Source organism: Sunxiuqinia elliptica (assembly GCF_900113005.1).
GTDB lineage: Bacteria > Bacteroidota > Bacteroidia > Bacteroidales > Prolixibacteraceae > Sunxiuqinia > Sunxiuqinia elliptica.
Window position 1 is genome coordinate 1 of the sequence record NZ_FONW01000019.1, and the last position, 57,671, is coordinate 57,671.

Annotated in this window: 46 protein-coding genes; 25 read left to right on the plus strand and 21 right to left on the minus strand. The window is 42.8% G+C overall.

The window, feature by feature from the left end:
* Window positions 1-59 precede the first annotated feature (59 nt).
* The 13 genes from BM156_RS20055 to BM156_RS20115 all read left to right on the plus strand — a co-directional run bounded on the left by BM156_RS20055 (window position 60) and on the right by BM156_RS20115 (window position 20,498).
* Complete coding sequence (locus tag BM156_RS20055) at window positions 60-1,565, plus strand: Gfo/Idh/MocA family protein (RefSeq protein ID WP_093920141.1); 1,506 nt, start codon at window positions 60-62, stop codon at window positions 1,563-1,565.
* Between the two features lie 142 nt (window positions 1,566-1,707).
* Window positions 1,708-2,517, plus strand: coding sequence for a sugar phosphate isomerase/epimerase family protein (locus tag BM156_RS20060; RefSeq protein ID WP_244525742.1), 810 nt, complete (start codon window positions 1,708-1,710; stop codon window positions 2,515-2,517).
* Window positions 2,518-2,784: 267 nt separating this feature from the next.
* Window positions 2,785-4,572 carry a glycoside hydrolase family 9 protein gene (locus BM156_RS20065; RefSeq protein WP_212733564.1) on the plus strand — a complete coding sequence of 596 codons (1,788 nt, stop codon included), beginning with the start codon at window positions 2,785-2,787 and terminating at the stop codon, window positions 4,570-4,572.
* Between the two features lie 184 nt (window positions 4,573-4,756).
* Window positions 4,757-5,359 carry an RNA polymerase sigma-70 factor gene (locus BM156_RS20070; RefSeq protein WP_093921697.1) on the plus strand — a complete coding sequence of 201 codons (603 nt, stop codon included), beginning with the start codon at window positions 4,757-4,759 and terminating at the stop codon, window positions 5,357-5,359.
* Window positions 5,360-5,475: 116 nt separating this feature from the next.
* Window positions 5,476-6,465 (plus strand): FecR family protein, encoded by a 990-nt coding sequence (locus tag BM156_RS20075; RefSeq protein ID WP_093921698.1) that lies wholly within the window; start codon window positions 5,476-5,478, stop codon window positions 6,463-6,465.
* Window positions 6,466-6,616: 151 nt separating this feature from the next.
* Window positions 6,617-10,027 carry a TonB-dependent receptor gene (locus tag BM156_RS20080; protein WP_170847031.1) on the plus strand — a complete coding sequence of 1,137 codons (3,411 nt, stop codon included), beginning with the start codon at window positions 6,617-6,619 and terminating at the stop codon, window positions 10,025-10,027.
* 74 nt (window positions 10,028-10,101) lie between these two features.
* Window positions 10,102-11,667 (plus strand): RagB/SusD family nutrient uptake outer membrane protein, encoded by a 1,566-nt coding sequence (locus tag BM156_RS20085; RefSeq protein ID WP_170847032.1) that lies wholly within the window; start codon window positions 10,102-10,104, stop codon window positions 11,665-11,667.
* A 141-nt stretch (window positions 11,668-11,808) separates the two neighbouring features.
* Window positions 11,809-13,326 (plus strand): hypothetical protein, encoded by a 1,518-nt coding sequence (locus BM156_RS20090; RefSeq protein ID WP_212733565.1) that lies wholly within the window; start codon window positions 11,809-11,811, stop codon window positions 13,324-13,326.
* A 211-nt stretch (window positions 13,327-13,537) separates the two neighbouring features.
* Entirely contained in the window at window positions 13,538-14,548 is a 1,011-nt protein-coding gene (locus BM156_RS20095; protein ID WP_093921701.1) for a metallophosphoesterase family protein, read from the plus strand.
* A gap of 62 nt (window positions 14,549-14,610) precedes the next feature.
* Window positions 14,611-16,188, plus strand: a complete 1,578-nt coding sequence (locus BM156_RS20100; protein ID WP_093921702.1) for a glycoside hydrolase family 31 protein — start codon at window positions 14,611-14,613, stop codon at window positions 16,186-16,188.
* A 152-nt stretch (window positions 16,189-16,340) separates the two neighbouring features.
* Window positions 16,341-17,345 carry a LacI family DNA-binding transcriptional regulator gene (locus tag BM156_RS20105; protein ID WP_093921703.1) on the plus strand — a complete coding sequence of 335 codons (1,005 nt, stop codon included), beginning with the start codon at window positions 16,341-16,343 and terminating at the stop codon, window positions 17,343-17,345.
* Window positions 17,346-17,347: 2 nt separating this feature from the next.
* The gene (locus tag BM156_RS20110) at window positions 17,348-19,435 is read left to right on the plus strand and encodes an alpha-L-fucosidase (protein ID WP_093921704.1); all 2,088 of its coding nucleotides are present in this window, start codon (window positions 17,348-17,350) and stop codon (window positions 19,433-19,435) included.
* A gap of 31 nt (window positions 19,436-19,466) precedes the next feature.
* On the plus strand, window positions 19,467-20,498 hold the full coding sequence (locus BM156_RS20115) for an alpha-L-fucosidase (RefSeq protein ID WP_093921705.1): 1,032 nt from the start codon (window positions 19,467-19,469) through the stop codon (window positions 20,496-20,498).
* 128 nt (window positions 20,499-20,626) lie between these two features.
* On the opposite strand, the gene BM156_RS20120 is transcribed toward BM156_RS20115, so the two are convergent.
* The 16 genes from BM156_RS20120 to BM156_RS20190 all read right to left on the minus strand — a co-directional run bounded on the left by BM156_RS20120 (window position 20,627) and on the right by BM156_RS20190 (window position 34,697).
* Window positions 20,627-21,178, minus strand: coding sequence for a 2-oxoacid:acceptor oxidoreductase family protein (locus BM156_RS20120; protein ID WP_093921706.1), 552 nt, complete (start codon window positions 21,176-21,178; stop codon window positions 20,627-20,629).
* Between the two features lie 12 nt (window positions 21,179-21,190).
* The gene (locus BM156_RS20125; RefSeq protein ID WP_093921707.1) at window positions 21,191-21,988 is read right to left on the minus strand and encodes a thiamine pyrophosphate-dependent enzyme; all 798 of its coding nucleotides are present in this window, start codon (window positions 21,986-21,988) and stop codon (window positions 21,191-21,193) included.
* A gap of 4 nt (window positions 21,989-21,992) precedes the next feature.
* Window positions 21,993-23,087 (minus strand): 3-methyl-2-oxobutanoate dehydrogenase subunit VorB, encoded by a 1,095-nt coding sequence (locus tag BM156_RS20130; RefSeq protein WP_093921708.1) that lies wholly within the window; start codon window positions 23,085-23,087, stop codon window positions 21,993-21,995.
* 28 nt (window positions 23,088-23,115) lie between these two features.
* Complete coding sequence (locus BM156_RS20135; protein WP_093921709.1) at window positions 23,116-23,340, minus strand: 4Fe-4S binding protein; 225 nt, start codon at window positions 23,338-23,340, stop codon at window positions 23,116-23,118.
* A 155-nt stretch (window positions 23,341-23,495) separates the two neighbouring features.
* Window positions 23,496-24,062 (minus strand): Crp/Fnr family transcriptional regulator, encoded by a 567-nt coding sequence (locus tag BM156_RS20140; protein WP_170847033.1) that lies wholly within the window; start codon window positions 24,060-24,062, stop codon window positions 23,496-23,498.
* Window positions 24,063-24,082: 20 nt separating this feature from the next.
* Window positions 24,083-25,399 carry an aminotransferase class I/II-fold pyridoxal phosphate-dependent enzyme gene (locus BM156_RS20145; RefSeq protein ID WP_093921711.1) on the minus strand — a complete coding sequence of 439 codons (1,317 nt, stop codon included), beginning with the start codon at window positions 25,397-25,399 and terminating at the stop codon, window positions 24,083-24,085.
* A gap of 413 nt (window positions 25,400-25,812) precedes the next feature.
* Entirely contained in the window at window positions 25,813-26,337 is a 525-nt protein-coding gene (locus tag BM156_RS20150) for a flavodoxin (RefSeq protein ID WP_170847034.1), read from the minus strand.
* Between the two features lie 16 nt (window positions 26,338-26,353).
* The gene (locus BM156_RS20155; protein WP_093921713.1) at window positions 26,354-27,193 is read right to left on the minus strand and encodes a prephenate dehydratase; all 840 of its coding nucleotides are present in this window, start codon (window positions 27,191-27,193) and stop codon (window positions 26,354-26,356) included.
* 226 nt (window positions 27,194-27,419) lie between these two features.
* Window positions 27,420-27,563, minus strand: a complete 144-nt coding sequence (locus BM156_RS20740) for a hypothetical protein (RefSeq protein ID WP_166642754.1) — start codon at window positions 27,561-27,563, stop codon at window positions 27,420-27,422.
* Between the two features lie 157 nt (window positions 27,564-27,720).
* Window positions 27,721-28,149, minus strand: coding sequence for an ACT domain-containing protein (locus tag BM156_RS20160; RefSeq protein WP_093921714.1), 429 nt, complete (start codon window positions 28,147-28,149; stop codon window positions 27,721-27,723).
* A 9-nt stretch (window positions 28,150-28,158) separates the two neighbouring features.
* The gene (locus tag BM156_RS20165; RefSeq protein WP_093921715.1) at window positions 28,159-29,457 is read right to left on the minus strand and encodes a phenylacetate--CoA ligase family protein; all 1,299 of its coding nucleotides are present in this window, start codon (window positions 29,455-29,457) and stop codon (window positions 28,159-28,161) included.
* Window positions 29,458-29,473: 16 nt separating this feature from the next.
* Window positions 29,474-31,060 (minus strand): sodium:solute symporter family protein, encoded by a 1,587-nt coding sequence (locus BM156_RS20170; protein WP_093921716.1) that lies wholly within the window; start codon window positions 31,058-31,060, stop codon window positions 29,474-29,476.
* A gap of 382 nt (window positions 31,061-31,442) precedes the next feature.
* Complete coding sequence (locus BM156_RS20175; protein ID WP_093921717.1) at window positions 31,443-31,622, minus strand: symporter small accessory protein; 180 nt, start codon at window positions 31,620-31,622, stop codon at window positions 31,443-31,445.
* Complete coding sequence (locus tag BM156_RS20180; protein WP_093921718.1) at window positions 31,622-32,071, minus strand: hypothetical protein; 450 nt, start codon at window positions 32,069-32,071, stop codon at window positions 31,622-31,624. Before BM156_RS20180 ends, BM156_RS20175 begins: the two co-directional genes overlap by 1 nt.
* A gap of 10 nt (window positions 32,072-32,081) precedes the next feature.
* The gene (locus tag BM156_RS20185) at window positions 32,082-33,395 is read right to left on the minus strand and encodes a phenylacetate--CoA ligase family protein (protein ID WP_093921719.1); all 1,314 of its coding nucleotides are present in this window, start codon (window positions 33,393-33,395) and stop codon (window positions 32,082-32,084) included.
* Between the two features lie 36 nt (window positions 33,396-33,431).
* Entirely contained in the window at window positions 33,432-34,697 is a 1,266-nt protein-coding gene (locus tag BM156_RS20190) for a hypothetical protein (RefSeq protein ID WP_093921720.1), read from the minus strand.
* 439 nt (window positions 34,698-35,136) lie between these two features.
* Here BM156_RS20190 and nrfH point away from each other — a divergent pair, with 439 nt between their 5' ends.
* The 6 genes from nrfH to BM156_RS20220 all read left to right on the plus strand — a co-directional run bounded on the left by nrfH (window position 35,137) and on the right by BM156_RS20220 (window position 42,449).
* Window positions 35,137-35,709, plus strand: a complete 573-nt coding sequence (gene nrfH, locus BM156_RS20195) for a cytochrome c nitrite reductase small subunit (RefSeq protein WP_093921721.1) — start codon at window positions 35,137-35,139, stop codon at window positions 35,707-35,709.
* Window positions 35,710-35,721: 12 nt separating this feature from the next.
* Window positions 35,722-37,236: an ammonia-forming cytochrome c nitrite reductase gene (nrfA, locus tag BM156_RS20200; protein ID WP_093921722.1), complete on the plus strand. Its 1,515-nt coding sequence runs from the start codon at window positions 35,722-35,724 to the stop codon at window positions 37,234-37,236.
* A 100-nt stretch (window positions 37,237-37,336) separates the two neighbouring features.
* On the plus strand, window positions 37,337-38,557 hold the full coding sequence (locus BM156_RS20205) for an alginate export family protein (protein WP_093921723.1): 1,221 nt from the start codon (window positions 37,337-37,339) through the stop codon (window positions 38,555-38,557).
* A 194-nt stretch (window positions 38,558-38,751) separates the two neighbouring features.
* Window positions 38,752-40,002 carry a cytochrome c biogenesis ResB family protein gene (locus BM156_RS20210; RefSeq protein ID WP_093921724.1) on the plus strand — a complete coding sequence of 417 codons (1,251 nt, stop codon included), beginning with the start codon at window positions 38,752-38,754 and terminating at the stop codon, window positions 40,000-40,002.
* Window positions 39,989-40,792 (plus strand): cytochrome c biogenesis protein CcsA, encoded by an 804-nt coding sequence (ccsA, locus tag BM156_RS20215; RefSeq protein ID WP_093921725.1) that lies wholly within the window; start codon window positions 39,989-39,991, stop codon window positions 40,790-40,792. Before BM156_RS20210 ends, ccsA begins: the two co-directional genes overlap by 14 nt.
* A 127-nt stretch (window positions 40,793-40,919) precedes the next feature.
* Window positions 40,920-42,449: a PepSY-associated TM helix domain-containing protein gene (locus tag BM156_RS20220; protein WP_093921726.1), complete on the plus strand. Its 1,530-nt coding sequence runs from the start codon at window positions 40,920-40,922 to the stop codon at window positions 42,447-42,449.
* 77 nt (window positions 42,450-42,526) lie between these two features.
* Here BM156_RS20220 and BM156_RS20225 read toward each other — a convergent pair whose 3' ends face one another.
* Window positions 42,527-43,279, minus strand: a complete 753-nt coding sequence (locus BM156_RS20225; protein ID WP_093921727.1) for a class I SAM-dependent methyltransferase — start codon at window positions 43,277-43,279, stop codon at window positions 42,527-42,529.
* Window positions 43,280-43,417: 138 nt separating this feature from the next.
* Window positions 43,418-43,888 carry a low molecular weight protein-tyrosine-phosphatase gene (locus BM156_RS20230; RefSeq protein ID WP_212733566.1) on the minus strand — a complete coding sequence of 157 codons (471 nt, stop codon included), beginning with the start codon at window positions 43,886-43,888 and terminating at the stop codon, window positions 43,418-43,420.
* Between the two features lie 255 nt (window positions 43,889-44,143).
* Between BM156_RS20230 and BM156_RS20235 the strand changes: the two genes are divergently transcribed.
* The 3 genes from BM156_RS20235 (at window position 44,144) to BM156_RS20245 (ending at window position 49,824) form a co-directional block, all read left to right on the plus strand.
* Entirely contained in the window at window positions 44,144-45,490 is a 1,347-nt protein-coding gene (locus tag BM156_RS20235; RefSeq protein WP_093921729.1) for an MATE family efflux transporter, read from the plus strand.
* Window positions 45,491-45,763: 273 nt separating this feature from the next.
* Window positions 45,764-48,058: a sodium-translocating pyrophosphatase gene (locus BM156_RS20240; protein ID WP_093921730.1), complete on the plus strand. Its 2,295-nt coding sequence runs from the start codon at window positions 45,764-45,766 to the stop codon at window positions 48,056-48,058.
* Window positions 48,059-48,303: 245 nt separating this feature from the next.
* Window positions 48,304-49,824 carry a TolB family protein gene (locus BM156_RS20245; RefSeq protein WP_093921731.1) on the plus strand — a complete coding sequence of 507 codons (1,521 nt, stop codon included), beginning with the start codon at window positions 48,304-48,306 and terminating at the stop codon, window positions 49,822-49,824.
* A 59-nt stretch (window positions 49,825-49,883) separates the two neighbouring features.
* Here the strand turns inward: BM156_RS20245 and BM156_RS20250 are convergent, their stop codons facing one another.
* The 3 genes from BM156_RS20250 to BM156_RS20260 form a co-directional block, all read right to left on the minus strand.
* Window positions 49,884-50,264 carry an SRPBCC domain-containing protein gene (locus BM156_RS20250; RefSeq protein ID WP_093921732.1) on the minus strand — a complete coding sequence of 127 codons (381 nt, stop codon included), beginning with the start codon at window positions 50,262-50,264 and terminating at the stop codon, window positions 49,884-49,886.
* A 24-nt stretch (window positions 50,265-50,288) separates the two neighbouring features.
* Complete coding sequence (locus BM156_RS20255) at window positions 50,289-52,262, minus strand: DUF3078 domain-containing protein (protein ID WP_093921733.1); 1,974 nt, start codon at window positions 52,260-52,262, stop codon at window positions 50,289-50,291.
* Between the two features lie 87 nt (window positions 52,263-52,349).
* Entirely contained in the window at window positions 52,350-52,814 is a 465-nt protein-coding gene (locus BM156_RS20260) for a CYTH domain-containing protein (RefSeq protein WP_093921734.1), read from the minus strand.
* A 356-nt stretch (window positions 52,815-53,170) separates the two neighbouring features.
* Between BM156_RS20260 and BM156_RS20270 the strand changes: the two genes are divergently transcribed.
* From BM156_RS20270 to BM156_RS20280, 3 genes are read left to right on the plus strand one after another with little or no spacing between them, the layout of a single operon-like run.
* Window positions 53,171-53,635, plus strand: a complete 465-nt coding sequence (locus BM156_RS20270; protein ID WP_093921736.1) for an NADH-quinone oxidoreductase subunit NuoE family protein — start codon at window positions 53,171-53,173, stop codon at window positions 53,633-53,635.
* A gap of 6 nt (window positions 53,636-53,641) precedes the next feature.
* On the plus strand, window positions 53,642-54,829 hold the full coding sequence (locus BM156_RS20275) for an NADH-ubiquinone oxidoreductase-F iron-sulfur binding region domain-containing protein (protein ID WP_093921737.1): 1,188 nt from the start codon (window positions 53,642-53,644) through the stop codon (window positions 54,827-54,829).
* An 18-nt stretch (window positions 54,830-54,847) separates the two neighbouring features.
* Window positions 54,848-56,638 carry an NADH-dependent [FeFe] hydrogenase, group A6 gene (locus BM156_RS20280; RefSeq protein ID WP_093921738.1) on the plus strand — a complete coding sequence of 597 codons (1,791 nt, stop codon included), beginning with the start codon at window positions 54,848-54,850 and terminating at the stop codon, window positions 56,636-56,638.
* The last annotated feature ends 1,033 nt before the right edge of the window (window positions 56,639-57,671 follow it).

Here is a 57,671-nt window from a genome sequence, read left to right on the forward strand (position 1 = left end):
GAAATCAAAGTCCTCTGGAGAAACCTAAACTTAGAAACCTTATAAATCACTAAATAGAGATGAAGAATATAAGCAGAAGAAAATTTGTAAAAGCAACTGCCCTGGCAGGCGCTGCATTCTCAGTAGTCCCAAGTACCGTTATGGGAAAATCATTTGGACATACTGCGCCGAGTGATAAACTGAATATCGCCGGAGTTGGTGTCGGTGGAATGGGACGTAACAACCTGCGTAACATGAGCGCTGAAAACATTGTAGCTCTGTGTGATGTGGATTGGAAATATGCCGATAAAACATTTAAAGATTATCCGAAGGCAGAACGATTTAATGACTGGCGCGAGATGCTGGATAAAATGGGTAACTCAATCGACGCGGTAATGGTGGCAACGCCAGACCATACCCACGCTGGTGTAACAGCACACGCCATGACTTTAGGCAAGCATGTTTACACACAAAAGCCTTTAACACACTCGGTATATGAATCACGCCTGTTGACCAAACTGGCTGAAAAATATGGTGTTGCTACGCAAATGGGTAACCAGGGGAACTCAGGTGACGACATTCGTCGTGTTTGCGAGTGGATCTGGTCCGGAGCCATTGGCGAAGTGACTGAAGTACATGCCTGGACTGACCGTCCGATCTGGCCACAAGGGTTGCAACGCCCAACTGAGAACGTGAAAGTTCCAAAAACCCTGGATTGGGATCTGTTTTTAGGGCCGGCTGCTTACCGTCCTTATCATCCTTCATACACACCCTGGAACTGGCGTGGCTGGTGGGATTACGGTACTGGCGCCTTAGGCGATATGGCTTGTCACGTACTTGATCCGGTTTTCTGGGCCCTGAATTTAAAATACCCTTCAAAAGTTGAGGCTTCTTCAACGCTTGTAAATACCGAGAGTGCTCCTCATGCCGAAAAGGTAACTTATACGTTCCCTGCCCGCAAAAACATGCCTGATGTTGGTATGCCAGAGGTTAAAGTGGTATGGTACGACGGTGGTTTCCTTCCTGAACGTCCGATTGAACTTCCTGATGGTGAAGTTTTAGGTAAAGACAGCGGCGGTGGTTTGCTGTTTGTGGGAACCAAAGGTAAGATCATGACCAGCTATTATGGTATGCAGCCTACCTTGTTGCCTTACGAAAGAATGGAAGACTTTAAAGAGCCAACACCAACGATTGCTCGTATCCCTGGTTCAGAAGCCGGCCCTTGGTCGGGAGCACACGAGCGTGACTGGATCCGTGCCTGTAAAGAATCGAAAGGCAGCCGAAAAGAGGCAAGTGCCAACTTCGCATACTCCGGACCATTCAACGAAATGGTTGTGATGGGAGTGCTGGCCGTACGTCTGCAGTCGCTGAACCGGACCCTTCACTGGGATGGTGAAAATATGCGTTTTACGAATATTTCTGATTCAGATAAGATTAAAGTGGTAACCGTTGATAAGTTTGAAGTGGTGGATGGCGATCCTCGTTTCGATCGTCAGTTTGCTGATTTCAATGCGAAAGCGATTTCAGAAGAGTGGATTAACCACACCTATCGCGAAGGATGGGCTTTGCCACCAATGCCTAAATAGGCTAAAAGCAAAATACTTTAATGGAGAAACTGGTGCAAGCTGGTTTCTCCTGTTAGAACACAAAACCAACAACAAACACTAAAATTGAAGGATAATGAGACAAACAATGAAGACTTGTGGTCTTTTTTTAATTGCATTAGTAATGGCATTTCCAGTAGTAGCTCAACCAAGTAAAAAATTAAAGAAAGCCGGATGGGAACTAGGTGTTCAGAGTTATACGTTTCACCGTTTTACCTTTCAGGAAGCAGTAGATAAAGCGCAGGAATTGGGCTTGAACTACATGGAAGTTTACTACGGACAGCCATTGGGAAAAGACATTGAAGGAACCATGGATTTCAAAATGGATAAAGCCACCCAAAAAGAGGTGTTGAAATATGCTAAATCCAAAGGCGTAAAAATTAAGGCCAGTGGTGTGGTTATTTGTAAAGATGAAGCAGAATGGGAACAACTGTTCCAGTTTGCGGATGCCATGGGCATTGAAATTATCACCTGCGAGCCCGAATACAAACACCTGAAGTTTGTTGATCAGCTGGCCAACAAGTACAAAATTGATGTGGCCATTCACAATCACCCTAAACCATCCAATTACTGGTCGCCTGAGTTATTCATGAAAGCTGTTGATGGCTTGAGCGATCGCATTGGGGCATGTGCTGATGTTGGTCACTGGAAACGGATGGGCATTGATCCGGTTGAAGGGTTGAAACAATATGGAAGCCGTTTGAAATCGCTTCACTTTAAAGACATCAAAGAAAAAGTGGAAGGCGAAGCCGAACAGCATGATGTAATTTGGGGAACAGGAATCCTGCCTTTGAAAGACATGTTGGAAGTTTTGAAAGAGGAAAAATTTGAAGGATTATTCTCCATCGAATATGAATACAACTGGGACAACTCAGTGCCTGATATCAAAAAGAACATCGCTTACTTCAATCAGGTAGTTGATGAACTATTCTAGCGATAACCCAAACTTATCCTCAAAAAATATAATCTTATTACTACATATTCTTCCCTTTTCAGCCAACTCTTTATCAGCAATTCAATCTGATAGGAGTTGGCTTTCTTTAGCAATAAAGAAGCATTTGATCATTTCAACAGTTCATTATCACCAAGCTTTTAATTCAGTAAAAAAGGCAGGTTATTCAGCATATACTTCCTAAAATCCGACATTTTTTAGATAGTTTTATAGGTACAAACAACTACTTACTTTAATCGTTAAACACTTATGAAAAAACTCATCTTAACCATGTTCGCAATGGCTACGTTCCAATTTTCTCAAGCAAAAGACCCCGTCACTCCCCAAGTGCTGACCAACCACATCGGTTACGAAACCACTGGCTTTAAGCAAGCGACTATTCTGGGCTTTGAAGGAGATCATTTTGATTCTTTTAAAATCATTAATAACCACACGAAACAAGAAGTAACTTCCGGAGAAGTGACTGCCGTCGGAAAAGTTGACAACTGGAAAAACTGGTTGTTCTGGACGCTTGATTTCACCTCGCTGGAAACTCCAGGTGAATACATAATTCAAACGTCCTCTCAAGGAAAAACCTATTACTCCTATCCTTTTCAAATTCAAGAGCAAATTCTGGAGCGAAATACCATTTCTGATATTGTTTATTATTTCAGAGGACAACGGGCTGTTGGGTTATTTGAAAAAGCCGATGCAGAACTACCGGTAATGAAAAATGAAAATGGAGAAGAAGTAATCGTCAAACGCATTGATGCACGCGGAGGTTGGGCTGATGCGACTGGTGACTACTCCAAAGTATTCTCTCACCTATCCTACTCCGAATTTTTCAATCCTCAACAAATTCCGTTAACTGTTTGGAGCTTGTTCAAATCTTACGAAGAGATTTGTCGACGTAATGAAAAAGGCTTGGCGCAAGTCAAAAAGCGGATGATTGATGAAGCCATCTATGGAGCAGATTACCTGGTCAATGTCAAAATCCCAAATGGTTCTTTTTACCGTTCGGTTTCTTGCTGGGGGAAAAAGCTTCCTTCTGATCGAAAAATTGAGCTGGTCGATCCCGAAACCAATGAGTACAACACCAACTACCGCGAAGGAGCTGGCGTAGCGATTGCCGCATTGGCTATGGCCAGTATGAACGAATTCTCTGGCCAATATTCCTCAGAAAAATACCTCGAAACTGCGGAAGAAGCCTTTCATTTTTTAGAAGCCAATAATCAACGTTTAATCATTGGTGGCAAAGAAAACATTGTTGATGATTATTGCGCCTTGGTTGCTGCTGTTGAATTGTATAAAGCAAGCAAGAAACAAGTCTACAAAGATGCGGCTGACAAAAGAGCCAATAAATTGATGAACCGCTTAACAACTAATGACAGCTATCAAAATTATTGGCGAGCTGACGATCAAGACCGTCCGTTCTTTCATGCAGCTGATGCCGGATTCCCGGTAGTAAGCCTTTTGGGCTACATTCAAATTGTTGATGAGGCCAAAAAGCAACAAGTTTTAGAAGTGGTCAAAAAATCGTTGCATTTTGACTTGGCTATTTCTGAAGAGGTCAACAATCCTTTTAACTATGTGCGTCAGTACGTGCAACATAAGGGTGGCAAAAGAGAAAGCGGTTTTTTCTTTATTCACGATTCAGAAACAGCTCCTTGGTGGCAAGGTGAGAATGCCCGTTTAGGCTCCATGGCAACTGCGATGAAACTGGCAGCCCAGCATTTCGAAAATGACCAGGCTTTTGCTCGTCAACTCAAAAAATACGCTCAAAGTCAACTCAACTGGGTACTCGGATTAAACCCTTTTAACTCCTGTATGCTTGAAGGCTCTGGCTACAACAATCCGCAGTACTTGTTTTTTGGCTCCTACGAATACAAAAATGCTCCAGGAGGAATTGTCAATGGAATTACAGCAGGATTAACAGACTATCATGACATTGATTTTCAAAAAGGTTATGCTGAAACAGGCAACGACGATGATTGGCGCTGGGTTGAACAGTGGCTTCCTCATACTTCCTGGTTCCTTTATGCCGTTTCATTAAAATAAGCTAACAAAACAAAATCAGATGTATACTAAAAGGACTGATTGCTCTCAGCAATCAGTCCTTTTCTTTTACGACAACAACCTATATTACAACACACTACAATAGACTTTATTCTATTGTACAAATCCCCTTTGTATTAGATCAATCATTTTTTCTTAAACTTGTAGCAACTTTTGAATTGGGGCAATGGTGATTGAAAGCAAGGGAAGACACAAGTTTGAAAAATTTAAAACTGAATTATCGCAAGAATCTTTTGCGACATTCTTCGACGCTTATTTCCTCCGGTTGAGTCAGTTTGCCTGCTCCATCGTCAAATCAAATTTGTTAGCCGAAGAGATTGTTCTCGATGTATTTTTAAAGCTCTGGGAAAGCAGATCCGATTTAACGAAAATAAAAAACATTGAACCCTACCTTTACATTTCAACAAGAAACAAAGCGATTTCCACTTTACGGAAAGAAACCAAATTTCATTTTGATCTCATAGAAGACTCAGAAATAAAGCTTACTGACTACAAGCCATCAGCCGAAGTTGATCTTATTGAGCATGAACTGTTTGACACCCTCAATAAAACAGTTGCAAACTTACCCCCCAAATGCAAGATCATTTTCAAACTGATTCGGGAGGACGGACTTAACAGGCAGGAAGTTGCTGAAATTCTTAATATTTCTGTAAAAACGGTTGACAATCAATTAGCCATCGCCATTCGCAAAATTGCAACAGTTCTGAACATTGACTTGTCTAACCCACAAAATACACGCAAACTTAAAACACTGCTGCTTAGCCTTTAACCGCAGTCAAAACTTATCGTTCTAACTTTTTTATATTTTTTTCAGATTTCTTTTAGGGAGAATTAGAAAAGGCTGCGTCATTATCATGAAGAAGAGGATCAATAACGACAGAGGAGATGAAAGATTTATCGCAGAGTATCGCCAGATTGCTGCAAAAAGCAGCAAGCAACAAAGACAAGGATTCGATTTCGGACTGGAAAAATCGGAATCCACAAAACGAACGTTTTTTACAAAACCTGGAAACTTATTGGAATTCACATGCTGATATATCCAGGTCTTCTTCCACATCCGAGGCAAGACAAAGATTAATCAGTCGTTTATCTCCAATTTCAGAGAAACGACACACCAAAACCTTTTTCCTTGCTACCAAGTTGCAACGAATTGCAGCTATTTTAATACTCATCCTAACAATTACGGGGCTGTCTGTTTATCTTTCTTCTGAGTATATTTTCCCCACCCAAGCCAATTGGATTGAAATTTCGACCCAAGCAGGACAACAAAGTAAAGTAACACTCCCTGATGGCAGTTTGGTTTGGCTAAACTCAAACACCCAATTGAAATACCAAATGCAACGTAAGACCAGAAAGGTTAACCTCTCTGGTGAAGCTTATTTTGAAGTTTATCATGCCGAAAAAAATCCGTTCGTTGTCGAAACATCGGAGGCAACCATCAAAGTCGTTGGGACCAAATTCAATCTATCTCATTATCCAGAGTCTAACATTACGGAGACCTCCTTACTCGAAGGAAAAATTGAGCTAACGATTGACCGAAACAATAAAACTGCGGTATTAAATCCTTCTGAAAAAGCAATATATAACGCAAAAGACCAAACCTTACAAGTACTTCCAAGCCGTGTTTCGAATGATATATCCTGGAAAGAAGGGATCCTTTCTTTTGAAAATGTTCCATTCGTCAATTTCATTCAAAAATTAGAGCGCTTCTATGCGGTGGAATTTCAATATGATGAAAAACAATTTGAAAATAAACACTATACCGGTACCCTTGATAATTTGAGCATACAAAGTGTACTCGACTTTATTAACCTAACAATACCTGTTAATTATGAAATAGACAACAAAACAATTCACTTAAAATCAAAACAATAGAAGAATAAAAAGAAGAAGGTGATATCCGCGCCAACGTTATACCACCTCCTTAAATAATTGATTTAAAACTGTAAATCTTTTCGAAATTATGAAAAAAAACCGATTATCTGACTCATCCAGATGGGTCAAATGGGAAAAACTACTACTTGTTATGAAACTTACGACATTACTGGTTTTAATTTTTGTGTTTAATGCTTCAGCAGAACTCTATTCGCAGAACTCAAAAATTTCACTTCGAGTTGAAGATGAATCGCTGAATGAGATTTTCAACAAAATTGAGGAGCAATCCGAATTCCGATTTTTCTATCAAAATGAACAGATTAAAGATGTAAAAAAGAAATCGGTAGATGTTTCTCAAAAAGACATTCATGAGCTTGTTGACAATTTACTATCTGAAACCAACCTGACCTTCAAGCTGGTTGATCGAAACATCATTGTTTATCCACAGTCTCAGTTAAATGCTAGTCTTCAGCAAGAGAAAACTGTATCCGGAAACATCACAGATTCAGAAGGACAACCGCTTCCTGGAGTGACCATTCTTATAAAAGGAACGACCAATGGAACCATCAGTGATTTTGACGGAAAGTATACAATCGCCAATGTTCCTGCCGGTTCTACCTTGGTATTCTCGTTTGTGGGAATGAGTGCCCAGGAAATTGTCGTGGCCAACCAAACGAGCATTGATATTGTGATGACCGAAGATGCCATTGGTATTGAAGAAGTTGTTGCAATTGGATATGGTGTGCAAAAAAGAAGAAGCCTGACATCTTCCGTTGCTTCTGTAGATGTTGCGGAAGCCGTAAAAATTCCAACCTCCTCAGTCTCTCACACCTTACAAGGAAGAGCTGCCGGGCTAAGCGTTAACTTAAACTCGGCACAACCCGGAGGAGCTGTAAAACTTCAAATCAGAGGATCAGCAACCAACCGCTCGCCTTTAATTGTTATTGATGGCATGCCAACTTCAGACTTTTCCCCTTCGAGTGTTGGTTATTTCGGTACAGGAGCTCTTGATGGCGTACTTTCTTCATTAAACCCCAATGACATTGAAAACATCGACATCTTAAAAGACGCATCTGCAACATCTATTTATGGTTCTAAAGCTGCTGGTGGAGTTATTCTAATAACAACTAAAAGAGGAAAAAAGGGAGAAGATAGATTCTCGGTCGACGTCAATGCTTCTACAGGAATTCAGGAAATGGTGAATTTACCAGAAATGTTGAACGCCGTTGATTACATGAAAGAAACCAATCGTGTAAAAAGAGAAAAATGGCTATATGATAGCCGTACAGATGTTTATTCTTCAGTTCCAAAACCGAATGGCTGGGTTGCTCCAGGGGAGTTCTCTCCATATTTCTCAGCAGAACAGATTGCCGAATTTGAGAATGGAACCAGAACCGGAACAAACTGGACCGATGAGGTAACACGCACAGGAATGGTTCAGAATGTAGACTTATCCTTATCCGGAAACAGTAAAAATACCCGTTATTATGCTTCTTTTGGCGCTTTCGATCAAAAAGGGATTATCAAAAATAACAACTTGTCAAAATATACTGGTCGAGTTAATGTTGACCAGGAAATTGGAGATAAAACAACTGTTGGGGTAACCATCAATTTTAGCCAGATCAACACAGATAATGTATCTATCGGAAATGGTGGTCAATGGGAAAACAGCGGTGTTTTAATGAGTTCCTTGGTGTTCTCACCAACCTTGCCAGTTTACGATGAAAATGGAAATTTTTCAACCAACGACCGGATGTCTGTACTTCCAAACCCTGTATCGTACCTTGATATTACCAACCAAACAACCATGGAGCGTTTCTTTAGCTCTGCTTTTCTGAAGTACAATATTCTGCCAGGGCTTTCCATAAAAACCCAATTAGGTTTTGACCGTAACGCCAGTGATAACTATGGCTATCTGCCGACAACTACCGTTCCTGGAGCCAGTTACAATGGCCGCGCTGACAGGTCGACAAATCAAAAAAGCAATTACCAGTTCCAAACCTTATTGAACTACATCAAAACATTTGGGGACAACCATAACCTTTCGGCTACATTAGGTACCGAATACATGAAGTACAAATGGGAAAGTTTCTCGGCAAGAGCAACTGATTTTCCGTTTGATGGCATTTTATGGAACAACATGAATTTGGGAGCCGAAAGACCACAAGTTTGGTCATCAGGAGGAAGCTCTGAAGTGATCTCTTACTTCCTTCGCGCTAGCTACGATTATGACTATAAATACTTTGTTACTGCCAACCTTCGTGTAGACGGTTCGTCCAATTTCTCTCCAGAAAACCAATACGGAATATTTCCTGGAATTTCTCTTGGCTGGGATATTTCCAGAGAATCTTTTATGAGCTCTTCTTCACACTGGTTAAACCAATTAAAGCTTAGAGTTGGTTACGGACAAACCGGAAATGATAATATTGGGACCGCTTTTTCAGATTACTACAGTCCGGGTGCAAATACCATGTGGGGAAACTCCATTATATCAGGTGTAAGACTTGCTGGTTTGGGTAATCCTGATCTGAAATGGGAGAAACAAGAAGATATCAATGCTGGGTTGGACTTTTCACTTTTCAACCACCGAGTTGCTGGTTCGTTGGAATATTTCAACCGAACAATCAGTCGTATTTTAGGCACCAAAAATCTCTTAAGCTCAAATCCTGTTTCCAAAATTGCTTACAACCTGGATGCAAAAAAGCAAACTTACGGAACTGAGCTAACCTTGAATACCAAAAATATTGTCTCGGATAAATTTAACTGGAACTCTGATATCACCTTCACCTATTATCGTGATCGTTGGTTGCAACGCGACCCAAGCTACGTGCTGGGAATCAACGAATCTCCAAAACAATATTTTGGTGAGCTTTGGTATTACGAAACAGATGGTTTAGTTGAAGTTGGAAGCACAGACCCACTAAACCTAATTCCTGGCACAGTTAAAATTGTCGATCGCGATGGCTACCTTCTGGATGATGACGGAAACAGGGTACTCGACAGCGATGGCAAACCTCAACGTTCAGGTAAGCCTGATGGAAAGATCGATGATGCCGATAAAGTAAAAGTAGGTGTTAATACCCCATTTACCATTGGCTTCAATAATACCTTCAATTACGGAAATTTCGACCTTTCAGTCTACACCTACGGTGTTTTTAACAGATGGAAATTGAACGAAACCTACACCAAACTGGGAGTTTCAAACCCTTACACACTAGTTTCTACAGCGTCCAATATTCCAGTAGAAGCTTTAGATCGATGGAACAGTGATAACCTGGAAGGAACAGGGGTATCTGCACTTCAAAGTTCTGCACAACATGGCACTGGAGACTTCTTTCTTGAAGATGCTTGGTTTATTCGGGTTCGCGATATTACGCTTGGCTATACGCTCCCAAAACACATTTTGCAAAATGCAAAAATCAAACGTCTGCGTCTTTATTGCAATATTACCAACCCATTCTTATTTACGCCTTACACCGGAATGGATCCGGAGACAGACCAGTATGTTGCAGCCTATCCGAATCACAGAAGCTACAACTTAGGGTTACAACTTAGTTTCTAATAGCAGATAAAAGATGTTTATCGATGATGCAAGTAACATTTGGAAATACCGAAAAAAATAAAAACTACAAACTAATGAAAACGAAATACATAATTGCAATTGTACTCTCCTTACTCATAACAACACAAAGTTGTGACCTGGAAATGGAAGAGTACAATAAAATAACACCAGATAACTTCTACAATACGGAGAAGGATGCGAAACTAGCCATTGCGGCTTTATATTATAACTCAATTACGAAAGTCGGAACCTGGAGTCCAGGACTCTTTGTTCAAAATATCAATTCAGTATTAACACTGTCCGATATTGCTGCAGGAGATATGATGGCGTGCTCTTATGGAACAAATCCTTGGGAATACCTAAGAACACACCAATGGACAGAGTCTAACGGATATGGTACACAAAACGTTTTTAAGTATTACAACCATATTTCCAATGCGCGTATTGTTGCAAAACAGATAGAGAAAATGGACATTTCAGAAAATCTAAAAGCCGGATTGATTGCAGAAGCAAAGGCTGTTGGAGCATGGAAGGCCGCCATTCTTTATGACTATTATGGCCCGGTTCCTTACCCTACTGACGAAATGTTGGCAACTCCAGCAGAATTGGTTTATCCAGAGCGTCCATCAAAAGAAAATTTCGTGAAAATTATCGAATCACTATTTGATGGAAAAGATGCCCTTCCCGAAGCAGATTACGGTCCAAACTTTGGCCGAATCAATAAAAGTATAGCCAACATGGTCCTTTTAAGACTATACATGAATGAAGCAGCGCGGACAGGTGACGTTAATTTCTGGAACAAAGCCAAAGATTGTGCAGAACAAATCATTAGCTCTGGCTCGCACGAATTGCAGAATAGCTATAGTGATGTATTTAGTGTTAACAACACAAAGAATAACGAAATCATCTTTGCAACTCCTTCTGACTACTCTTTCAATACCATGATGTGGCATGCCGAATCACTTCCAAATAATTTTCCGTTGCCTGGAGGTGGTAGCTCAAACTCATGGGGTGGGTATAAAATTCTTTGGTCGTTTTACGATACCTTTGACGCAAATGACCAACGTTTGTCTGGCATCGCCGCATCATACACAACATCTTCTGGAGTAGAAATAACCAGAGAAAATCCGGTGGATAACCGTCATGGCCTAGGTGATGGAGCCATTCCTGTAAAATATGATCTTGATCCAAATCAAGTCAGCTTTTTCCAGGGACATGATTTTATTGTTTACCGCTATGCCGAAGTCCTTTTAGCAATGGCCGAAATTTTAAACGAACTGCAAACAACCGCCGATGTTAATGCCCCTTTAGTTGCTCAAGTTTCAAAAGAAGGAGTTACTTACACCAGCGATGGCGGAAATACAGCCTATTCATTTATTAACGCTATTCGGGTAAGAGCAGGATTAGAACCGCTCACAACCATGTCGAAAGAAGCTTTGCGTGATGCCATTTTGATGGAGCGCTCACACGAGTTATACTGCGAAGGAACACGTCGGATGGACTTAATTCGATATCAACGAATGACTGATGGCAATGGATATAAGAAATTTGATAATGATGAAAATAAATTCTTATTCCCCATTCCTGTTAGCTACATTAACGAGTACAAAGGAAACTTAACTCAAAACCCAGGTTACTAATAAGACAATCTTGGTCTTGATTAAGGTCTTATAAGATATGAGTCAAGGATTTCCATCGATTGTTAATCCTTGATTCATCTAAAAATATAATCATTCATAAATGTCCGGTAACTTGCCGGGCATTTTGATATTACCTTAATTATGAAATTCTTTCATCTTAGTTATTTAATCTTCATTGTGTCCTGTTGCTTGGTCGGCTGTCAAACCGGTACAACGCAAAAGAAAACATTCACAATTACTCCTGATACGACTTCGGTCTTAAAGAACCCAGCTATGGGATGGACGATGTACAGCGAAGGTTGGGAGCTTTACCCCTACTTTCAAAACAACTTTGACCGGATTAATGTGGACAGCTTCTGGGAAGAGATGGATGCCGTTGGAGCTCCTGATGTAAGTAATATTTTGTACATAAGAGCAATATGGACTGCTTTTGAACCAGAAGAAGGGAAATACGCCTGGGAAAGCGATCCCAATTTTATAAAGCTTGTAGAGGGAGCCCAAAAGAGAAAATTGAAATTGGCTTTCCGAATCTTTCACGACAGCCGGGACATGGTTCAGCAAGCCACTCCTGAGTATGTTTTCGAGGCAGGAGCATCTTTTAAAAAGGTGATAGGAAAAACAGGAGAGCTTAAAACACCCTATTACGACGATCCCGTATTTCAAGAAAAATTTGATCGTTTTTTAACGGCCTTCGCAAAAAAATTTGATAATCCTGATCTTGTTGATTTCATCGATGCCTACGGCTTAGGAAGATGGGGAGAAGGACATGGAGTCTTGTTAAAAAACAAAGAAAACTACCACCAGGTCGTTGACTGGATTACCACATCTTATGCTGAAAGATTTCAGAAGATCCTCCCCGTTCTCAATGTCTCCTTTGCTGACTACAAATACACCAACCCATTAGCGTTCGACAGGTATCAATTTCTTCCGCGTCGCGATGGGTTGGGGAGTTTTTGGTTTAGTAAGCAAGATCAGGAAATACTGAACAGTTTATTTCCCCAAAATGCTTTTATTGGCGAAGCCTGCTACTGGCTGACCAGCCCAACGGGAGACACGCTAAAAAACCGATCTTTTGAGCAAGACAAACAATACCATTTTAAAAGCTTCAAATCCACTTTTCCTGCTGCTTTAAACGATGCGCTCAATTTTCATTCAAACACCATGGATTTACGCGTTCCTCTGGAATGTAAATATTGGATTGAAGAGCTCCCCGATTTGGTTCAAAAATTTATTACTCATGGAGGCTATCGTTTCTATCCTTCTCAACTATCGGTAACTCAAAATGGCAACACCTTAACAATAGCTCACCAGTGGAATAACTTGGGGGTCGGAATTCTCCCCAACAAACATCCTAACTGGAACCAAAAGTATCAGGTCGCTTTTGCGCTGTTTAACGAAGCAGGTAGCCTAAAGAAAAAATGGATCAGTAAAAAAGCAGAACCTTCTGATTGGCTCAAAGATATTCCCGGGAAGTATTCAGAAACATTTAATTTGAGTGATGTCCCTGAAAATACGTACCAACTCGCTGTCGCAATTGTTGACACCTCATCCGATGATCAACCTGGCATTCAACTTGCCGTCGATCAAAAAAGATTGAATGATAAAGGATGGGTACAAATTGGGATGCTTCCAATTAATCAAAAAAATAAGAAAGAATGATTGCTACAAATTTCAAGGCTTTAAGAACAATACCATTAAGTCTCTAATTTTAAATAATTAAGCATAGCATATTGTTCTTTTACCACGCAACTTCTATGGGAAATTTCATTATAATCGTAATGCGATCATATCGTTCTGATCCGTTATAAATACAAAAAACAATTTTAATCGTTTCTTTGTGTTTATTGCATAACCTCAAAATGTTTAAAATATGGTAATTAAAAGTAAAGAAAGGACTATCAAGCAGTGGCTACTCTTTTTGTCCTGCATTTTTTTAATCAACACCTCTTTTGCAAAAGGCTTTGAACTAAAATTTAAGGACAATCAGAAATTCAAGATCGTTCAGTTTACGGATACGCACATAAAGGCCAACAATCCCGAGTCGAAAGCAGCCATCACAATGATCAATAAAGTGCTTGACGAAGAAAATCCCGATTTAGTAATCTTCACCGGCGATGTGGTTACAGGAAATCCGGTTATTCATGGATGGGAAATGGTTACTGAGCCAATTATTGAGCGCGACATTCCATTTGCCGTGGTCCTTGGAAATCACGATGATGAAAATGAATTGAGCAGAGAAGAAGTTGCCAACTTTGTGGTTAAACTTCACGGCAACCTGTTTATTCCTCACACAAAAGGAGTTGATGGTTTTGGGAATTATGTCCTTCCTGTAAAATCACCATCTGGATCTGCAAATGCCGCCTTACTGTACTGCATGGATTCAAATGCATATAGCACCATTGAAGGAATCAAAGGATATGGTTGGTTTCAGGAATCCCAGATCAACTGGTACCGAAAGGAAAGCCAAAAACAAAAAAAGGAAAATGGGCGAGTACTTCCGGCTTTAGCATTTTTCCATATTCCCCTTGTAGAATATACAGAGGCTTATAAAAACGAAAAACATCCTCCCATTGGAATCCGCCTCGAAAAAGAATGCTCTCCCGAGATTAATTCGGGCATGTTTACCGCAATGCTGGAGTCTGGTGATGTCATGGGAACATTTGTAGGCCATGATCATTCCAACGATTACATTTCCTACTTGCATGGCATAGCCTTGGCTTATGGACGTTTCAGCGGAGGTAAAACAACTTACGGCGAACTAAGCAATGGAGCGCGAGTGATCGAACTAACCGAAAATGAAAGAGGTTTTAAAACCTGGATTCGAACCAATCAAGGAGAAGTTCTTCTTCCGGTTGATTTCCCCAGCGATTTTGACAACTGATATTTCTCAAACTCAATATTATTCTAAAAGATATTAGAAAATAAAAACTACGACTAATTACTATGAACAAATTAAAAACTACTTCACTTATTTGCTTACTTATTTTACTAAGCAATTTCTCAATCGGACAAACGTCGGATACGCTGATTATCAAAAACAACAGTGATCGAAACTGGTGGGCCGGAATTATTGGCCTTGGACAGTTGATGCCTTTGCAAAAAGACATTGATGTTAACACCTATGGAAAAGGGTTTGGCAACCAGATACAGCCACTACTCCTTTCAGACCAGGGAGATGTTATCTGGAGTGAATCTCCTCTGCATATCATCCTCAAGTCGGGCCAGTTAACCGTAACCAGCAAGGACAAAATCATCCACTCCGATGGTCATCAAAACCTGAAAGGCGCCTACTTGCATGCCAGCAATACTTACTTTCCTCCTTCCGGCAAAACTCCGGATGAAATTTTATTTACAAGCCCTCAATACAACACCTGGATTGAGCTCATGTATGACCAGAATCAAAAAGATATTCTGAAGTATGCCCACGCCATCAAAAACAACGACTATCCGGCAGGCGTACTGATGATTGACGACAACTGGCAAGAGGATTATGGCAAGTGGAACTTTCATGAAGGACGATTCGACGATCCGAAAGCCATGATGGATGAGTTGCACGATATGGGCTTCAAGGTGATGTTATGGGTGTGCCCCTTTGTAAGCCCCGACTGCGATGTGTACCGTGCTTTAGATAAAAAAGGCTATTTCATCAAAGACAAGTCCGGACAAACCGCAATGATTCGTTGGTGGAATGGCGTAAGCGCAGTATTGGACCTGTCAAATCCAGATGCTAAAAAATGGTTTCGTGATGAGTTACAACGCCTGGTTGATGAATATGGTGTTGATGGTTTTAAACTGGATGCTGGCGATGCCCGCTTTTATACCGGTGATTTAGACTTAAACGGACTCACTCCCAACGACCATTCAAAGCTGTATGGAGAAATTGGTCTTGATTTCCCATTGAATGAATACCGGGCGATGTGGAAAATGGGAGGTCAACCGCTGGCTGAGCGCTTGCACGATAAGAATCACAGCTGGGAACACCTGAATATGTTGATCCCTCAAATGTTGGTCGAAGGTATTATGGGCTATCCGTTCTCTTGTCCCGACCTTATCGGTGGTGGACAATACATTTCCTTTATTGACGGGGCAATTATTGATCAGGAGTTAATCGTTCGTTCCGCTCAGTGCCATGCATTGATGCCGATGATGCAATTCTCGGTTGCTCCGTGGCGCGTGCTGGATGCCGAGCATTTGCAAGCCGTTAGCCGATCTATTGAAATTCGCCAGCAACACAAAGACTATATTCTAGCGTTAGCCCGGCAAGCTGCAAAAACTGGCGAACCCATTATGCGCCCCATGGAATATAACTTCCCAAATCAGGGTTTTGTAAACGTTGTTGACCAATTTATGTTGGGTGAAGATATCCTGGTTGCTCCTGTTGTTGAAAAAGGTGCCCGGAAACGTATGGTTCAATTGCCAAAAGGAAAATGGGAAACCCATTCAGGAAAAGTTGTAAGAGGAGGAAAAAGCCTGGAATTTGATGTTGCCTTGGACGAACTCCTATACTTTAAAAAAAGATAGATTTAAAATATTTATAGACCTGATCGAATAGGGTTGGCGAATATCGCCAACCCTATTTTAGTTTTCAGCTGACCATCATTGAACGACCCTCATTATAAATTTTCATTTTTCGCTTGCTATTCTCACGTGAGAACTATTCTTTTGTAAGAACAATGAAGAAAAACGTTACCATAAAAGATATTGCTAAAGAACTAGGCGTGCATCACACAACCGTTTCATTGGCACTGCGCAACAGTAAATCAATACGAGAGGAAACCCGCAAAAAAGTGTGGGACAAAGCAAACGAAATGGGTTATCGTCCAAACCGATTGGCGCAAGGTTTTCGGAACAAACGAAGCAATACGATTGGCTTGCTGGTTCCCAACATACAACACCATTTCTTTGCCAAGTTTATCGCTGAGTTTTCGGAAAAGGCAAACCAGGAAGATTATGCCGTAATGGTGTTTCAATCCAATGAAAAACTGGCAACAGAAAAAAAGAATGTCGAAGCCCTTATCGCCAATCGAGTTGCCGGAGCCCTTGTTTCCATTTCCAAGGAAACAATTGAAGCCAACCATTTCAAAGCCTTCAACGAAGAGGATATCCCCCTTGTTTTTTTTGATCGGACTCCTACACAAACAGGCCTATCCCGGGTTGTTGCAGATAACTTCCACGGAGCCTATCAAGCGGTCAGCCAAATGATTGGCAAAGGTCGAAAAAGAATTGCTTTTATCACCGGCTCCAGTCATATCAATGTTTATCATGAACGCCTTCAAGGATACCAGCAGGCACTCATTGATCATGGGCTGCCCCTTAATGAAGAACTACTAATTTATGGCGACTTTTTCATGGAAGATGGGATTAAAGGTGCTAAAAAGCTCATGCAACTATCTCCCCAGCCTGATGCCATTCTTGGAGTTGGTGATGATGTCGCAATCGGTGTCATTAAGTTCTTGAATGGAGCTGGGTATAAAGTTCCCGATGATGTTGCTGTTATCGGTTTTGATAACGACCCCATGGGAATTGCCATTGAGCCTGAGTTAACCACGGTCGATCAACCCATCAAAGAAATGGCAGAGTCTGCATTACAACTTCTACTAAAAAATATAAACTCAGACGATAAAAAACCGGAAGAAATACTTTTAACCCCCAGAATATTAGAACGTAAATCCTGCTAACGATGAAGACAACATATCTATTTTTACTACTTTTCCTAAGCGCATGTACGCAAAAGCCAACACCTCCAGCGCCCTACGGCCCCACTCCTTCTGAAGGACAATTAAGCTGGCACCAAATGGAGTATTTTAGCTTGATCTGTTATGGACTGAATACCTATACTGAAGAAGAATGGGCTTATGGAGACGTTGATACGCAACGGTTTAACCCCTCTGATTTGGATACCGACCAATGGGCAAAAGTTGCCCATGACGCTGGAATGAAAGGCCTGATTTTAGTCGCAAAACACCATGATGGTTTTTGCCTGTGGCCCAGCCAGTACACCGATTATTCAGTCAAATCAACGCCATGGAAAAATGGAGAGGGAGACGTTTTGGGAGACTTGGCTGCATCATGCAAAAAGTATGGATTGAAACTTGGCGTTTACCTGTCTCCCTGGGACCGGAACCATCCTGACTATGGGCGACCTGAATACGTTGACTATTACTACAAACAACTGGAAGAATTGATGACCAATTATGGTGAGATATTTGAGTTCTGGATTGATGGGGCCAATGGAGGTACCGGTTACTATGGAGGAGCCAACGAGCATCGCAACATAGATCGCAAGTCTTATTATGGATACGATGAAATATTCTCAATCGTTAAGCGCCATCAGCCCAATGCTGTTATATTTAGCGATGTAGGCCCCGGCACCCGATGGGTAGGAAATGAAGCAGGAATTGGCAGCGAAACAAATTGGAACCGTATCACCACCAATGGGAAATTTCCCGGAGAGTCAAGTCCCGAATACACCAAAAAGTTGGGAACCGGAGATCCTGACGGCACAGCCTGGATCCCTGCCGAAGTAAATACGACACTGCTTTGGCCTAAAGCCTGGTATTTTCACACCGGTCACCAACAACGCAGTTTATCCAACTTAATGGACCTATATTATACATCTATTGGGCGAGGCAGTCCTTTGAACCTCGGATTAGCCATTGCTCCAACCGGAAAAATCAGGGATATTGACGCACAGGCTCTTCTTAACTTCAAGAAGCAAGTTGACCGCGAGTTCGCAGACAATCTGGTTCTGGGAGCCAACATACAAGCCAGTGATTACCGGAACAAACAAGCGGCCTTTGCGCCCGATAAGTGCCTTGATGAAGATTCCGATACCTATTGGGCAACAACAGACAGTGTTCAACAAGCCACCTTGGAAATCGATTTTCAAAAGCCAGTAACGTTTAACCGTTTGCTGCTGCAAGAGTGCATTGCCTTGGGACAACGAATTCACGAATTTGCGTTGGAGGTTGAAGAAAACGGGGAATACCGACAAATTGTAAACGGAACAACGGTTGGCTACAAACGAATCGTCCGCTTCGATGCTGTGAAAACATCTAAAGCCAGAATAACCCTAAAAACCGAAGCTCCCTGCTTAACCTTATCCAACCTGGGATTTTACAATGCGCCGCGCTTGGTTGCAGACCCTATTGCTCACCAAGATATTCATGGGAAGCTACATTTCAACCAAGAAAAAGGAATTTCCGTTTTCTACGCGTTAAAAGAAGGCACACCAACCGCAAACTTTACCAAGTATTCGGAGCCCGTAGATTTATCCTTAGGCGGAAAAGTATACAGCTACGCCAAAGATGAAGAATCAGGATTTCAAACAGACATGCTGATCAACCAATTTGGGATTGCCAGAGACGCATGGAAAATTAGCACCACAAATCTGCAAGTTTTAAAAGAGGCACAAAAAGCCATTGATAACAATCCACAAACCTTTTTTATAGGCGATGCTTCGAATGAGTTGATCATCGATCTGAATCAAAAATTAAAGCTTAACGGATTTAGCTATCTCCCCCGCCAAGATGGAGAAAAAGAAGGAATCATCTATGAATATGCCTTCTTCCTAAGTAGCGATGGAAAAAACTGGGAACCAGCAAAAGCAGAGGGAACTTTCAGCAACATTGAAAACAATCCAATTCGTCAAATCATCACGTTTGATTCAGCCGAAACTGCTCGGTTTATTAAGTTGGTTGCGAAATCAGATGTCAGACAAAGTGGACAGGCCTCCTTCGCTGAAATAGAAATATTTGTCAAGCAATAACGAACCTAAAAATCAATAAAAATTTAAACTCATGAAAACCAAGCTACTACTTTTTATATCATTATCCTTGCTATTGGGTTGCGCTTCAAACAAGGCAAACAACTACACCCAAAAGATTGACGACAATACCCGAGCCGAACAAATAAAAGCGATGGAGTTTGGCATGTTCATCTGCTGGTCATTCAGTACCTTCTCAGGACAAGAGTGGACTCCCACCCTGGATAAGGATGCCAGCTATTTTAAGGCCAGTGGGTGCGACACCGACCAATGGTGCAAGTTGGCCAAAGACGCAGGCATGCAGTACATTCTTTTTCTGACGAAACATCACGACGGCTTTTGCTTATGGGATACTCAAACAAGCGAAAAAAAGGTTACCAATAGCCCACTGGGAATCGATGTACTGGCCAAGCTTCGTAAATCCTGCGACAAATACGGAATCAAGTTGGCTCTCTATTTCTCAGAAAGCGACTGGAACTGGGAAGGAGCAGCTGATGGTAAAGGCTGGGAAAGAGGTATCGGCATCAATCCAGAAATGAAGAAAGCTCAACTAAAAGAATTGGTAAGCCAATATGGCCCCATCGAATTTTTCTGGATGGATCACGCCGTTGGCGATGGTGGTTTAAATCATCAGGAAACTGTGGAATGGATACACCAATTTCAGCCCAACTGTTTTGTTGGCTTTAACCATGGTGAACCCGCCGGACGTCTATCTTTACGGGAAAGAGGAACACCCGGTCCAATTGGAGATCCCTCTACAACGAAATACAACAAAGACGCCGAGGCCAATTATAAAGGCTATTTAGCAGCAGAATTCACCTACCCCATTCTTCCGGCACACGAAGGTGGAGCCGCTTGGTTTTATTCTCTCCCTAAACACGACAACTTATGCCTTCCGGCAGAGAAAGTTTATGCTGACTATTTAGGAGCTAAAAAATTCGGCAACATCTTCTCCATTAATATTGGGCCAAACTACGAAGGAAAAATCCGTGAGATAGATGTAAAAACACTTCAACAAGTAGGAAAATACATTAGCGGAGAGCTTCCACCACCTGACGTAAACTAAGGGAAGTCCAAGAGAAGTTCCACGGAACAAGTTTAACTCAACACTCAAATACGCCTCCTCATAGGACAATACAAAAACAGGTCATTCCTTTTTGGGAATGACCTGTTCTAACCACTTTAAACTATCGATTATAAGACATGGACTTCTTCCAACTTGCTCTGGCCAGCTTCAATCGCTTCCAGGTTCAGCGGAATCAGTTTATGGTGCCTTTCAGGCAATGATTTTTCCAATCCTTTACGGATACTCTCCATTTTTACGATCGGCTTTGCTTTAAGATAAGCTCCCAGCACAACCATATTGAATGTTTTCACATTTCCCAGATCAGCGGCGATCTTTGTGCCTTCAATCTTGTAAATATTGATATCCTTGCGGGTTGGTTCGTTAACAATTCCGTTGGGGTCGAAAAGCAAAACGCCACCAGGCTTCACTGCTTTTTCAAATTTATCCATCGATTGCTGATTCAGAATGATAGCCGTATCAAATTCATGAAGAATTGGAGAACTAATTCGTGAATCGCTGATAATTACAGAAACGTTAGCTGTTCCTCCACGCATTTCGGGGCCATAAGATGGGAACCAGGTTACTTCCTGATCCTGCATAACTCCTGAGTATGCCAGGATTTTTCCCATGGACAGAACTCCTTGTCCTCCAAATCCGGCGATGATAATTTCTTCAGTCATGATTTCAGTTTTTTAGTTCTTTTTTAAATAAGCATCCGGTGCATCCCGTTCGCCATCTTTCATATCTCCCATTGGGAAAAATGGGAACATATTTTCTTCCATCCATTTATTGGCATCAACCGGACTCAAACGCCAGCCTGAATTACAGGTTGAAACCACCTCAACAAATGAAGTTCCTTTCTTATCCAATGCATTTTGGAAAGCCTTTTTAATAGCCTTGCGGCATTTACGCGCCGTAGCTGGAGTGTGTGCAGACTGGCGGGTTACGTATGCAGTTCCAGGCAGTTGAGAAATCAACTCAGTTATTTTTAATGGGTAACCATTGCGATCCAAATCCCGTCCGCAAGGCGTAGTGGCAGTGACCTGCCCTAGCAAAGTCGTTGGAGCCATTTGTCCTCCGGTCATTCCGTAAATCGCATTGTTGATAAAAATAACCACAATGTTTTCCCCACGGTTACAAGCATGCATGATCTCGGCTGTACCGATTGATGCTAAATCGCCATCGCCCTGGTAAGTGAAAACCACTTTATCTTCGTTTACCCGTGCTATACCGGTAGCTACAGCTGGAGCCCGCCCGTGAGCAGCTTCTTGCCAATCAATATCGATATAATTGTAGGCAAAAACCGAACAACCTACAGGAGAAACACCAATGGTTTTTTCCTGAATATCCAGCTCTTCAATGACTTCGGCAACCAAACGATGAACGACCCCATGAGTACAACCTGGACAGTAGTGCATCGTATTGTCTGTCAATAATTTTGGTTTTTCGTAAACCAAATTTTCGGGTTTGATAATATCTTTAACGTCCATCTTTTTAAGCTTCAATTAGTTTTTGTTCCAATGCTTCAACAACTTCACCCGGTGTAGGGATAATTCCCCCCATGCGGCCAAAGTACTCAACAGGTACCGAACTATTACCACATCCAGCGGCCAACTTCACGTCTTCCACCATTTGTCCGGCATTCATTTCAACAGTCAAAAAGCCTTTTACCTTTTTAGCTAATTCAGCAATTGGCTTTTTCGGGAACGGATACAAGGTAATTGGACGCAACAGCCCAACTTTCAATCCTTTTGCTCGAGCGATATCAACCGATTTTTGGCAAATACGGGCAGATGATCCAAAAGCAACCAAAATGTACTCGGCATCCTCGCAATCAATCATTTCGTAACGTACTTCTTCCTCTTCCATCTGACGATACTTTTCCTGGAAACGCAAGTTGTTAGCTTCCATCTTGTCTGAATCCATTTCCAAAGAAGTAATGATGTTGTAATCGCGATCGGCCTTTTTACCATTGGTTGCCCAGCTACCGCACTTAGCATCCAACTCTTCGGCCGTCATGCGAGGTTTATAATCGCTCAATTCAACTTTTTCCATCATCTGACCAATGGCTCCATCCGTCAAAATCATGGCTGGATTACGATATTTAAAGGCCAGTTCAAAACCTAACTCCACAAAATCATTCATCTCCTGAACCGAAGCCGGAGCCAGTACAATTAATTTATAGTCACCATGACCACCTCCTTTGGTGGTTTGAAAGTAGTCGGCCTGCGATGGTTGAATTGTTCCTAAACCAGGGCCTCCACGCTGTACATTGACAATTAAACAAGGTAATTCTGCTCCGGCAATGTACGAAATGCCTTCAGCCATTAAGCTGATTCCGGGGCTGGATGAAGATGTCATCACTTTTTTACCACTACCTGCAGCTCCATAAACCATATTGATTGAGGCAACTTCACTTTCAGCCTGAAGCACCACCATGCCAGTTTCGTCCCAGGGTTCGCGGACCATTAACGTTTCCATCACCTCAGATTGTGGGGTGATTGGGTAACCGAAGTAACCATCGCATCCACAACGAATTGCGGCTTCTGCAATAACTTCATTACCTTTCATTAATCTTAATTCTCCCATCTATTGAATCTTTTAATGTTTACAGAAATTATAACTTAACGCGGTATACGGTAATGCACGTATCCGGACAAACCACTGCACAGTTTGAACATCCGATACACGCCTCAGGGTTTTCCATAAAGGAATAATGGTACCCCCGGCTATTTACCTGTTTGTTTTGTCCTAAGACCTGCTGAGGACAAGCAACAACACAAAGGCCGCAACCTTTGCATTCTTCAGTGTCAACAACAACTGCACCTACTACTTTTGCCATGGTTTTTATTTTTTATTAATTCTCAAATCTTAATGCACGTCCACCTCTTAGGTTCAGCCCGCCTGGCGGCAGTACAAATCTATACGATCAGTATTTTTCAGCTTGCAACAAAAGTTGCATATTCGGTTCAACCTTTTTTTAAATGCCTTACGGCTCTATATTTTATTTAATATCCGCGTAAAAATGTTCCGATGAATTCCCAGGTAGGAGGCAATATGCTGCCGTTGTACCCGAGAAACCAAATCGCGATGTTCTTTTACAAATTGCTTTACCCGTTGCGAAGCGGTCAACGATTGCAGCATATGCACTCGTTTCAAGGCATTCACATAACTTTCTTCCGCCATTCGTCGCACCAAACTTTGTAGTTCACTGCTATTCTCCAAGAGCTTTTCGAATTCGGGTTTACTTATAAAAATAATCTCTGAGTCTTCATAGGCCCGGATTGCCTCTGTTGAATTTTCGCCTGAAAGAAAGGAATCATGGCTGCTTAACACCGCATTGTCCGGCGTGTAGAAAAAGCGCGAAATCCATTCCTGCCCACTCTCAGCAACATAAGTGGCATACATCAACCCTTTCAACAGGATTCCCAACTTTTGATTTGGTTCATCATAGGCCAAAAAGGTTTCACCTTTCTTCAATGAAACCCGCTCCTGCTTTGAGAAATATTCCATCAACAAAGCAAGCGTTGAATTATCGGTTTCATGCATTGAATAGGCACTCATTTGGCTCATTTATTATCGAATTAATCAACAGGGAAATCTTTGGCAAATTGTTTTAGCCGTGTTTCCAAATCGTCAAACTGGTTACGATTGACATGTGAGACACACGCTCGTAGTCCTTCTTTTTCACTTCCGGTATTTTTCAGAGCAATTGCGCTAATGCCGTAATACAGCAAGTTGCCCAAGAGCTCCTCTCCTGTCATCTTCGGATAACCAATTGTAAAGTAGAAGCCGTCTCCAATCAGTTCATCCCCGTCTTTTTCGTATACAATGTAGAAGCCATATTTTTGAAATAGCTCCTTCATGATGCGGGCTTTATCACCATATTCCTTCACATCCTCCACAAAATTAAATTGGCCATCGCTGGCTGCTTTAAACATGGCTGCCAAAGCAAACTGTGCCGAATGGCTCGTTCCTGAAGATAAGGCATACAACACCCTCAGCGTAATGGTATTTCCAAAAGTGTTGCTCTGAAAACGTACCTTCAGGTTTTCGTATTCCCGCTGGTACAAAGCATCAGAAATTATCATAATACCGCAGCGTTGCCCGGCATATGAAAAGATTTTTGAACTGGAGATAAAAAGAATATAATTGTCGGTGTAACGAGCTACTGTGGATTGATAAGGAGGTTTCCCCGGTGTATATAAGTCTTTCCGGAAATCCATAGCAAAGTAGGCCAGGTCCTCCATCACGATCACATCATACTTATCGGCCAATTCACCAATCGTTTGCAGTTCTTCTTCAGTAAAACAAATCCAGCTGGGATTATTCGGATTGGAATAAATCAGTGAGTTGATGTTTCCCTTCGCCAATATACTTTCCAGTTTTTCGCGAAGTTTTGCCCCCCGATAATTAAAGACATCAAAGGTTTCGTATTTGTGTCCCATAACCAGCATTTGTTGCTTTTGAACCGGAAATCCCGGGTCAATAAACAAAGCGGTATCTTTTTCCGGATGGACGTTGCTGGCAACCAATAAAGCTGCGTAGGTTCCTTGCATAGAACCTACCGTCGGAATACATCCGGCCGGCTCGACATCAACATTCATAAATGATTTTACAAAACGGGCGGCTTCGTTTTTCAGCGGTTTAATTCCATCCATCATCGGGTATTTTGAAGCAACCCCCGACTCCAGCGCTTCAATCTCGGCCTTCGTTCCTACGGCAGCAGGAGGTAAGCCCGGAACACCCATTTCCATTCGAACAAATTTATCGGAACCACCTTCTTCAATCAGATTTACTAAAGCTACAATTTCGCGTATCGAAGCCTGGCCAATATGGTCAATCTTCAGTTTAGCGATATTTTGGTCAACAAGTTGTTGATCGATTGGTGTTTTTTTCATTTTATGTAAATTGTTAATCTTTTATGGCACATCATCAGCCTAAGCTTTGCTTGCTTCCAATTTTGGAAATGCTCTTATTCATCATCGGCAGCTATTGAATTCCACACAGCTCATTTCATCTGTCTTCTCCTGATTCAAGAGCTCTTTCCTGCCAGCAAAATTACCATAAACGACACGTTTTCAACAAAAAACACGTTCTAAAGATTCCGTCCGACAAATAGAATCTATCACTAAAAGAAGCAAAGTATTCCCTATTTACCAAGGAACTTTGAGGTATTTCTGAACAGGTTTTACAAATCGAAAATTCGAGCTGACAGAAAGAATAAAATTGAAATTATTTTGAAATGATTCAGCTGAAATTAAAAGAAATTCAGGCCATTTTACTGACCTGAATTATATCATGTTTTTTTGATCTAGAATCCGAAGTCTTTCTGAATGGACTTCAACCAGTTGGCAATGCGTTCATCGGTTTGTTCCGGTTCAAAATCTTCATCAATTGGCAGCCCAATAAAACGCCCGTCTATCAATGCTTCTGAATCCTCAAATTCGTAGCCTTCCGGATCGACCGATCCAACAATATTGGCGTCTTTAGTCTTCAGTTCTTTGGCCAAACGACCAATTGCATTAACAAAATGATCAGGATAAGTCACGTGATCTCCCAACCCATAAATAGCAACTACCTTTCCATCATAATTGGCTTTGCTAACTTCTGGAAAGAATTTGCTCCAATCGGTATTTGAATAGTCAGAATCCCAAGTTTCTTTTCCAACGGTTGAAATTCCAAAAATGATTTGGTCATATTGCTCCAGATCAGCAGCCGAAGCATCATTTACTGAAACCAGTTCTACTTTTTCTTCGCCAATTACTGCTGCAATTTTCTCAGCAACGCGATGTACTGACCCTTTTTCAGGTCCAAAAAATAATCCTATTTTACTCATAACTATCTGGTTTTTTTTACTGATTTTGAATTTCGAGTTCGCCCCGAACATATTCACCTAAAATAGATAAACTTGATACAGTTTTCAAAATTAAATGAATGGCATGTTCATAATTTTCCATGCTGTCCCATTCAACATCCACATGAATCGTATATTCATTTGGTTTTCCAAGAATTGGAACTGACAGAATCCGGTTCAGGTTAATTTGATGCTCCGAAAAGATATTCAACACTTTAGCCAGCGCACCATAATAATGACCTACTTCAAAACAAATTGATGCTTTATTACTATCCTTGGAGTGGTTGGCATGTTTGGAAAGAATCCAGAAGCGGGTGTAGTTCTTCTTATTACTTTCAATTCCTTTGTCAATCACATTTAAGCCATAAAGCTCAGCCGTACGCAGGTTGCCAATTGCGGCAGCATCGGTTAGTTTTTGCTGCACCAACAATTTTCCTGAAGCCGCTGTATCCTGGTTTTCCTGGATCGTAGCATTGGGATAGTACTTTTCGATGTACTCTGTACACTGCCGAATAGCGATCGGATGTGAATAAATTGTTTTAACGTCTTCCGGTTTAGCTCCGGGCAACATCATCAGGTTCATTTGAATATGAATATATATTTCACCAATCACTCGTAAGTGAAAATCCCGAATAAGCGAATAGTTTTGGATAATGCTTCCGGCAATCGAATTTTCAATAGCCATAACCGCAATATCAACTTGATCAGAGTCAATCAGTTCACAAACACGCTGAAATGACTTGCACTCCACCACTTCAATCTCTTCATCACCAAAATAATTTCGTGCAGCGTCTTCGTGAAAGGAACCGGCGATTCCCTGAATTGCAATCTTCTTCATAGTTTTCGTTGTGTATTATAAAAAAATCCCGGGTACTAAGCCCGGGACAATTTACGCAAAAACACGTTTATATCATTATCTAAACAGATAAGAGGTTCAAAAAATTAACAATAAAAGCATGTCTTTTCATGCTTCTGCAAGCTGTCTGGAAAAGATTCCTTTAAGTTCAACTTGGCATTCCCAGGTGACTTCAAATCCCTTCTCCCAGCAACTAACTGGCTCAGTACTACTTTGCTGTTTCCTCTGTAGGTGTTTGCTGAAACGCATCCCGAACTCCCTTTGAAAAGTCTTTCCAGTTAAATGCGATGGCGACAAGCAACACAATAATGAAACTGATTAAAAACTTTTCACTTGTATTCAATTTTCGCATGTTGTAAGTTTTAAGTCTTCATAACTCACTGAGTGACTACAAACAAGCAAATCTCTGAACATCAGAAATCGTATCCTATTTGCTCCCAGTATTATTCATCAGCCAACAAATGCTGATATTTTTGCGCTCAACTTATGACACGCTAAGCAAAACCAAGTCAGATTTTATACAAATCACTGGCTTTAACCAGCTCCAGCTGATGTTCTTGTAAAACGCGAATACATTTTTCGATGTTTGCCGGCTTTAAAACAACATTGGCTGATTTATTGTCCATTGAGAAAGCGTAAAGATACTCAATAAACACTTCCTCGGAAGACAAAATATTTAAAGCTTTTGCCAGAGCTCCCGGCACATTAGGACTGCTTAGGCAAACGACATCTGTTAGCTTAACGGAGAAATCAGCAGCTTTCAGCACTTGGTAAGCCTTGACCGGGTCGGAAACAATCAAGCGTAAAATGCCAAACTCAGAGGTATCGGCAACACTAAAAGCAGACATATTGATTCCGGCTTCGCCCAACAATTGAGAAACTTCATTCAGGCGTCCACTTTTATTTTCAAGAAAAACAGATAATTGTTTAATAATCATAGTAAGCTCCTAAATTTTACGGTTATCAATAACACGGCGGGCTTTTCCTGCCGTACGTTCAATCGTTTTGGGTTCAACCAGTTTCACATTCACCGAGATGCCCAAAGTACTCTGAATATTGTGTGTAATTTTCTTACGCAAAACCTCCAACTGTTTTACTTCATCCGAGAAGAATTGTTCCTGCACCTCAACCATCAATTTCAAGGTATCCAGGTTTCCCTCGCGCTCAACAATAAGCAGGTAGTGTGGCTCGGTTTCACTCATTTCGAGCAACACGCTTTCAATTTGCGATGGGAATACATTCACCCCTCGAATAATCAACATATCATCACTTCGTCCCTTGCATTTTTCCATTCGAACTAAAGTCCTTCCACAGGCACATTTCTCATAGTTCAGCCGTGTTAGGTCACGCGTACGATAACGTATAATTGGAATTCCTTCCTTGGTAACTGTTGTAAACACCAACTCACCAATTTCACCTTCAGGCAATGGCTGCAGGGTTTCCGGATCAATAATTTCAGGAATAAAATGGTCTTCGTTGACATGCATGCCTTGCTGATGGCTACACTCACAAGAAACACCCGGTCCAATCACTTCACTCAGGCCATAAATATCGATGGCTTTCAAGCCCAACTTGGCTTCTATCTCCCGGCGCATTTCCTCGGTCCACGGTTCAGCGCCAAAAATACCAACCCGCAAATTAAGGTTTTCTTTTTCAATTCCAGCTTCATCCATCGCCTCTGCTAAAAATAACGCATAGGAAGGCGTACAAGCAATTACCGATGTTCCAAAATCCTGCATCAATTGCAACTGCTTTTGTGTATTTCCTCCTGAAATGGGAATCACCGATGCTCCCAGGTTCTCACAACCATAATGCATTCCCAACCCTCCGGTAAACAAGCCATAACCATAGGCAATCTGAACCATGTCATTGCGATGCAAACCAGCCATACACAAGGTTCTGGTTACCACTTCGGCCCAAGTATTCAAATCTTTTCGGGTATACCCCACGACGGTTGGCTTTCCTGTTGTCCCTGACGATGCATGCACACGCACAATTTCGCTCATGGGAACCGTAAACATGCCAAAAGGGTAATTATCCCGCAAATCCTGCTTGGTGGTAAATGGTAATTTTTCCAAGTCATCCACTGAGCGAATATCTCCCGGAACTAAGCCGGCATCCTGCATTTTTTTCCGATAACTCGGAACATTGTGATAAATGCGCTGCACGGTATCGACTAAACGTTCCGACTGGATTTCCCGCATCTCATCACGGCTTGCACATTCTATTTTTTCATTCCAAATCATAACATTAGCTTTCTGGTTAATGAATGCCTTTCAGGCACACATCCAAATGTTTTGAATCAATTTTTGGTGTTAATAGGCTTACCCCAACCAAGACTAAAATTGAAATTGGCAGGGCAATCAGTAAGGGGTCAATAATCATCCAAGGAAATTCATTGACCAATATTTCTTTTCCAAATAACGCTTGACAAATTCCAAGAGGAACCGCTTCTTTTTGATGCACAAAAGCCAGTAAAAAAGCACTGACCAACATCCCGGCAAGCATACTCCAAACGACTCCGGTACGGGTTGTACGCCGCCAGTACAATCCGCCAAAATAAGCGGGTAAAAACGCAGCCGCACAAATCCCAAAAAAGATAGCTGTTCCGCGAGCAACAATCCCGATGGGCAAATGGTAACCAATAATGATACTAACCACAATAGCGACAACAATTCCCACTCGGGCAATCAACATGCTATTCATCTGTGTGTCAGGAAACAGATTTTCAAATAAGTCGCGCCCAATCGAAGTTCCCATTGTGTGGAATTGAGAGCTTAATGTTGACATTCCGGCAGAAAGCAAGGCCAACATAAACAGGTAAACAAACCACTCGGGCATGGCTGCATTCAGGTATTCAGGAATGACTAAATCCACATTTCCCTGGGCCACCTCAATCGCTAACTTTCCAGTTTCCTGGTAAAAATAGAGGTTGGATAAGGCTCCAACAGTGTAAATAAAACCGGTAACCACAAAAATAAAGATCCCTCCAATCAGCACTGCGCGGTTCAACTCCCGGTTACTTTTAACAGTCATAAAACGAACAACGAGCTGAGGTTGGGCCAACACGCCAATTCCTACACCAAAAATAATATTGGTCGTAAGCACCCACCACCAAGCCGAACCCAACCTAGGGAAGGCGGTCCATCCCTGATGTCCTTTCCCTTGGAGCTCAACCGGAACGAGCTTGGCCATATTTGTCAAGGCCTCGTGTGCTCCTGAAACGCCTCCTAGCTTTAAATAGGTCATAAACAACAAGAAGAAAAGACTCAAAAACATGACTCCTCCTTGTAAGGCATCGGTGTACATCACTCCTTTCAGGCCTCCGGCTATCACATAGGCTGCAATAATCAGGGAGAAAAAAGTGAGTGCCATCCCAAAATCAATCTCGAAAATACTTTCAATAAAGCGGGCGCCGCCAATCAATACAACTGCCGCATACAAAGGCATGGCGATAAAAATAATTGCCCCACTAAGCATCTGAATTCCTTTGGACTGAAAGCGACTTCCCAAAAATTCCGGGAAGGTATGAGCATCCAGGTTGTGTCCCATTTTTCGGGTACGCCGGCCAAAAAACACAAAAGCTATCAACACCCCAATCAAAATGTTTAACACCGTTAGCCAGATCAATCCCATGCCGTAAACCCCGGCAATCCCTCCAAATCCGATAATGGCAGAAGTTGAAATAAACGTTGCGCCATAGGAAATTGCCATCACAAAAGGGTGAATCTCACGACCTCCCAATAAGTAATCTTTAGCCGTCTTGGTCTTTTTAAAGCCCACATAACCCAAATAAGCAATCACTAGTAGATAAGTGATGACCACAAGTCCAAGTGTATAGGTGTTCATATTCAAAGTTGTTTCAATTCAAGTTTTTCTATTCAAGCCACAATCGTTAATCATTCATCAACTCCCCTTGTCCTATCGGACGGATTTTCATTTTTGTCTTGACACAAAAACGAAACAAAAAAGTCAAGGCTCACGATCGTTTTTAATAGAAAACTACGGATCGTTCGCCCCGGCGCAATCCAACTCCTCCCTTCAGTCGTTAAACAGGATTGCTTCCCAGTGCCACCGCAACTCACTCCCTTGTTTTCCAAATCAAAACCCTCGTAGGCCCGCCCATAACGCAAACCCTCGCACGAAAAACAAATTCTTTATTCAAAATCTCGGCTTGGGAGATAATCATTTATCAAGCTTTCATGCCCTGTGCTCTCTGCTCTACCGCTTGCTACATCTTTTCTTTTAGCAGTTCGTCCCGGTCTTCCCAAGCAAGGTCTTTTTCCATTTCCGAAGCGTCAGTTTCCTGCCCCCGGTTCCAGTTTCTAACACCATACCAAACGCAAGCAATTAAGCTCAATACTGCCAAAGCATAGCCCCAGTAAATTGAAGGATCATCAATTCCGAACATCAGGAGATTTTTTTAGATGTTACACCATAAACCAACTCATCGGCCAGCGGATACAAATCCACAGCAGTAACCTGCTCCAGCGCTAGCTCATAATCCTCAACATCGACAATCAGCAGCGCTCGCTTATTATCTTCCAAAACCCGCCCATAGGCATTCAGGAAATTGACGCCTGCCCTAGCCAGTTGAACGAGTGTTTCATCCAGTCCTCCCGGATGATCATCCATGCCAAAAGCGAGCACTTGTCGCAAGGTTGCCGAGAAACCATTATCCTGCAATGCCTCACAAGCCTTTTGCGGTTGATTAACCAGCAAATTAAAAATTCCCCACCCACTAACGGTATGGGTTAAAGTCATCGACCGGATATTGATGTGATTTTCCCGAAGCACTCGGGTAACACGTTCAAAATGCCCGGTTTTATTCTCTAAAAAGATGGAAACCTGGTAAGCCATGTCGTCTGATTTATAGTTTTACGGTATTTAAAGTTCGGTTATCTTTCACCCGAACAGCTTTTCCTTCGGACTTGGGAATGGATCCCGGTTCAACCAACCTCACAATGGGTTTAGCCAATACTTCATCACGAATTTGCTGGGTTATTTTTCGGGTCAGGCGATCCAGACGGGTAATGTCGCCATTGAACCAGTCCTTCTTCACTTCTACATCTACAATCATTTCGTCTGCACCATTTCGCTGTTCAAGAGTAATGAGGTAGTCTGCCCCCACTTCTGGAATTTTAAGCAGCACCCCTTCAATTTGCATCGGAAAGACATTGCATCCTTTTATAATAAACATGTCGTCGCTGCGGCCAGTAATCCGGTCAAGTCGGGCATGCGTCCGCCCACAGGCACAAGTTCCTGGAATGATACGTGTTAAATCGCGGGTTCGATAGCGAATCAAAGGCATGGCCTGACGGTCGAGGGTGGTCAGCACCAACTCGCCAACTTCACCATCAGGAACAGGCTCCAGCGTGTCGGGATTCAGAATTTCAACCAGGTAAGAATCTTCCCAAATATGTAAGCCAGCCTGCTCCGTGCATTCAAAGGCAACTCCCGGCCCATTCATCTCAGACAAGCCAAATGAGTTGTAAGCTTTTACACCAAACATCTCCTCTATTCGCTGGCGCTGCTCTTCGGTGTGTGGTTCTGCTCCAATTACGAATAAACGCAGGTCAGTATCTTTTCTCGGATCCAGTCCTTCGGCCTGAAAAATTTCGTACAAACGGCCCAAGTAACTCGGGATCGCATGGACAACAGTAGTGCCATAGTCCTGCATCAGTTTGATTTGACGCAAGCTATTACCAGCTCCCGCAGGAATGCTCAAGCACCCCAGGCGCTCAATCCCATACTGAAAGCCCAAGCCTCCAGTAAAAAGCCCATAGCCACATATATTTTGGAAAACATCAGTATCGCGAACTCCTGCACAATACAGCGATCGTGCCATTAGGTTAGCCCAACTGGCAATGTCATGTCGGTTATGAAAGATGACGGTTGGATTACCCGTTGTTCCGCTGGAACTATGCAGGCGAATCAGTTCTTGTTTAGGTGCCCCCAAAAAGCCATACGGAAAATTTTCACGTAAATGCTGCTTGGTGGTATACGGTAACCGTCGGATATCGTCAGGTTGTTTGATCAGCTCAGGACGAATACCTTTTTGTTGAAAAACTTGCTTATAAAAAGGCGACCGCGCTGCATAAGTTAGCGTTTCTTTCAGTCGTTCAGTTTGCAGTTTTTTCAGTTCATCATGAGCTAAGGTTTCAAGTTGTTTTTCCCAGTACATTTAGGTTTTTAGTTTCATTGGTTAAAAAGCTTCCGGTCAGAAGAGGTACATCATCATAACACAGAAGCGGTTATTCATCGTTTGGTGCTTATCAGCATATAATCCATCAGAAAAATCAAATGCTCCAACACCATAATTAGCGGTTGTTAGTTCATACTCGGCAACTACGCGTAGTTTCGATACATTTAGGGCAATATGTGGCGACACCCTTGCCAGGTTTTGGACATTGGGCAGCAAACCTGTCACAATGCCTTTACCAGAGCCATCATCATAAAGCGGATCGGTTGTACCCAAGTTTCCTCCATAGCCAAACAAGGCTCCAACCTGCCACTTTTTGCCATACACCACATTAAATAAGGTGGTATAATTATTATAGTTTGTATAAGTTTCTTCTCCGGTAGCTTCATCGCGTGTAGCAACTCCATAACCACCCAAAAAAGTCAGGTGGGTCATGTTTTGCCCATAATATCCTTTGGCAACCACACTTAACTTATCTTGCTTATGCTTGAAGTAAGCCATGAAACCAGAGCTTGTTAGAAATTCATCGGCTTTAAACTTGCCCTCGGTACCAGTAACCGTCATTCGGGGTTTTATGCGTTTTATTTGTGCTCCAACTCCAGCCGTAATTCCATTGTGATGATATTCTGTTGACCAAACCAACTCAGGCATAACGCCATTACGTTGCGCTTGGTTAGGCGTACTAAAATTACTAGCTTCAAAACATTTTGACGTGTACTGATTTTCATAAACCGCAGCACCTGAGACAGTCCAATTGCCTGAAATCATATCGTAACGCACCATCGGAGAGCGGTTAAAAGCCTGGAATGGAGCTCCTGTATTTAAGCCTGCAACCGTAGGAAAAGCACCACCACCCCAGAACGGGTGCCAAGTTTGTCCAACTAACAAGCGCGAGCTTTCCCAATCAAGCACCATATTTGCATGACGAATCCGAAAAAGTGTTGGCTCCGTTTTAACAATTCCACCAAAATCGAACTCAATGTTCCCGCTACTCTTTGCTCCCAAAATTTCAGGACCAGAAATCCGCAGACCAATACGAGACGCTAAAGCCGAAAGGTTTGAACTAGCTTGTTCATTAATATCCTCTCCATTAGCATCCTTCCCAACATAAAGCGGAACAAGATAAAAAGTTTCATTTGCAGCATCCAAGCCTTTATACGAATCGATAAAAAACTCATTTCTCACAAATCCATACCAATCCAGCTTAACATCCTTTACTTCTTGCGCATTGGCATACATGGTTAAACCGATCAAACAGAGCAGTCCCCAAATTCTCTTCATCATCTTCAATTTAAAAGCAGTGTTTTTGGTTTTTCTTTACAAAATGTAGACAAACAACATCCAGAAAAACAGGAAAAGCAATCCCAATCGGAAAGAATCGTGAAATTCCGTTAGTCTCATTTTGGTTAATTGGAAGTCAAAAATAAAACAATTCGTTCCCCCTCCAATCCTACGGCTGAAGATAATTCATTCAAAAACAGCCTTCTGATTTACATTTCGCTAATCAAACACTCCGACAAACAAGCAATTGTAAATAATTAGTGGCTATAAATTACAATTTGAAAATTCTGTAATTTATAATGATTTTGAATAATAACTCCTTAAAAATCATTTTCTGAGCATATTTCAATTCAACAAAAAAAAACTCAAGACTTTGTAACATTGGTTACATTTTCGTAACTTTTAGTGGACTAGTTTTAAACAATAAAAAATGTAGCCAGATATGATCAAAAAACTCCATCCACCAAAAATCTGGAGGATCCCAGTTATTCTTGCTCTGGGTGTCTTTTCCGGACTTTTCATGTTGTCGGTCTACCTGTCGAAAGCGCATTCGTACCTCTCCGATGATCCAAAAACCTGCGTAAACTGCCACATCATGGCACCGCAATACGCAACCTGGAACCACAGTTCACATCGGGAAGTAACCAATTGCAACGACTGTCATGTTCCTCACAACAACGTTTTTAACAAGTACTATTTTAAGGCAAAAGACGGATTACGACATGCCACGATGTTTACGCTTCGTAAAGAACCTCAGGTTATTTTCATTCATGAAGCCGGAGCTGAAGTGGTCCATCAGAATTGTGTACGATGCCACGAAAACCAACTGATGGATGCTCAACAATCAGTGTGCATTGCCAACTACAAAGAAAACCGGACTGAGCGTAAATGCTGGGACTGCCACCGGGAAGTGCCCCACGGACGTGTCAACAGCTTATCCAGTACGCCCTATGCCCGGGTTCCTCTTCCGGAAAGCCCCGTACCCGAATGGATTAAACAACTCGATAACAACTAAAAAAGCAATACAATGAAACCATTAAAAACAACAATTGAAAAAAGACCGATTATTGGTTGGCTTCTTTTCCTGGCCACAATCTTAGTCGTTTTCCTATTGGGCCTTTTAGCCTCCTCAATTATGGAACGTCGCGCTGAAGCAAGCTTCGTCAATGTTCCCAAAGTTAAGCTCTCAGAATTTGAACCCCGTAACGAAGTTTGGGGAGAAAACTTCCCTCGCGAGTACCAATCGTATTATCAAACAGCTGATACCTCTTTCCAAAGCAAATACAATGGTAATACCATGATCGACATGCTTGAGGTTGACCCAAGATTGGTGGTTCTATGGGCTGGTTATGGTTTTTCGAAAGACTACAACCAAGGACGAGGACACTACTATGCTGTTGAAGATATTCATAAAACCTTGCGAACAGGAGCCCCTCAGGGTGACGACGATGGGCCAATGCCTTCAACATGCTGGACCTGCAAAAGCCCTGATGTGCCGCGCGTGATGCAAGAAGAAGGTGTTGCTGAATTTTACAAAGGCAAATGGTCGCGCCTGGGGGCTGAAGTTGTTAACCCAATTGGCTGTGCCGACTGCCACGATCCGGAAACAATGAACCTGCGGATTACCCGTCCGGCTCTGGTTGAAGCATTTGAAAAAATGGGAAAAGATGTCAATAAATCTTCTCACCAGGAAATGCGTAGCTTGGTGTGTGCACAATGCCACGTTGAGTATTACTTCGACAAAAAGAACGTAGAAGGAGCTCAATACCTTACTTTTCCATGGGAAAAAGGCTTAACCGTGGAAGCTGCTGAAGAATACTATGATGACATCAATTTTAGTGATTGGACACATTCCCTGAGTAAAGCCCCCATGTTGAAAGCCCAACATCCGGGATATGAGATTTACAAACAAGGAATTCATGCCGAACGTGGTGTATCATGCGCCGACTGTCACATGCCTTATAAATCTGAAGGTGGACAAAAATTTACCGATCACCATATTCAGTCTCCATTGAATAATGTTGCCAACTCTTGCCAGGTATGCCACCGTGAAGAAACTGCCAACCTGTTGAAAAATGTATTTGACCGTCAGGACAAAATCATTGAAAACCGCGACAAACTGGAAGAACTCTTGGTACGCGCCCACCTCGAAGCACAAAAAGCTTGGGAATTGGGGGCGACAGAGCCTCAAATGCAAGACATCTTAAAAGGAATTCGCCACGCACAATGGCGTTGGGATTATGCTGCAGCAAGCCACGGAGGTTCATTCCATGCGCCACTGGAAACCAGCCGGATCATTTCAACCGGGCTGACCATTGCTCAGGAGACCCGAATCAAACTGGCTCGTTTGCTGGCTGAAAAAGGATTCAATGAAGAATTACCTTACCCAGATATTTCAACCAAAGCTAAAGCCCAGGAATTTATCGGTCTGGACATGGATAAACTCAACGAGGAGAAAGCTGAATTCCTTGAAACAGTTGTCCCAGAGTGGCTCAATAAAGCAAAAGAACGTGAAGCTGGCTGGGAAGTAAAACGCAATTAGTGGACAATTGGACATTCGGTTTTAGATCGTAGACTTCAATCATGTCAAAGGCATAAAAATCTAATTTCTGAAACCGGATGTCTTCCTAAAATAGAAACGAATGAGAAACAAAATAATCAGCAGTTTAGCAGGCCTTTTTTTGATACTAATCGCCTTTCAGGCATCTGCCCAGTTCTCGTTAAGTGGCGAGTTTCGTCCACGAACAGAGTTAAGCCATGGTTATAAAAGTTTAGCAGGGCCCGATCAGGATGCCTCGTTATATACCGCCCAGCGGACTCGCTTGAATGCTCGTTACCAATCAGACAACGTGATTACTTTCCTGGTTCTTCAAGATGTTAGAGCCTGGGGAAGTCAGGCTCAGCTAACCGGCAATGAAGATTTTGCAACTTCAATTCATCAGGCTTGGGCCGAAGTGTTCTTCACGCCTGAGTTGTCTCTAAAAGCTGGACGACAAGAATTGGTGTACGATGATCATCGAATTTTTGGGAATGTTGGCTGGGCGCATCAAGCTCGCTCACACGATTTGGCCATTTTGAAATACCAGGAGGAAATCAGCCTTCACCTGGGGATTGCTCATCATGAAAACACCAATGTGACCAATAATATTTTTGATGGTAATGATGCCTACAAAGACCTTCAATTCGTTTGGTTTAATAAAGCTTGGGACGATGCAAGTTTGAGTTTGCTAGTCCTCAACAACGGAGTCCCTTATTTCTCCAACGATGAGCAAAAAGTTAACTACAGCCAAACGATGGGAGGACACACCAAATTTAAAATAGGGAAATTTAATGTTGCAGCCAATGCGTATTATCAAACCGGCAAAACAGGTTCTGGAGATGATTTAAATGCTTACAATTTGCTCATCGAAGCCACCTGCCCACGAGGAATTACCTGGGGTTATGAACGTCTTTCAGGAACAGCTTATGACGATGATCAAAACAAGTCATTCACCCCGCTGTATGGCACCAACCACAAATTCAATGGTTTCATGGATTATTTCTACGTCGGCAACCATGCCAACAATGTTGGCCTCAACGATATCTATGCCAAGTACAGTTACAGCAAAGACAAGCTCAGTTTGAATGCACACTTGCATTATTTTTCGGCAGCTACCAAAATTAATGCTGATGCATCCAATTACTTAGGAACAGAGCTCGACTTAGGCGCAGGATGGAAAATTAGCGATGAAGCAAAAATCAGTTGTGGCCTTTCTTTTATGTTTGCAGGCGACAGCATGGAGCTTTTAAAGGGTGGCGATCAGTCATCAACAAATTATTGGAGTTACCTGATGTTGAGTGTCACTCCAAACTTTATCAAGTAAAAGAAAAATCATTTTTTTAAAACCAAATTATTGTTCAAGGAGTTTGAATAAAAAAGAACAGGTTAAATCATCAACCTGTTCTTTTTCAAGCCCCCGGAATAGCTTTTGACCAAAAGAACCAAAAACCAACCAGTCTGCAAACTAGCAAGCTCACCCTAAAATTGAGTTATTTTAACCCTTAATTTTCAAAAAGCATGAAGCAAAGAAATACCTGGCAAGCGCCCTGGTCGTACCGCGAAGGATGGATTATAACAGGAGGCTTAGCTATACTGGGAATTGTTTGGCAAGTATTCCTTCCCGCATTTAAGGCTGAACTACCCCGTTGGCCCGGCAACCTAATCTTAGGACTTTTCTTTACAGGCATTATAGTTAGTCTCTATTGGTTCTTTCCCAAATCGAGCTTGGTAAAATGGCTTTCATCGGTACCAGCTGCCGTCACCTCTGCTTCTTTTTACTGCGGGCTGGCCATCTTAATGGGAATCATTCCACAACAGCAAGCATCCCCTTCTGCACTCATCAATCTGACTGGCCTAAATCAACTCACCATCTCTTGGATTTTTGCATTGGCCAATCTTTACTTTTTATCCAGTTTGGGACTGGCAACTTTAAAACGCTTGATTCCATTTAAGAAAAAAAATATCGGTTACATTCTCAACCACTTGGGTTTGTGGCTTGCCCTCACCACAGCTGCCCTGGGAAGCAGCGATCTACAACGGCTACACATGAATTGCTACGAAGGACAACCAGAATGGCGGGCAACCAATCAGCAAGGACAAGTTGTTGAGCTTCCCATTGCCATTGAACTTCTCGATTTTAAGATCGAAGAATATGCTCCAAAACTCACCCTAATTGACAACCAAACGGGAAAAATTGCTGTAACAGACATTAAAAACCCCTATTTTTCCATAACCGATACGCCCTTTCAACTTGGAGACTACACCATTGAAATGGAGCTTTATTTACCACAAGCTGGCCTTATTGGCGATCGTTTTGAGCGCGTTAATGAAATAGGCTCACCTCCTGCAGCTAAACTAATAGTTACCAATACGGTTAATCAACAAAAATCAACTGGTTGGGTCAGCTCGGGAAGTTTCAGACAGCAGCCCTATGCATTCACCCTAAATGAACGACATTCGCTGGTTATGCTGCCTCCAGAAGCGCAGAAATACCAATCCGATATCCGCATCATAACCCAAGAGGGACAACAACTAAGCACAACACTAGAAGTCAACAAACCATTTAAGCTTGGAGGCTGGAAGCTCTATCAACTTAGTTACGACTCAGAAAAGGGCAAATGGTCAACCCTCAGCGTTATCGAACTCGTTCGTGATCCTTGGATTCCGGCTGTTTACCTGGGTATTTTTATGTTACTGGCTGGATCCCTGTTTTTATTCCGCGAGGGAACCACTAAAAGAAAGAAAGGAGAAAATCATGGCTTGGATTAATTTTGAAGGCTATGCAGCAGTTACCCTATTGCTGTGGCTTACCAGTGGCTTTGTTTTACTATTTGGCAAAAATAAAATCAAATCGGCCAACAAGCTGGCGAGTCTGCTAGCAGGAGCCGGGCTGGCCTGTTTGCTCTTGTTCATTATTCTGTTATGGTCGAAACTGGAACGTCCTCCTATGCGTACCTTGGGCGAAACAAGATTATGGTATGCTTTCTTGCTTCCGCTGATTGGCTTAGTAAGCTTCCTTCAATGGAAGTACCGCTGGCTATTGGGATACAGTCTTTTCATGGGGGCACTTTTTTTAGGCATTAATTACCTGCATCCGGAAACTTACAGTAAAAGTCTGATGCCTGCCTTACAAAGCATTTGGTTTATTCCTCATGTGATTGTGTACATGTTTGCCTATGCCCTACTGGCCGCTTCAAGCTTGGTTGCCGTAAAAGCCATGTATCAGGATTACCGGGGGAAAAACTGGCAAACACTACCTGCACTTGCAGACAATTTTGTGTATCTGGGTTTTTCATTTTTAACCATGGGCTTACTTTTCGGTGCCCTCTGGGCCAAAGAAGCCTGGGGACACTATTGGACTTGGGACCCCAAAGAAACCTGGGCGTTTATTACTTGGGCTGCTTACCTGATCTATATTCACTACCGCTACAAGCATTTACACAAACATAAACAGGCCATGGGAATTTTGATTATCTCTTTTGTATTGCTACTGGTGTGCTGGTTTGGCGTGAATTATTTACCAACAGCCCAAAATAGTGTTCATACTTATTCTGGCTAATCCCAGTTGAGAACAACATAGAAATTGAAAAGAAACTCAACCATAAAACCAGAGAGCTTGTTCTGCTAAGCCTGCAATGACAAATTCCCCGACCTTGAGTCTCTGATAGCTTAGAAAATATAAACGAATGAAAAAGTCGCTAAAACTATTTCGAAAACTACATAAATGGCCAGGTATTGTTATCGCTTTCCTGGCTATCCTCTTTGCTTTGTCGGGAATTGTTATGAACCACCGTTCCCTGTTTTCATCCATCGATATTAACCGAAACTGGCTTCCTCCTGGCTTTCAGTACAACAACTGGAATTTAGCAGCCGTACGCGGAGGGATTCCACTCGATTCAAGCAATTTTCTTTTCTATGGAAATATTGGCATTTGGAAGAAAAATGATCAAAGCATCAGCGATTTCAACCAAGGATTTCCTTCCGGAATTGATCATCGGAAAATCTACCAGCTTGTTGAATTCACCCCTAAGCAGTTTTATGCGGCAACTCATTTTGGACTTTATAAACGTCAGCTACCTGAAGGGCAATGGGAACAAATTACGATTCCCATCAAAGAAAATCGGCTAACAGATGTTTTTGTCAAGCAAGATACCTTGATTGTTTTAAGCCGGCATCACCTGCTAAAATCGGCTGACGGAAACCAATTTCAGGTCATACAACTTCCGGAACCTACAAACTACAAACGAGAGACCGGCTTGTTTAATACCTTGTGGGAATTACACAGCGGAGAATTGTTTGGGCTCCCGGGCAAGCTCTTTGTCGATTTACTCGGCATTGTCACAATTCTCCTGGCGGTCACCGGCCTGCTTCATTTCTTTTTTCCGAAGATTGCCAAGCGACGAAGAGAAAAAAAGAAGGACAACACCAAACTTACAACGACTCGCCGGTTAAACTTACGCTGGCACAATGTTGTTGGCTACCTATTTTTAATCTTACTATTGCTTAATACCATGGCCGGTATGTTTCTACGACCGCCATTACTTATTCCCATTGCTGGCAGTAAAGTAGGTCTCATTCCCGGCACTCACCTGGATAGTCCTAATCCGTGGTTCGACAAGCTGCGTAAAGGCGTTTGGGATGAAGAACGTAAACAGTACCTATTTTCAACCTCCGATGGCTTTTTTGTTGCTGACGAAAGCCTCTCCCACCCGCTTCAACGAATGGATTTTCAGCCACCAGTAAGTGTCATGGGATGCAATGTATTGAGTTCGATTGGCCCAAGCCAATACCTTGTTGGATCGTTTAGTGGTTTATTTATTTGGGATCTTAACAAGCAGCTTGTTCTTGACGCGTTTACCCAACGCCCACCAATGAACACGGGCGGACGTCCCATCTCCGACAATATGGTAACGGGGTATTTTGAAGTCAATGCCAACGAGCATTACCTGTTCGATTACAACCGAGGGATGTATAGTTTTGAAGGAAACCCGGATTGGCCCATGTCCGAAGAAGTCTTGGAGAAAACACCACTATCGCTTTGGAATACGGCACTGGAAATTCACACGGGGCGAATCTTCGAACATCTTTTGGGGCCATTTTATATCTTATATGTGCCTTTGTCAGGTCTCTGCCTGCTGATGGTACTTATTAGCGGATTTCTCATTTGGTGGAAAGCTTATCGCAAAAACAAGCCCAAAAAGAAGGTTCGCACCTAGCTTCTATACAAGATGATTTTAACAGGAGATAAACACTCAATTAGTCTCCCTGATTTGCTATTCTTTTTATTAGAGGATTAGGACGTAGCGCGCTCTGCTGACACAATCAATGGCAAATGGTTACCACCAAAGGGCTTTTTCTTGAAGTTGACATAATAGCGCATCCGCTCGAAACCATAGTACTCCAACAAGGATTCTAAATCCTTTTTTTTCAGTGGTAATAAGCGTGATGCGTGAAACAAGGATTCCCGGCTACTCTTGATGACCAGTTCAGTATTGAAAATGATTTTCTCTTCCTCAAAAGTAGGCAGGTCATATTTTCGGATAAAGCTGATCTTTGGTGTATCAATCAACGGCAGCTCCTCAATCTGATGATCCAGAATGTAATCGTAATTCAGAATTTGCAAAAGCAACTTACCGCCCGGCTTTAAGGTTTTCGAAACCGATTTCAGGAAATGGGCAACCTCATCAATCGAATCCAAATGAACCAAGGTATTTCCGAAACAAAGTACAGCATCCTGCGAAGCTTCCTCAGAGAACGATTCGACTTCCAGCATGTTGCCAACAGAAAAGTTGACTCCCGGAAAATGGTTTTCCTCTTGAGCCAGTTTAATCATATCCTCATTCAGATCAATACCGGTAATCTGTGCTCCCAAACTTCCGAGCTGAATAGCCAGCTGCCCTGTTGAGCAACCAATATCCAGAATCGTGCGTCCATCCAAGGTTCCTAAAGCAGTCTGAACAAATTGAACCTGATCTTCATTTAACGGAAATATCTGATTGTAATATTGAGCTATTGAGGAGTAAAATATGCCTTGATCAATCTTCATAATCTCGATGGTTTTGCGGATTTATTAACTCTATTGAAGTTTGTGAAAATCACCATTTTCACACCAAATACCTATTTTCAAATCGAAACAAACGATTTGAGTTAATGTTTTAAAAACGTACGATCGTAAAGAAAAGTATCAGGCTTTCAAATCAGCCAAAAGACCTTCACAGGCATCTTCCAAAATGTCCAACACCAGCTCAAAACCGTCAGCCCCACCGTAATAAGGATCGGGAACTGATTCGTAGCCTTTGGTTGATGCAAAATCAGTCATCTTGTGGATTTTCCGGATGTCATTGAGGTTACGGGCCATTTTCTTCAAATCCCATACATTATTGTCGTCCATCCCAATGATGTAATCAAACTCATCAAAATCACGATCCGGATCCACCGGTCGGGAAATAGAAGTCAATCGATATCCCCGTTCAATTGCATGACTTTGCATGCGCCTGTCCGCCTGCTCTCCAGCATGATAGCCTGTTGTTCCGGCCGAGTCGCACTCCACTTCACTTTGTAAACCTTGATCCTCCAACATGCTGTTGAAAACAGCCTCTGCACTCGGCGATCTACAAATGTTCCCCAAACAAACGAACAAAACCCTTTTTTTCATACTCACAATTTTAAACAATTCTTGCATAACTTTTCAATAGGCTAATCGCCAATAATGAGAAGTTTGAGTTTATCCCGAGCAAAATTAGGAAAGCATTGGCTGAAAAAAAAGAACAAGCCATTCTTAAACAAAAAAATAATCATCATTCAATAATAAAGTTGCCTAAAATAACACCATGATTCAGCCCAGAATGAAGCTTTTGGCATTTTGAAATACAATTAAAAATAGTCAGCTTTGCATTCTGTTTTTTTGAAAATGAGAGATTTTACCGTTGGAAGCGAAGCAAAGATTATCCTGAATTTTTCAATCCCACTGGTTGTTGGAAACTTATTTCAGAATCTGTACAACATTGTTGACAGTATCATTGTGGGCAACTACCTTGGCAAAGAAGCCCTAGGAGCTGTTGGTGCTTCCTTTCCAATCATTTTCACCTTAATGTCGCTAATCATTGGAATTGGTTCCGGAGCCTCTACTGTTGTTTCTCAGCACTTTGGAGCCAAGCAGATGACTAAAGTTACCAAGACAATCGACACCATCTTCATTTTCTTTTTAGGTGCGTCGCTGATTGTTTCTTCCTTCGGAATTTATTTTGCCGAAGATATTTTCAGGCTGTTACAACTTCCCGAAGCAATACTTCCTGAAGCGGTTAACTACATGAGTATCTACCTATCCGGCATGTTCTTTTTCTTCGGATTTAATGGTATCACGTCAATCTTAAGGGGGCTGGGCGACTCAAAAACGCCCTTGTATTTCATGGTTATCTCGACCCTTACCAACATCTTTCTCGATTTGCTTTTCGTGGTGGTGTTTGGATGGGGAATTAAAAGTGTAGCCATTGCCACAGTTGTTGCTCATGCCGGCGCATTCTTTGCCGCAGCGTGGTACCTCAACCGCAAGCATCCGGTAATCAAGCTCTCTTTCCGAAAATATTTATTCGACCGCGATATTTTTAAGAGCTGTGTCCGCATTGGCCTGCCAACCGGTTTTCAGCAATCGTTTGTCGCCTTTGGGATGATGGCAATTATGGCCATTGTCAATGGATTTGGGACCAATGCCGTTGCTGCTTATGCCGCAGCCATCCGAATTGACTCCTTTGCCAAAATGCCGGCCATTACCTTTTCATCAGCGTTATCGAGCTTCACAGGGCAAAACCTGGGTGCTTTCAAGGAAGACCGGGCAAAGAAAGGATTAAAAATCACCTTACTTTTCTCCTTAGTGTATTCCATTTCCATCTCCATCATTATTCTGTTTTTTGGAGAATACCTCATCCAGTTTTTCACCTCCGATCAGGGTGTAATTGCTATTGGACAGGACTACCTTGTTATCGTGTCTTCCTTTTACCTGCTCTTAGCAATCATGTTTACCCTGACCGGATTTCTAAGAGGAGCAGGAGCTACTTTCATCCCCATGCTCACGACTTTGGCTTCGCTCTACCTATTTCGGATTCCAATGGCCTATTTTCTTTCCGACCACATTGGCGTTAATGGCATTTGGTGGGCTGAGCCAACCGGATGGATGGCAGGGACATTAATACTAATAGCCTACTACTACAGTGGGAAGTGGCGAGGAAAAGAAGTTGTCAAGAAACCCACAGAAAATTAGAATTCGATGTAGAGTAACAAGATTGACAAATATCAATATATTACTTTATTCTTTAGAATGCCTACAAATTATCAGACAAGACTGCTGCAATCTTTCAATATTTATTTTTCAGTTTATCTTTGTTCTACAAAAACGAAAGGTTTGAACCGCCTGCCATATAACATTCCTTTGCAGCCACTCGGCCCATCAAATATTGCTATATTAAAGGCTGTTTTCCCTAACACTAATAAAAATCTCTAACCGCAACTCCGTTGCACTAAATTAAATTAACTTATGAATGCTCTATTCTGGATAGTCCCTGTTTGTTCAGTACTGGCACTCGTTTTCGCTTGGTTCTTTTTCAAGTCGATGATGAAAAACCCGGAAGGTACCCCTAGAATGATTGAAATTGCCCAATATGTACGAGAAGGGGCAATGGCTTATCTTTACCGCCAGTACAAAGTTGTAGGAATTGTTTTTCTCATTTTATTATTAATCTTATTACTTCTCGCCTACCTGGGCGTTCAAAACCCATTTGTTCCAATTGCATTCCTAACCGGGGGGTTCTTCTCCGGCCTGTGTGGATTCCTTGGCATGAAAACAGCAACCTATGCTTCGGCCCGGACAACTCACGGAGCTTCTCAATCCCTCAACAAAGGGTTGAAAGTAGCCTTCCGCAGTGGAGCCGTAATGGGGCTCATTGTTGTTGGCTTTGGCTTGTTGGACATTGCTTTGTGGTACTGGTTTTTAAATAGCGTGGTATTTACGCCCGAGCACATGGCTAACGGATTCCACCTTTTAGGATTGAATTTTGTTCATGCCGGAACCACTGAAGCACAAAAACTTGTTGAAATTACCACCACCATGTTAACCTTCGGAATGGGTGCTTCAACCCAAGCTCTTTTTGCACGTGTTGGAGGTGGAATTTATACCAAAGCGGCCGATGTTGGTGCCGACCTAGTTGGCAAAGTAGAAGCCGGCATTCCTGAAGATGATCCTCGCAACCCAGCTACCATTGCTGATAACGTAGGCGACAATGTAGGCGATGTTGCCGGTATGGGAGCCGATTTATACGAATCCTATTGTGGTTCCATTCTGGCTACGGCAGCTTTAGGTGCAGCGCTTCCTGCTGCTGCCTTAAAAGTATCGGGCATGCAAACTGAAATGGCAGTTATTGCCCCAATGCTTGTAGCAGCCATCGGTATTATCTTTTCCATCTTGGGAATTTTCATGGTGCGCACCAAAGAGTCTGCCACCCAGAAAAACCTGCTAAACGCATTGCTGCTTGGAACCGGAGGCTCTTCTGTCTTAATTCTGATTGCCATGGCAGGAATGGCCTACGTGGGATGGCTTACCTGGGGCGTTTTTGGCGCTGTAGTTATTGGCCTAGCTGCTGGAGTCATCATCGGACAGGCAACCGAATACTTTACTTCAGATGAATATAAACCAACCCAAGGTATAGCAGGGCAAGCACAGCAAGGACCTGCTACAACCATTATCGACGGAATAGCTGTTGGCATGTACTCAACATGGATTCCTGTTGTAACAATCGTTCTGGGAATTATTGGATCTTTCTGGTCTTCCGGTGGTTTTGACCATTTCGCCATGGGCGTCTACGGAATCGGATTTGCTGCCGTAGGTATGCTTTCAACTTTAGGAATTACCCTCGCCACCGATGCCTTCGGTCCCATTGCTGATAATGCCGGAGGAAATGCAGAAATGGCTGAGCTTCCCAAAGAGGTCCGCGAACGCACCGATGCTTTAGATATGCTTGGAAACACCACCGCTGCCACCGGAAAAGGGTTTGCCATTGGTTCGGCAGCATTGACTGCCATGGCTTTGATTGCAGCTTACATGGAAGAAGTTCGCTTGTGGTTTGGTAAGATTGCGAAAGCCGGCGATGGTTTTGTTCGCGTTGGCGATTTTGCCTTTTACAATGATGTTGCTCCTCGTGTGGAAGAAGGCGTAAAAGCGGTTCAACTTTCATTGGCTTCAGTGAAAGACTTTTCTGCAGCTTACGATATCACCCTCTTTAACCCACTCTTTTTAGGAGGTTTGTTCGCAGGTTCTATGATGGCCTTTGTTTTCTGTGCCATGACTATGAAAGCTGTGGGCCGGGCTGCCGGAGCGATGGTGGACGAAGTACGTCGTCAGTTCCGCGAAATCAAAGGAATCCTGGATGGAACAGGAACGCCTGAATATGCTAAATGTGTTGAAATTTCAACCCGTGGTGCTCAACGTGAAATGTTATTGCCATCCTTAATTGCCATTATTGTTCCTGTTGCTGTAGGAGCTTTTATGGGCGTTGCCGGAGTTGTTGGCTTATTGGCAGGAGGACTAACTTCAGGTTTTACCCTGGCAGTGATGCTAAACAATGCCGGAGGAGCTTGGGACAATGCGAAAAAGTACATCGAGAAAGGAAACTACGGAGGCAAGGGAAGCGATGCCCATAAAGCTAGCGTTGTAGGAGACACTGTTGGTGATCCATTCAAAGATACTTCAGGTCCATCGTTGAATATTTTGATCAAGCTGATGACCATGGTTTCTGTAGTTATGGCCGGTTTAACCGTAACCTTAAGTTTAATGTAAACAACAACTAACAACAGATACAATCAAAACCCGGAGAGCAAAAGTTTTCCGGGTTTTCCATTTCCTAACTCTTTCCTCCAAGTCTCCGATCGCCATAACACGTCCTTTTTTTCAGTTTTGAATATCTGAACGAACTCCTCCTCATCTTTTCAAACTAGAAATTGATCAATCAAGTGCTGAAACAACATGCACAAATCTGATTCAATTCATTATCTTTAAGAACCTTAATCCAAACAAACCGACCTATGAAACAAACGCTTCTCGTTCTTTTCGCATTATATTCCGGAATAACGTTCGCCCAAAGCCCAACCGGAATTTTCGACAACAACAAAGACATTGGCTCTCCAAAGCTCGAAGGTCATGCAACCTACGATTCTTCAACACAAACCTATAGCTTGAAAGGAGCCGGATACAATATCTGGTTTGGGCGCGATGAGTTCAATTACCTCTACAACCAGCTGGAAGGCGACTTTATTCTCACAGCAAACTTTGCCTTCACCCAAAACGGAGGAAATCCTCATCGTAAAGTTGGCTGGATGGTAAGAGCTTCAGAAGAAGAGCATGCTCCTCATTGTTCAGCGGTCATCCATGGCGATGGCCTTACCTCCATGCAATGGCGTCCGTTAAAAGGAGCCTGGATGCGCCCTCAACTTGATGAAATAACTGCTCCAAAGCCAAATTACCAGATCCTGCAACTGGAACGTTCGGGACAAGAATTCATCTTCAGGGCTGCCCACCCAGGTGAGCCCTTGCAAACAATCGGTATTCAAAAACGAAGCGAGCTGCCCGACAAACTACTTGCTGGCTTATTCATTTGTTCACACGACTCCTCCATCCTCGAAGAAGCAAAAGTTTGGAACGTACGCATTGATCAGCCTGTTCCCAACGATTACAATCCGGGTGAAAACGGCTGGCTAGGCTGTCGGCTTGAAACCATCAATGTGTTTACCGGCCACCGGAAGGTGGTCTTTGAAAAAGCAGACCGATTTGAAGCTCCCAACTGGATGCCCGATGGCACAAAGCTTCTCTTCAACATGGAGGGCTCGCTATACACCATCCCGGTTGAAGGAGGTGCCCCCGAGCAACTCAACACGGGGTTTGCCAATCGCAATAACAACGATCACGGAATCTCCTTCGACGGAAAACTGCTGGCCATCAGTCATCATCGAGAAGGACTAAAAGGCGGTGGCTCTTCTGTTTATGTGCTTCCCCTGGAGGGAGGAACGCCACGCTTAGTTACCGAAAAAACACCTTCGTATTGGCATGGCTGGGCACCAAACAACAAAGAAGTTGTGTACGTTGCCATGCGGGAAGGAAGCTCAACCTACAATATTTATAAGAAAAATATTGACGGAGGCGATGAAATTGCCTTGACCAATACTCAGCCCGGCGAACATGTTGACGGCTGTGAATATTCACCCGACGGGAAATACATTTACTACAACGGAAGTCAATCAGGCACAATGCAACTATGGCGCATGCATCCGGATGGAAGCCACAAAGAACAAATAACGTTTGATGAATACAACGATTGGTTTCCACACATTTCGCCAGATGGAAAGTGGATCGCCTTCATCTCGTTCCCCCCGGATATTGAATTCAACTCACACCCTTCCTACAAACGGGTTATGCTGCGATTGATGCCGGCCAACGGAGGAGCACCACGAACAATCGCCTACCTTTATGGCGGACAAGGAACAATCAACGTTCCGTCCTGGTCGCCTAACAGCAAGCACATCGCTTTTGTCAGTAACTCAAAACCATAAAATAACAGGCCGAAAGCAATACACTTTCGGCCTGTTATATCTTTTCCAGACAACTGGATCTATTCTTCAAACAGTTGGTTGAGCGCATCAAAGTAATCTTCCTGCCAACCGTCAACAATATTGTCATAGGCTTCATCAGGAATATTGGTATGCCTCACTTCCATGCTTGTTCCGGTACCGTCTTTGTGCAATTTAATGGTCACGATGCTTGGCTCATCCTGTTCTCCAAAATACCATTCCTGAACCAGTTTATGATCTTTTACAAACTCCAGGTTCTTGCCACAAATACTTCCATCCCACAAGGAGAATTCAGTCCCTTCCTTTTCTTCCATCACCACATCTTCCCCCGTCCAAATTTCCAACATAACTGGATTGGTCAGTGCATTGTATATATCTGCAGGCTCGGCAGCCAATCTAAAGTATTTTTTATAGTCTTTCATTCCTGTTGTTTGTTTTAACATTCATCAATTCAATCGTTCTCTACGATAAACCCGCTTGTTGAAGTTGTAAGAAAAGCCAATGGTTATAAATTCCTTAACTTGCCACTTGGGTTCTAAAATCGCGTTTCCATTAGCATCTTCACCAACATTAAACTTGACATTATCATCATAAATCAAGTGCAACATCATCCGCAAGTTAATAAAGTCGTTCAACTGCATCACCAGGTTGTTCTCCCAATCAACATCAAACTTCGAAAATGGGGCACTGTAATTGATGAACATCTTGTATTTCATCTGGTACGAAATATCGTGTGTAATTTTCTTCTTCCACTTGATATCTGCGTTTAAACCAGGCTCCCAGTAACGCTTCTTTCCAGCTTCGATTCCAAAATTTGACGGATCGATATTCACCGTATCTCGTACATAAACCGTTTTTGAAGTAAAAGGCGATAGGAATAAAGAGAAATCATTGTTGGGTTTATAGTCCAAACCAACCTTGATCATGGTTTTCGCTGGTGCCATAAAGGCCGAAATTTTATTATCCCGATCGGGATATTTGTAACCATTAAACAGCTGGGTCTGGAAATCAATCTCCGCACTGTAGTACCATTTCTTGAAGGCACTCAGTCCAAATCGAGAGATGAACTCAAACTTATCATCATTCTTTTGAATGGGCCCCGAAGGCTTAATCCACCCATTTCGCAGTTCTACTGAGTTTTCCCATTTCACTTTTCCATACGAGTAGTTGGCAAAGCCTTTCAGCACCAACAAAGTAGACAGAGCACTTTTTCCACCCTTTTTCCAGTTGCTAACGGCCGTTTGGGTAAATCCAAAAGTGCCGTCACCACCAAGATTCCAAGGCGTAACCACCTTGTACCGCTGGTCAATCGACCTCAGGTTACTCTCCGGCTCAAAGCGATCAAAATTAAAATCTTTGGTTTGTTGAGTTGAGAATCGTTTCAAGGTCACCGCATCATCAATAAAAATCTGCATGGCATTTTTAGAGGTATTGATAACCCGGATTCCCAATGAATCTTTCTGCTCATTTTTCAAGAACATGCGAGCATAACGACTACCGTTATTTCTCAAAATAACTTTAGTCGAATCGCCTTCGCTATTTTGCACCCATACTTCCACCTCTTCATTTTCGGCATAGTCGGTTAACACATCAATCATCCGGGCAATGGAATCATTAACCGAACGCATCACTTGCTGATTGTAGACGTCGAGCACGCGATAGTTGTGTCCTTTAATTGAGTCAGAAAAAAGTGCTTTTTGTGTGTTCACATATTGCTGAACGTACTCTTCGCGGTAAGCTTCCGATACAGAGTCAATGTAAAATTGCAACACGTTGTTGTTGTACTGAAGCCGGGCATTCTCCAACAAGGCGTTTTTCATACTGTCCAAACGCTGCAAACGTTTAAAATCGGCAGGGCTGCTAATCAAAGAATCTGGAATGACATCAAAGCCTTGCAGGCTGTCAGGTAGAATTACCAGCGAATCGCGCAACAACAGTTCTGCTTCATCCCGTTCGAGCAAGCGTACTTTCGAATCCAAGTCACTCAACAGGTCTTCAGGAACTGGAATTTGATCTTTCACAATGGTTGAACGGATCGACCGCTCCATCTTTCCAACCTGTTCTTTCACCTCTTCCTGCGACACGTAACCGTCAACCTCCAAACTATCGGCAACTCGTGTTGTTGGACGGTAAAAGAAATCGCCATCATTAATTTCCCGGTAACGCCCGATCTTATTCAGAATGGTGTCGATCTTTTCATCTTCAACAAAATGAACCAATCCCTTCAGGTTTTGCATCAAATCCTCACTTCGGGGAATCCAGTTGTTATTCTGCTCTAAAAAGTACTTCAAATAATCGACACTAACCTGTACCGAATCTACTTGTGATTTTTTTCGTTTAGAAGAGTCTCTTTCTGCTTGAACATTTAAACTGCAACAAACTGTTAACAAGATAACAGCTAAAAAGAATCTGTGTCTCATGAATACAAATGGTTTATTTGGCCTAACTTAGAAAACGGCTATTCTAACAAAATCTTGTGCTTAGCATACAAAAACTAAGCCATGAATTTATTTTTGTGCTGAGAAAGGATAGCGTGCCAGATAGGAGTTGTGATACCTTTCCTCTCCAGTCACTTCAACATCAATCCAGTTTGGTAACTCAACCTGCTCCTGCTCATCTGCCAATTCCACTTCAGCAAGAATTAATCCCTTGTTTGCCCCTTTAAAAAAATCAACTTCCCAAGTCTTTCCCTTATAAACAATCAAATGGCGATCTTTCTCGATGGGCGGATAACAAGCCAGTTTGATCAACTCTTCAGCATCAGCTTTCGGAATCGGGTATTCAAACTCAGCGCGCGAAAAGCCCACTTGCTTGCCTTTAATAGTCAAAAAAGCCGATTCATCCGTAATTCGAACCCGGATTGTCCGTTCCGGCTCCGTTTGTAAATAAGCCTGACTCATTCGGATAATCTGATCCATCTTAGGGAGCATTTCTTCCTTCACTAAAAACTTGCGCTCAATCTCTGTTGCCATGGGATTAGTATTTCCACACAAAAATAAGACTCCTGTTAGGATTTTAACGCCTTTCCACGGTAATAAATTGTTACTAATTTCTAATTATCCTTTGAGCAATCGCAAAGGGATGCACAAGACAGGCCGACCAAAACGCTCAGATTATGCTGAACAACAGAAAACTTTTAAGTCTTTATGACAAAAGTCGTTAGCATATAAAATCGTCCTTCCTTAAATTTATAATGAATTGAACAAATGCTCTTCCTTTTAGTCCATAAAGGAACTATTGCTCCAGTAAAGTCCCAGCCTTTCATTAGGCGCACCTAACAAACTGTCACTATCAATTCCTTTACAAAAAACCAATAAATCCAACCTACATGAATCCCGTACAGGACCTGATTAAAGACCTGGCCAATGAACATGGACGATCGCGCGCGAATTTGCTACCGATTCTCCAAGGAGTTGTTGAACAGGAAAAATTCCTTTCAGAGTATTCCATGATTGAAATTGCCCGGGAGTTAGATCTTCCGGCTGCCGATGTTTACGGAACCGCCACTTTTTACTCCTTTCTCGAACACAAAAAGATGGGCACGTTCATTATTCGGGTATGCAAAACCATCACCTGCTCGATGAAAGGGAAAAACCAAATTCTGCTGGCCATCGAAGACATGCTGAAAATCGGCATTGGCGAAACAACGCCCGATGGTAAATTCTCGCTACTGCAAACCAACTGCCTGGGTTGGTGTCACAAGGCACCAGCCATGCTGATTAACGACGATGTTTATACCGAGCTGACCCCCGAGTTGGTTCGTGATATTTTAAGTCAATACCTCAAAAAATAACGAACCATGGTTGCAGCAACATATCAATTAAAACGAGCCGATTTCATTTTCAAGAATGATAATGATTGGGAAAAAATTCTCGATAAAACCTTGAAAAGAGCTCCGCAAGAACTCATTAATGAATTGATGAGCTCGGAACTAAAAGGACGTGGCGGCGCAGGTTTCCCCACTGGCCTAAAGTGGAAACTAACAGCCGAAGATTCGTCGGAGCAAAAGTTTGTGATTTGCAATGCCGACGAAGGTGAGCCGGGCACCTTCAAAGACCGGGAAATTCTTTCGAAAGTCCCCTACAAAGTACTTACAGCCATGGCTGTTTGCGGGCATGTTATTGGAAGCCAACAAGGCTACATCTACTTACGTGGTGAATATAAATTCCTGGTTCCCGAATTGCAAAAAGCCATCAACGAGTTTGAATACTACTGCCAACAAACCGGACACGAGTTTTCCATCAAAATTTTTCTGGGCAGCGGAGCTTACATTTGCGGAGAAGAAACGGCTCTATTCGAATCGATGGAAGGAAAACGCGGCGAGCCTCGGAATAAGCCACCCTACCCGACTTCCAGTGGCTACATGAGTCAACCAACCGTTGTTAACAATGTTGAAACCCTAGCCCACACCTTTACCATTTTCAAATACGGAGCTAAAAAGTTTTATGACCTGGGAGTGCAGTATTCCCGCGGGTCCAAGCTGTTTTCCGTTTCGGGCGACACACCTAAACCCGGCATCTACGAACTGGAACTCGGCATGAGCCTTCAGGATTTTGTGAACGAATTTGGCGATGGCGACACCAAAGCCGTTCAGGTTGGTGGAGCATCCGGATTTTTGGTTCCCCGCAAACGATTTGAAAAAACCACCATTGGCTATCGCGGAAAGCTCACCGGAATTTCCTTGCCTACCGGAGGTTCCATGATGCTTTACAATAGCTCACGATCCATGTACAATGTGCTGGACAACTACCTGGAATTTTTCCGTGAAGAAAGTTGCGGACAATGCACTCCTTGCCGGGTGGGCTGCCAGCAACTGCACAGCGGCATTAAAGCAGTGAAACGCGGAGAAAAGCCAGCCCAGTACCTCGACAAGTTGCTCAAGCTAACTGAAACCATGCAGCTAACGGCAAAATGTGGGCTGGGGCAATCCGTAGCCAACTCATTTAGTTCGATTGTTGAGAACTTCCGCGAAGAAATGATTTACTAATTCAAAAAGCACCAAACAATGAGTACTAAAATAAGTGTCACCATCAACGGAATTCAGCTCGAAGTTGAACCAGGCAAAACCATACTCGAGGCTGCCAATGAAGCTGGTATGATCATTCCAACGCTTTGCTACCACAAAGATCTGTGTATTGCCGGTAATTGCAGGGTATGTGTGGTTGAAGTCACCGGGCAAAAGCGGCTGGCAGCAGCTTGTGCAACTCCCTGCGAAGAAGAAATGGAAATTTTAACCAACAGCCTAAAGGTTCGTAATTCACGCAAACACATCATCGAGCTATTGCTGTCCGAACACAATGCCGACTGCACCAAGTGCTATAAAAACGGCAACTGCGAACTACAGGAACTGGCTTCGGAATACAAAATTATGACCCAGGACTTTTTGCGCCTGGCACCATTGAAAAACTATACCATTGACCAATTTTCGCCTTCCATTATCAAAGACGACAGCAAATGCATTCGTTGCCAACGCTGTGTGCGCACCTGTGCCGAACTGCAAGGCGTTAACGCTCTGACGGTAGCTTACAAAGGCGACGAAATGAAGATTGCCACCTTCTTTGAAAAAGCCATGAATGATGTGGTGTGCACCAACTGCGGACAATGTGTTAACCACTGCCCTACCGGAGCCTTGGTTGAACGCAACTACATCGAAGAAGTGTGGGATGCCATTGCTGATCCGGACAAGCATGTGGTGGTGCAAACAGCTCCGGCCGTGCGTGTTGGGCTAGGCGAAGAGCTCGGGCTGGAAGCTGGCGAACGTGTTACCGGCCGGATGGTTTCTTCTCTGAAACGATTGGGATTTAACTCAGTTCTGGATACCGATTTTACTGCTGACCTGACCATCATTGAAGAAGGGACCGAATTGCTGCATCGCTTAAAGAAAGCCCTGGCTGAAGAAGATCAAAGCGTAAAACTTCCTATGGCAACCTCCTGCTCACCGGGCTGGATTAAATACATCGAACACATGTACCCCGAATTGCTCGATAACCTGTCGAGCTGCAAGTCGCCCCAGCAAATGTTTGGTGCGCTGGCCAAAACCTATTATGCCAAAGCCCGCAAAATCGATCCCGACAAAATCATCTCGGTGTCCATTATGCCTTGTACCGCCAAAAAGTTTGAAGCCGACCGACCAGAAATGCATGACAGTGGCTTCCGCGATGTTGATTATGTATTGACCACCCGCGAGCTGGCCATCATGATTAAACAGGCAGGTATTGATTTCAAGAAGTTGCCCGATGCCAAGTTCGACCGCCTGATGGGAGAATCAACCGGAGCTGCCGTTTTGTTTGGAGCAACCGGAGGGGTCATGGAAGCTGCCTTGCGAACCGCTTACGAATTGGTCACCGGACGCGAGGTGCCGTTTGAAAACCTGGACATCACTCCTGTGCGAGGAATGGAAGGGGTTAAAGAAGCCAGTGTGCTGATTGAAAAGCCACTGGACGAATGGGCCTTTTTGGATGGCATTGAATTGAAATGTGCCGTTGCACATGGGCTGGTCAATGCCAAGAAGGTGATGGATGCTGTGAAGGAAGGAACCAGCGACTACCATTTCATTGAGATTATGGCTTGCCCGGGAGGATGCCTCGGAGGTGGCGGACAACCTATTCCAACTAACCCGGAAATCAGACAGAAGCGGGCCGAAGCCATTTATGCTGAAGATGGTGGTATGCCACTTCGCAAATCGCACGAAAACCCGGAAGTCCTCAAAATCTACCAAGACTTTCTGGGGCAACCACTCGGCGAAAAATCGCACCATTTACTGCATACCAAATACACCGGGCGAAACCGGTTCTAAACCTACCAGAGGCTGTCCAATTTCCTGTTCGGGCAGCCTCTAACATTTTCATCCCCGATCACGCGTCTTTCCGAATCTTTCCCATCGTTCTTTCAAAACCAATTTCTCAACCACTCGCCCATTTCTCCTCCTTCCCGAGGAGGAGTGCCACCGATTTATCGATGTCGAGGTGGTTCGCTTTTCTTTATCAGCGTAAGGCTTGATTTGTTCTTAACTCTTCCGCTCGCATTAAACCAACTTGTCCTTTTGGCTTAATCCAAAAGAACGAAAAAATCAAGGCTGACGATGCTTTTGAAGGAAAACTACGGCTCAGTCACTCCCCGAAAACCAACTCCTCCCGTTGGTCGTCAAACAGGTTTTTCTTAGCGAGTGCCTACTCAAATTCCTTCCCTTGTTTTCTGGTTCAAAACCCTCGTAGGCCACTCCTTTTACCGATAATTAGAATTTGGCTTCGTGCCTTCTTTGAGTTTAGCGTCTTCCTGAACTTGTTTCAGGATCTGTCCCATCGCTTGCTTCAAAACCATTCTCAACCACTCGCCCATTTCTCCTCCTTCCCAAGGAGGAGTGGCACCGATTTATCGGTGTCGAGGTGGTTGCGATATTCTTTATATGAACGTGAAATTCGATTCCTTCTTAACCCTTCCGGTTCCGATGATCGGAACCACCTTCCCTTGAGAAAGGGAAGGAAACCCAAACGCCAACGAATAATTCCAATCGCCGCCCCAACGGGGCTATAGCATCAGCTCAGAGCAACGCTCTGGGGATTGACATGCAATAATAATTCTCGGCACAACTGCCAAGAATCGTCAAGCTCTAGAGCAAGCATGTGCCGAGCAATTTTCCCAATTTATTATCGAATTTACTCCACGTCTCTTTTAATCTGATACCAAGTTATTTTCTTAATCGTCAGGCTTGACTCAGATAACGCTTTTCATTTCTTTTCCGATGAAAAGAAACAGAAACAAAGAAAAATCCTGAAAATTTAATCCTTCACCCTACAAGGCCATCGCTGGCCCGGGCCAAATTTTCCGGC

Coding starts and splice junctions, on each gene's coding strand:
- BM156_RS20055 (WP_093920141.1), top strand. CDS start 60: ATGAAGAATATAAGCAGAAGAAAATTTGTAAAAGCAACTGCCCTGGCA.
- BM156_RS20060 (WP_244525742.1), top strand. CDS start 1,708: ATGGCATTTCCAGTAGTAGCTCAACCAAGTAAAAAATTAAAGAAAGCC.
- BM156_RS20065 (WP_212733564.1), top strand. CDS start 2,785: ATGAAAAAACTCATCTTAACCATGTTCGCAATGGCTACGTTCCAATTT.
- BM156_RS20070 (WP_093921697.1), top strand. CDS start 4,757: ATGGTGATTGAAAGCAAGGGAAGACACAAGTTTGAAAAATTTAAAACT.
- BM156_RS20075 (WP_093921698.1), top strand. CDS start 5,476: ATGAAAGATTTATCGCAGAGTATCGCCAGATTGCTGCAAAAAGCAGCA.
- BM156_RS20080 (WP_170847031.1), top strand. CDS start 6,617: ATGAAACTTACGACATTACTGGTTTTAATTTTTGTGTTTAATGCTTCA.
- BM156_RS20085 (WP_170847032.1), top strand. CDS start 10,102: ATGAAAACGAAATACATAATTGCAATTGTACTCTCCTTACTCATAACA.
- BM156_RS20090 (WP_212733565.1), top strand. CDS start 11,809: ATGAAATTCTTTCATCTTAGTTATTTAATCTTCATTGTGTCCTGTTGC.
- BM156_RS20095 (WP_093921701.1), top strand. CDS start 13,538: ATGGTAATTAAAAGTAAAGAAAGGACTATCAAGCAGTGGCTACTCTTT.
- BM156_RS20100 (WP_093921702.1), top strand. CDS start 14,611: ATGAACAAATTAAAAACTACTTCACTTATTTGCTTACTTATTTTACTA.
- BM156_RS20105 (WP_093921703.1), top strand. CDS start 16,341: ATGAAGAAAAACGTTACCATAAAAGATATTGCTAAAGAACTAGGCGTG.
- BM156_RS20110 (WP_093921704.1), top strand. CDS start 17,348: ATGAAGACAACATATCTATTTTTACTACTTTTCCTAAGCGCATGTACG.
- BM156_RS20115 (WP_093921705.1), top strand. CDS start 19,467: ATGAAAACCAAGCTACTACTTTTTATATCATTATCCTTGCTATTGGGT.
- BM156_RS20120 (WP_093921706.1), bottom strand. CDS start 21,178: ATGACTGAAGAAATTATCATCGCCGGATTTGGAGGACAAGGAGTTCTG.
- BM156_RS20125 (WP_093921707.1), bottom strand. CDS start 21,988: ATGGACGTTAAAGATATTATCAAACCCGAAAATTTGGTTTACGAAAAA.
- BM156_RS20130 (WP_093921708.1), bottom strand. CDS start 23,087: ATGGGAGAATTAAGATTAATGAAAGGTAATGAAGTTATTGCAGAAGCC.
- BM156_RS20135 (WP_093921709.1), bottom strand. CDS start 23,340: ATGGCAAAAGTAGTAGGTGCAGTTGTTGTTGACACTGAAGAATGCAAA.
- BM156_RS20140 (WP_170847033.1), bottom strand. CDS start 24,062: ATGAGTGCCTATTCAATGCATGAAACCGATAATTCAACGCTTGCTTTG.
- BM156_RS20145 (WP_093921711.1), bottom strand. CDS start 25,399: ATGAAAAAAACACCAATCGATCAACAACTTGTTGACCAAAATATCGCT.
- BM156_RS20150 (WP_170847034.1), bottom strand. CDS start 26,337: ATGAGTAAAATAGGATTATTTTTTGGACCTGAAAAAGGGTCAGTACAT.
- BM156_RS20155 (WP_093921713.1), bottom strand. CDS start 27,193: ATGAAGAAGATTGCAATTCAGGGAATCGCCGGTTCCTTTCACGAAGAC.
- BM156_RS20740 (WP_166642754.1), bottom strand. CDS start 27,563: ATGCGAAAATTGAATACAAGTGAAAAGTTTTTAATCAGTTTCATTATT.
- BM156_RS20160 (WP_093921714.1), bottom strand. CDS start 28,149: ATGATTATTAAACAATTATCTGTTTTTCTTGAAAATAAAAGTGGACGC.
- BM156_RS20165 (WP_093921715.1), bottom strand. CDS start 29,457: ATGATTTGGAATGAAAAAATAGAATGTGCAAGCCGTGATGAGATGCGG.
- BM156_RS20170 (WP_093921716.1), bottom strand. CDS start 31,060: ATGAACACCTATACACTTGGACTTGTGGTCATCACTTATCTACTAGTG.
- BM156_RS20175 (WP_093921717.1), bottom strand. CDS start 31,622: ATGTTCGGAATTGATGATCCTTCAATTTACTGGGGCTATGCTTTGGCA.
- BM156_RS20180 (WP_093921718.1), bottom strand. CDS start 32,071: ATGGCTTACCAGGTTTCCATCTTTTTAGAGAATAAAACCGGGCATTTT.
- BM156_RS20185 (WP_093921719.1), bottom strand. CDS start 33,395: ATGTACTGGGAAAAACAACTTGAAACCTTAGCTCATGATGAACTGAAA.
- BM156_RS20190 (WP_093921720.1), bottom strand. CDS start 34,697: ATGATGAAGAGAATTTGGGGACTGCTCTGTTTGATCGGTTTAACCATG.
- nrfH (WP_093921721.1), top strand. CDS start 35,137: ATGATCAAAAAACTCCATCCACCAAAAATCTGGAGGATCCCAGTTATT.
- nrfA (WP_093921722.1), top strand. CDS start 35,722: ATGAAACCATTAAAAACAACAATTGAAAAAAGACCGATTATTGGTTGG.
- BM156_RS20205 (WP_093921723.1), top strand. CDS start 37,337: ATGAGAAACAAAATAATCAGCAGTTTAGCAGGCCTTTTTTTGATACTA.
- BM156_RS20210 (WP_093921724.1), top strand. CDS start 38,752: ATGAAGCAAAGAAATACCTGGCAAGCGCCCTGGTCGTACCGCGAAGGA.
- ccsA (WP_093921725.1), top strand. CDS start 39,989: ATGGCTTGGATTAATTTTGAAGGCTATGCAGCAGTTACCCTATTGCTG.
- BM156_RS20220 (WP_093921726.1), top strand. CDS start 40,920: ATGAAAAAGTCGCTAAAACTATTTCGAAAACTACATAAATGGCCAGGT.
- BM156_RS20225 (WP_093921727.1), bottom strand. CDS start 43,279: ATGAAGATTGATCAAGGCATATTTTACTCCTCAATAGCTCAATATTAC.
- BM156_RS20230 (WP_212733566.1), bottom strand. CDS start 43,888: ATGAAAAAAAGGGTTTTGTTCGTTTGTTTGGGGAACATTTGTAGATCG.
- BM156_RS20235 (WP_093921729.1), top strand. CDS start 44,144: ATGAGAGATTTTACCGTTGGAAGCGAAGCAAAGATTATCCTGAATTTT.
- BM156_RS20240 (WP_093921730.1), top strand. CDS start 45,764: ATGAATGCTCTATTCTGGATAGTCCCTGTTTGTTCAGTACTGGCACTC.
- BM156_RS20245 (WP_093921731.1), top strand. CDS start 48,304: ATGAAACAAACGCTTCTCGTTCTTTTCGCATTATATTCCGGAATAACG.
- BM156_RS20250 (WP_093921732.1), bottom strand. CDS start 50,264: ATGAAAGACTATAAAAAATACTTTAGATTGGCTGCCGAGCCTGCAGAT.
- BM156_RS20255 (WP_093921733.1), bottom strand. CDS start 52,262: ATGAGACACAGATTCTTTTTAGCTGTTATCTTGTTAACAGTTTGTTGC.
- BM156_RS20260 (WP_093921734.1), bottom strand. CDS start 52,814: ATGGCAACAGAGATTGAGCGCAAGTTTTTAGTGAAGGAAGAAATGCTC.
- BM156_RS20270 (WP_093921736.1), top strand. CDS start 53,171: ATGAATCCCGTACAGGACCTGATTAAAGACCTGGCCAATGAACATGGA.
- BM156_RS20275 (WP_093921737.1), top strand. CDS start 53,642: ATGGTTGCAGCAACATATCAATTAAAACGAGCCGATTTCATTTTCAAG.
- BM156_RS20280 (WP_093921738.1), top strand. CDS start 54,848: ATGAGTACTAAAATAAGTGTCACCATCAACGGAATTCAGCTCGAAGTT.